The 57671-nt window shown below is 34.7% G+C and carries 43 protein-coding genes and 1 pseudogene (2 of these 44 only partly in view); 32 read left to right on the top strand and 12 right to left on the bottom strand.

Translation table 11 applies throughout. The features are described 5' to 3' along the window. Positions 1-1064: the 5' portion of an apolipoprotein N-acyltransferase gene (gene lnt / locus IPK88_03815; protein ID MBK8242528.1), read on the bottom strand. 652 nt of this gene lie to the left of the window's left edge; the window shows 1064 of its 1716 coding nt (coding positions 1-1064); its start codon is at positions 1062-1064; its stop codon lies beyond the left edge, outside the window. A gap of 113 nt (positions 1065-1177) precedes the next feature. After that, the gene (locus IPK88_03810; GenBank protein MBK8242527.1) at positions 1178-2086 is read right to left on the bottom strand and encodes a MerR family transcriptional regulator; all 909 of its coding nucleotides are present in this window, start codon (positions 2084-2086) and stop codon (positions 1178-1180) included. A gap of 77 nt (positions 2087-2163) precedes the next feature. On the opposite strand from IPK88_03810, the gene bshA reads away from it, so the two are divergent. Continuing rightward, a complete protein-coding gene (gene bshA, locus IPK88_03805; GenBank protein MBK8242526.1) occupies positions 2164-3309 on the top strand; it encodes an N-acetyl-alpha-D-glucosaminyl L-malate synthase BshA in 1146 nt (381 codons plus the stop codon). A gap of 74 nt (positions 3310-3383) precedes the next feature. Next, a complete protein-coding gene (locus IPK88_03800; protein ID MBK8242525.1) occupies positions 3384-4577 on the top strand; it encodes an acyl-CoA dehydrogenase family protein in 1194 nt (397 codons plus the stop codon). A gap of 168 nt (positions 4578-4745) precedes the next feature. On the opposite strand, the gene IPK88_03795 is transcribed toward IPK88_03800, so the two are convergent. Further along, the gene (locus IPK88_03795; GenBank protein MBK8242524.1) at positions 4746-5636 is read right to left on the bottom strand and encodes a DMT family transporter; all 891 of its coding nucleotides are present in this window, start codon (positions 5634-5636) and stop codon (positions 4746-4748) included. Positions 5637-5778: 142 nt separating this feature from the next. On the opposite strand from IPK88_03795, the gene IPK88_03790 reads away from it, so the two are divergent. From IPK88_03790 to IPK88_03780, 3 genes are read left to right on the top strand one after another with little or no spacing between them, the layout of a single operon-like run. After that, the gene (locus IPK88_03790; protein MBK8242523.1) at positions 5779-6252 is read left to right on the top strand and encodes a redoxin domain-containing protein; all 474 of its coding nucleotides are present in this window, start codon (positions 5779-5781) and stop codon (positions 6250-6252) included. Positions 6253-6257: 5 nt separating this feature from the next. After that, positions 6258-6560, top strand: a complete 303-nt coding sequence (locus IPK88_03785) for an ATP-dependent Clp protease adaptor ClpS (protein ID MBK8242522.1) — start codon at positions 6258-6260, stop codon at positions 6558-6560. Between the two features lie 5 nt (positions 6561-6565). Then, positions 6566-7255, top strand: a complete 690-nt coding sequence (locus IPK88_03780) for a leucyl/phenylalanyl-tRNA--protein transferase (protein MBK8242521.1) — start codon at positions 6566-6568, stop codon at positions 7253-7255. A 19-nt stretch (positions 7256-7274) separates the two neighbouring features. Here IPK88_03780 and IPK88_03775 read toward each other — a convergent pair whose 3' ends face one another. After that, positions 7275-7766, bottom strand: a complete 492-nt coding sequence (locus IPK88_03775) for a TlpA family protein disulfide reductase (protein ID MBK8242520.1) — start codon at positions 7764-7766, stop codon at positions 7275-7277. An 81-nt stretch (positions 7767-7847) separates the two neighbouring features. On the opposite strand from IPK88_03775, the gene IPK88_03770 reads away from it, so the two are divergent. The 4 genes from IPK88_03770 (at position 7848) to IPK88_03755 (ending at position 12935) form a co-directional block, all read left to right on the top strand. Then, positions 7848-9485, top strand: a complete 1638-nt coding sequence (locus IPK88_03770) for a hypothetical protein (protein MBK8242519.1) — start codon at positions 7848-7850, stop codon at positions 9483-9485. 30 nt (positions 9486-9515) lie between these two features. Next, positions 9516-10340: an Omp28-related outer membrane protein gene (locus IPK88_03765; GenBank protein MBK8242518.1), complete on the top strand. Its 825-nt coding sequence runs from the start codon at positions 9516-9518 to the stop codon at positions 10338-10340. A 141-nt stretch (positions 10341-10481) separates the two neighbouring features. Continuing rightward, positions 10482-11702, top strand: a complete 1221-nt coding sequence (locus tag IPK88_03760) for a DEAD/DEAH box helicase (GenBank protein ID MBK8242517.1) — start codon at positions 10482-10484, stop codon at positions 11700-11702. A 432-nt stretch (positions 11703-12134) separates the two neighbouring features. Continuing rightward, positions 12135-12935: a sterol desaturase family protein gene (locus IPK88_03755; protein MBK8242516.1), complete on the top strand. Its 801-nt coding sequence runs from the start codon at positions 12135-12137 to the stop codon at positions 12933-12935. Here the strand turns inward: IPK88_03755 and IPK88_03750 are convergent. Together IPK88_03750 and IPK88_03745 are read right to left on the bottom strand one after the other, a co-directional pair. Next, a complete protein-coding gene (locus tag IPK88_03750) occupies positions 12909-13535 on the bottom strand; it encodes a hypothetical protein (GenBank protein ID MBK8242515.1) in 627 nt (208 codons plus the stop codon). The two genes, IPK88_03755 and IPK88_03750, sit on opposite strands and share 27 nt — an antisense overlap. 162 nt (positions 13536-13697) lie before the next feature. Further along, positions 13698-14609: pseudogene (locus IPK88_03745) on the bottom strand (IS1595 family transposase). 171 nt (positions 14610-14780) lie between these two features. On the opposite strand from IPK88_03745, the gene IPK88_03740 reads away from it, so the two are divergent. The 12 genes from IPK88_03740 (at position 14781) to IPK88_03685 (ending at position 30912) form a co-directional block, all read left to right on the top strand. Then, positions 14781-15143: a hypothetical protein gene (locus IPK88_03740; protein MBK8242514.1), complete on the top strand. Its 363-nt coding sequence runs from the start codon at positions 14781-14783 to the stop codon at positions 15141-15143. Positions 15144-15266: 123 nt separating this feature from the next. Beyond that, positions 15267-16805, top strand: a complete 1539-nt coding sequence (locus IPK88_03735) for an efflux RND transporter periplasmic adaptor subunit (GenBank protein ID MBK8242513.1) — start codon at positions 15267-15269, stop codon at positions 16803-16805. Between the two features lie 12 nt (positions 16806-16817). Beyond that, positions 16818-19898 carry an efflux RND transporter permease subunit gene (locus IPK88_03730; GenBank protein MBK8242512.1) on the top strand — a complete coding sequence of 1027 codons (3081 nt, stop codon included), beginning with the start codon at positions 16818-16820 and terminating at the stop codon, positions 19896-19898. 1 nt (position 19899) lies between these two features. Continuing rightward, the gene (locus IPK88_03725; protein MBK8242511.1) at positions 19900-21084 is read left to right on the top strand and encodes a TolC family protein; all 1185 of its coding nucleotides are present in this window, start codon (positions 19900-19902) and stop codon (positions 21082-21084) included. 300 nt (positions 21085-21384) lie between these two features. Next, positions 21385-21585 carry a hypothetical protein gene (locus IPK88_03720; protein MBK8242510.1) on the top strand — a complete coding sequence of 67 codons (201 nt, stop codon included), beginning with the start codon at positions 21385-21387 and terminating at the stop codon, positions 21583-21585. A 17-nt stretch (positions 21586-21602) separates the two neighbouring features. Further along, positions 21603-21956, top strand: coding sequence for a DsrE family protein (locus IPK88_03715; GenBank protein ID MBK8242509.1), 354 nt, complete (start codon positions 21603-21605; stop codon positions 21954-21956). 231 nt (positions 21957-22187) lie between these two features. After that, complete coding sequence (locus IPK88_03710; GenBank protein ID MBK8242508.1) at positions 22188-22505, top strand: hypothetical protein; 318 nt, start codon at positions 22188-22190, stop codon at positions 22503-22505. Positions 22506-22604: 99 nt separating this feature from the next. Continuing rightward, the gene (locus IPK88_03705) at positions 22605-26978 is read left to right on the top strand and encodes a CusA/CzcA family heavy metal efflux RND transporter (GenBank protein ID MBK8242507.1); all 4374 of its coding nucleotides are present in this window, start codon (positions 22605-22607) and stop codon (positions 26976-26978) included. Positions 26979-26990: 12 nt separating this feature from the next. Beyond that, a complete protein-coding gene (locus IPK88_03700; protein ID MBK8242506.1) occupies positions 26991-28295 on the top strand; it encodes an efflux RND transporter periplasmic adaptor subunit in 1305 nt (434 codons plus the stop codon). Between the two features lie 40 nt (positions 28296-28335). Beyond that, positions 28336-28650: a hypothetical protein gene (locus IPK88_03695; GenBank protein ID MBK8242505.1), complete on the top strand. Its 315-nt coding sequence runs from the start codon at positions 28336-28338 to the stop codon at positions 28648-28650. An 11-nt stretch (positions 28651-28661) separates the two neighbouring features. Further along, positions 28662-29045 carry a DUF3703 domain-containing protein gene (locus IPK88_03690; protein ID MBK8242504.1) on the top strand — a complete coding sequence of 128 codons (384 nt, stop codon included), beginning with the start codon at positions 28662-28664 and terminating at the stop codon, positions 29043-29045. Next, on the top strand, positions 29029-30912 hold the full coding sequence (locus tag IPK88_03685) for a cation-translocating P-type ATPase (protein MBK8242503.1): 1884 nt from the start codon (positions 29029-29031) through the stop codon (positions 30910-30912). The genes IPK88_03690 and IPK88_03685 overlap by 17 nt, the downstream gene beginning before the upstream one ends. 99 nt (positions 30913-31011) lie before the next feature. Here the strand turns inward: IPK88_03685 and IPK88_03680 are convergent, their stop codons facing one another. Further along, complete coding sequence (locus IPK88_03680; GenBank protein MBK8242502.1) at positions 31012-31179, bottom strand: hypothetical protein; 168 nt, start codon at positions 31177-31179, stop codon at positions 31012-31014. Next, positions 31176-31406 (bottom strand): hypothetical protein, encoded by a 231-nt coding sequence (locus IPK88_03675; protein MBK8242501.1) that lies wholly within the window; start codon positions 31404-31406, stop codon positions 31176-31178. Before IPK88_03675 ends, IPK88_03680 begins: the two co-directional genes overlap by 4 nt. 263 nt (positions 31407-31669) lie before the next feature. Here IPK88_03675 and IPK88_03670 point away from each other — a divergent pair, with 263 nt between their 5' ends. Then, positions 31670-32587, top strand: coding sequence for a hypothetical protein (locus IPK88_03670; GenBank protein MBK8242500.1), 918 nt, complete (start codon positions 31670-31672; stop codon positions 32585-32587). A gap of 80 nt (positions 32588-32667) precedes the next feature. Here the strand turns inward: IPK88_03670 and IPK88_03665 are convergent, their stop codons facing one another. From IPK88_03665 to IPK88_03650, 4 genes are all read right to left on the bottom strand, one after another. Beyond that, positions 32668-33168, bottom strand: coding sequence for a gliding motility-associated C-terminal domain-containing protein (locus tag IPK88_03665; protein MBK8242499.1), 501 nt, complete (start codon positions 33166-33168; stop codon positions 32668-32670). A 192-nt stretch (positions 33169-33360) separates the two neighbouring features. Then, positions 33361-35124, bottom strand: a complete 1764-nt coding sequence (locus IPK88_03660; GenBank protein MBK8242498.1) for a PKD domain-containing protein — start codon at positions 35122-35124, stop codon at positions 33361-33363. A gap of 60 nt (positions 35125-35184) precedes the next feature. Next, on the bottom strand, positions 35185-38040 hold the full coding sequence (locus tag IPK88_03655) for a T9SS type A sorting domain-containing protein (GenBank protein ID MBK8242497.1): 2856 nt from the start codon (positions 38038-38040) through the stop codon (positions 35185-35187). Between the two features lie 661 nt (positions 38041-38701). Continuing rightward, complete coding sequence (locus IPK88_03650; protein MBK8242496.1) at positions 38702-42703, bottom strand: gliding motility-associated C-terminal domain-containing protein; 4002 nt, start codon at positions 42701-42703, stop codon at positions 38702-38704. A 930-nt stretch (positions 42704-43633) separates the two neighbouring features. Here IPK88_03650 and nadB point away from each other — a divergent pair. From nadB to IPK88_03600, 10 genes are all read left to right on the top strand, one after another. Then, positions 43634-45235, top strand: coding sequence for an L-aspartate oxidase (nadB, locus tag IPK88_03645; protein ID MBK8242495.1), 1602 nt, complete (start codon positions 43634-43636; stop codon positions 45233-45235). 125 nt (positions 45236-45360) lie between these two features. After that, a complete protein-coding gene (locus tag IPK88_03640) occupies positions 45361-45936 on the top strand; it encodes a sigma-70 family RNA polymerase sigma factor (protein MBK8242494.1) in 576 nt (191 codons plus the stop codon). Further along, entirely contained in the window at positions 45933-47285 is a 1353-nt protein-coding gene (locus IPK88_03635) for a hypothetical protein (protein MBK8242493.1), read from the top strand. The genes IPK88_03640 and IPK88_03635 overlap by 4 nt, the downstream gene beginning before the upstream one ends. Before the next feature lie 38 nt (positions 47286-47323). Further along, entirely contained in the window at positions 47324-48322 is a 999-nt protein-coding gene (locus tag IPK88_03630) for a T9SS type A sorting domain-containing protein (GenBank protein ID MBK8242492.1), read from the top strand. A 53-nt stretch (positions 48323-48375) separates the two neighbouring features. After that, positions 48376-49392 (top strand): c-type cytochrome, encoded by a 1017-nt coding sequence (locus IPK88_03625; protein ID MBK8242491.1) that lies wholly within the window; start codon positions 48376-48378, stop codon positions 49390-49392. 4 nt (positions 49393-49396) lie between these two features. After that, positions 49397-50479, top strand: coding sequence for a c-type cytochrome (locus IPK88_03620; protein ID MBK8242490.1), 1083 nt, complete (start codon positions 49397-49399; stop codon positions 50477-50479). 10 nt (positions 50480-50489) lie between these two features. After that, positions 50490-52193, top strand: coding sequence for a multicopper oxidase domain-containing protein (locus tag IPK88_03615; protein MBK8242489.1), 1704 nt, complete (start codon positions 50490-50492; stop codon positions 52191-52193). Between the two features lie 190 nt (positions 52194-52383). Next, on the top strand, positions 52384-54921 hold the full coding sequence (locus IPK88_03610) for a heavy metal translocating P-type ATPase (GenBank protein MBK8242488.1): 2538 nt from the start codon (positions 52384-52386) through the stop codon (positions 54919-54921). A 75-nt stretch (positions 54922-54996) separates the two neighbouring features. After that, positions 54997-55443 carry a hypothetical protein gene (locus IPK88_03605; GenBank protein ID MBK8242487.1) on the top strand — a complete coding sequence of 149 codons (447 nt, stop codon included), beginning with the start codon at positions 54997-54999 and terminating at the stop codon, positions 55441-55443. Positions 55444-55749: 306 nt separating this feature from the next. Then, positions 55750-57671, top strand: partial view of a multicopper oxidase domain-containing protein gene (locus tag IPK88_03600; protein MBK8242486.1) — the 5' portion only. The gene runs 565 nt beyond the window's last position; 1922 of the gene's 2487 nt are visible here — the first part of the coding sequence; its start codon is at positions 55750-55752; the stop codon falls past the right edge of the window.

The raw sequence follows: 57671 nt of genomic DNA, 5'->3' as shown, positions 1-57671 counted from the left end.
GTCGGTAATTGATCTGCCGGAATATCATTGAGGCTTGTAATTCCTGTTACAATGGGCACATTATAATGTGCTATCATAAAATCAAATAATCTGATAATGCGAGGATCTTGATTGATGTTGTTTTTTCTAATAACACCTCCAACTTCTCCAAAACTGGTCTCTGGAAAAATAACAAATTTTGTATTAGGCGTAACAGCAGCAGCAGCTAATTTTTCGATTTGAAATAATTGTTGGTCTTCCGGTATTTTAAATTTTTCATAATGAGGCTCGTAATTAGGTTGGACAACGCCCACTTCAACAGTAGTCCCTGTTTCCTTGAAATTAAACCATAAAAACATGGAAACTATAAATGGTAGAATTATAACTATAAGTGAGGCAACACCCAACTTAGAAAATAATTTTTGGCGAATCCAGATGATATTGAATGTAAAATGATTAGAATCAAAAAAAAGATAATAAAGTAACACATTAACTCCCAAGACCCAAACACCACCTCCAAAAACACCTGTATATTCATACCATTGAATACATTGTGGAAGAGCGGCCCATGCATTTCCCAATGTCAACCAGGGCCAAGACATTTCCCAATTTAAATGGATCCATTCAAAGCACAACCAAAATATAATAAAAGAAATCCACCTCCATTTAGGCAATCTCTTACCTATTCTGATGGCGCCTAACCATGGAATGGTCATGAAAAATGAATTTAACCAAATAGCAACGATACCAGGGACAAACGATGCATTGGCAACCCAATAAGTTGTTAAAATATTCCATATCACAAATGCATTGAACACAAAAAACCACGAGTGATAATTTAATTCTTCGGTTTTAATTTTTTTAAAAAGGATGAACAAGGGTATAAAACCAACAAATAAAACAGGCGTTAATGGTAATGGAGGAAATCCTAATGCTAAGACAACACCTGATAAAATAGAGAGCAAGATTAATTGGTGTGATGCTTTATCCTTATATTTTAGTTGGACCAAAAGCAATAAAAAAACACCCCATGATAATACAAATACAGCAAGAGGTAAATGTCCCCAGAGTGGAAGGAGTGACATTTTTTTCCAGAGCCAGAAAAGTATAATTGAAAAGAGTGCTATTAAAAACCAAATTATATTCCGGATCACTTTGTTAGTTTATCTTTGAAGAGGACAAAATAAATCTAAATCTATTAATTGACCTGACTTTTTTCAGAGAAATGAATAATGGTTTCAATAAATTGATTCAAATCATCAAAATCCTTAATCACCCTCACGTGCTTTTCATACGAACTAAGTTGATTGGCTAAATATCCAATAACCAGTAATACCGGACTCTCTGGTAGATGCTGAATGGCCTGAACTAAATCTGTGGCATAAGTTAAACTGGTATCTTCATTTATAAAAGTGATGATAAAATGTGCTTTAAATATAAGGGATGCATCCATTACGTCTTTAATGTCAGATTCATTACTAAGATATAATAATTGAATTCCTTTTTTTCTTAATATATATTCTACAAAAAGACGACTCAACTCTTGATTTTCATCTTCAGGCATAGTCAGTAGAAACTTCAAATGATTGGGCCTGGTAGGATTTTCAAACAAGATGATCTCTTGGGTAATTTTTCTTTTAATCAATTGCAAAGCGAATTCTTCATGGACTTTTTTGATAGATCCACTCAACCACATCTCATGAAGTTTATCTAGTAGGGGCATTAATAACTGTTCGAAAGTTGAATCAAATCCCAGTTGATGTATATTCCGATTTACGATATGTAAAAATTTGATTTCGTCCAGATGAATAACACTTAGGGTTAAAGCGTCAAGGGAATCTGAATTAAAGGATTCAACTTCAGTCAAATTCGCTATTAAATCTTCAATTGCATTTTCAGGCATACTGCTGATGGCTGAAATTTTATAACCTTCTTTGTTTAATAAAGAGATGTTGGTAATTTTTTTTAAATCATAGTCATCATAGTATCTGATATTGGTCGCAGTACGTTTGGGGTTTATAATCCCAAATCGCTTTTCCCAAATACGAATGGTATGGGCTTTGATGCCCGTAAGTTTTTCAAGATCCGCGATAGAGTAAATAGCCAAATCAAATTGTTTGAAGTATTATCCATAACATTTTATAGGGTTTTATTGTTTAAATGGGAATTATGGCCTTGAGACTTATAAATATTGGGATCGTATGTTATCCTACCTATGGGGGTAGTGGTGTTGTAGCCACAGAGCTGGGCATGGCTTTGGCCTCAAAGGGGCACAATGTGCATTTTATTAGCTATAAAAGGCCTGCACGTCTAGGGATCTATCAGACTAATGTATATTATCATGAGGTCTCTACCAGTGAATACCCATTGTTTGATTTTAAACCATATGATACCGCATTGGCCAGTAAAATTGTGGACGTGGCATTACATAATAATTTAGATGTATTGCACGTGCATTACGCCATTCCTCATGCCATCATTGGATTCTTAGCCAGAGAAATTCTATTCACTAAAGGAAAACGCATTCCATTAATCACCACTTTACATGGGACGGATATTACCCTCGTAGGCGTGGATCCTTCGTTTTACCCGGTTGTAGAATTTAGTATCAATCAATCCAATACAGTTACTGCTGTATCCAATTCCTTGAAAAGTGATACCCTCAAGGCTTTTAATATCCAAAAGGATATTCATGTAATACCTAATTTCATTGATTTAGAACGATTTAAACCTCAAGATCCGAGATCATTGAGGTGCAAATTTGCAACATCAGATCAAAAAATAATTTCACACATTTCTAATTTTAGAAAGGTCAAACGGATTGACGATATTATTAGAATGTTTGAAATAGTCCAAAAGACGGTTCCAAGTAAATTGTTATTAATTGGAGACGGTCCTGAGTTCGGGTCCCTAGTCAATTTAGTGGATCAATTGAAATTGACCGAATCTGTCATTTTTTTAGGAAAACAAGATTCAGTTGAAGAGCTATTAGCCATTTCGGACTTATTTATGTTGACTTCAGATAAAGAAAGTTTCGGCTTATCTGCGTTAGAAGCCATGGCATGTGGTGTGCCGGTTATATCTTCAGATGCAGGTGGACTTAAGGAAGTAAATATTCATGGTATAACTGGATTTTCATGCCCTGTTGGGGATTTTGAAATGATGTCAGACTATGCAATCCAATTATTAACTGATGACAAACTTCATCAACTTTTTAAACAAAATGCTTTAACTCAGGCACGAGTTTTTGAACTATCTAATATACTGCCCATGTATGAGCAGATCTATGAGTCCAGTTTAATCGCCATGGAAGACTCCCCGATAATATAAAGTATTGAAACATTCAATTTGGGTATAGTAGTCCAAATAAAATTAACTTTGCAGCAAAAATTAAAACATAAATTATGGGATCAATAAATAAGCGCCTTGATTTGTATGAAGGACATGATCATTATTTAATTGATGAATTACTCACTGAGGAACATTTATTAGCTAGACAAGCAGTCAGAGATTGGGTCAAACAAGAGGTAAGTCCGATCATAGAAGACTATTCAGAAAGGGCAGAATGTCCTGCACATTTGTTCAAAGGACTGGCTGAAATTGGTGCTTTTGGTCCAAGTCTACCAACAGAATATGGTGGTGGAGGTATGGATGAAATCTCATACGGTATTATTATGCAGGAATTGGAACGTGGAGATTCCGGAATTCGATCTATGGCTTCAGTTCAAGGGTCATTAGTGATGTACCCGATCTATAAATATGCTTCTGAAGAGCAAAAAAGAAAATATTTACCCAAATTGGGTAATGGTGATTTTATTGGTTGTTTCGGCTTGACTGAACCTGACTTTGGGTCTAATCCCGGAGGTATGATTACGAATGTTAAGGACGATGGAGATGCTTATATTCTCAATGGTGCCAAGATGTGGATCACGAATTCTCCAGTTGCCGATTTAGCCGTAGTATGGGCAAAAAACGAACAGGGAGAAATTATTGGAATGGTTGTTGAAAAAGGGACCAAAGGATTTACGGCTCCCGAAATTCACGGTAAATGGTCATTAAGAGCATCAGTAACCGGAGAACTGGTATTTGAGGATGTCAGAGTGCCAAAAGCACAGGTATTTCCAAATATTAAAGGATTAAAAGGACCATTATCTTGTCTTTCAAAGGCTAGATATGGCATTGCCTGGGGAGCGTTAGGTGCAGGCTTGGATTGTTATGATACCGCTTTGAGATATTCAAAAGAGCGGATACAATTCGGCAAACCACTCGCTGGATTCCAATTAACGCAAAAAAAATTGGCTGAGATGATTACTGAAATCACAAAAGGTCAATTGTTAGCATGGCGTCTGGGAATGCTAGCCAATAAAGGCAAAGCTACTCCGGCACAAATATCCATGGCTAAACGGAATAATGTACATATAGCTCTTAATATAGCCAGAGAAGCCCGTCAGATTCTAGGTGGAATGGGTATCACAAATGAATACCCAATCATGCGTCATATGATGAACCTGGAGACGGTATTGACTTATGAAGGGACTCATGATATACATTTGTTGATTACAGGTATGGAAGTTACCGGGATCAATGCTTTCGAATAGTAAGTAAAGGTGAAATAATTATTGGGTTCATTTCAAACCCATAAATTGTTTGCTGATCATATTGTAAATCGAACAAATCTTAGATTTTTCTTAGATAGATTTAGAAGTGGATTTCAGTTCGTTTTTAGATGAGAAAAATTGTACGAAACAACACTCGCTTTTGAATCGCTATTTTGATTTTTTTTGTCTTGCTTTATTTAGATAAGGATGCAAGAATACAGAAAGCAAAATGAGTAAGACACCAAAATAAAACCATGCATTCATTTGTCGATGTTCGTGTAGTATTACAATGGAAAGAATAATGCCATAAATAGTTTCCAGATTAAATGTCAGCATAGCAGAGAAAGCGGAAATATGGTGTAGTGATTTCAAGACAAGAACATAAGAAATTACAGTACAAAATAAAGACAAAATGATTAAATAAAATAAATCCGAGTTATTGGGAAGGAATTTGGCTTCCGGATTTATGTTGTAATAAAAAGGCAACATTAGTGTTATGAAAGCCCACACTGCAAATAATTCAATCCAGGTAATACTAATGGAATGCAATGATTGTACAAATTTTTTGTTGAGCGTGGCAAATATCGCAGAAAAAGCAGCAGCGATTAGTCCCACAATAAATCCGAGTTTGTATTGGGTAGAAATATTTTGAATGATTAATAGAATTCCAGGAATAATGGCAATTCCGATTAATGCATCTTTCCAAAGTATAGATTTTTTATTGAACCAAGCATCACAAAAAACAGTCATAACGGAAATAGTTGCTAAACAAATCATTGCAACGGATGAGTTCGCTAATTTTATGGAGCCATAAAAACTAATCCAATGCAATGCAACAATGCATCCGATTCCCGCAAAAATGGCAAACGATCGTTTGGTTATATGTTTAAAACCATTGGTATAAAACATATACGGAAGTAGCATTAACCATGTCAAAAGTGAGCGCCACCAAACTAAGGTTATAGCAGGTAAGTCTATAACATAACCAAGGATTCCAGTGAAACCAAAAAGGAAGACTGCAATGTGTAAATAAATATATGATCTTAAAACAATATTCATAAATCAATTACACCATTTCATGCATAAAAGTAAATCATTAAATTGGATTCACCTATGAATTCATGATTCAATTCCAATAGTGAAAAAAAAAAGAATTTTGTTGATTATATGTTATATTTTTGCGGTCCTAAATAAAAAAGACATGAGTATTTTACAAATAGGAGATCGCGCACCAAGTTTTAATTTATTTTCATCTGAAAAGCAGGAAATTAATCTTCAGAGTTATGCAGGAAAAAACGTAGTATTATTATTTTTTCCATTAGCATTTTCAGGAACGTGTACTAAGGAAGTATGTTTGATGCGGGATGATATAAGCAGATACAATAATATAAATGCAGAAGTCATTGGCATATCAGTAGATAGTGTATTTACACTAGCTAAGTTCAAGGAAGAAAATGCCTTGCCATTTACCCTTTTATCAGATTTTAACAAGGTGGTTATTAAAGCTTATGGATGCTTGAGAGAAGAGTTTGCATTTGGATATAAGGGCGTTGCCAATAGATCTGTATTTGTAATTGATCATGCAGGAATAATAAAGCACATAGAAATTTTGGAAAATCCGGGAGATTTACCTAATTTCGACGCAGTAAATGAAGTATTGAATTCTTTAAATTAATACATATGACTAATTCTAGTACTCAACCATGGACAGACCTTGAAGATGAGGTTATGTTGGAAGAAGAGATTGGAGAAATTTCAGAATTAATTGTTTATAACGATGATGTTAATACATTTGATTGGGTCATAGAATGTTTAATGGATGTTTGTAAACATACCTTAGAACAAGCTGAGCAATTATCTATGCTTGTACATTTTAAAGGTAAGGCTATTGTTAAAACCGGTGTTTTGGACATACTACGTCCCATGAAAGACGCTTTATGTGAACGCGGTTTGTCAGCAGTTATTGAGACCATCAAGGTCTAATTCAGATGCCAGTCTTCCACATCCCTGAAGACGAGATTATTTTTCCACATCCAAGTCAGGCAGAACCCGATGGTTTATTGGGCATTGGTGGTGATTTAAAGATTTCAAGATTATTATTAGCCTATCAGAATGGGATTTTTCCATGGTATTCAGAAGGTGAGCCGATAATGTGGTGGTGTCTTACACCCCGATTAATATTACGTCCACAACAGGTTGTTATTTCAAAAAGTATGAGATCCCTCTTCAGAAGAAATTACTTTCGAATAAGTTTTGATACTCATTTTAAAGACGTGATGATAGCTTGTCAAAATATTTCAAGAGAAGGGCAAGAGGGTACCTGGATTCATGCAAACTTAATTTCTGCATTTTGTGAATTGCATGAAAAAGGTTTAGCACATTCTGTAGAAGTGTGGCATAATGAAGAACTGGTAGGAGGCTTATATGGTTTGGCGATAGGTAAAATGTTCTGTGGAGAATCTATGTTTGCTAAAATCAGCAATGCTTCCAAATTCGGGCTTATTTGCCTATCCCAATTATTGGTCCAGAAAGGATTTGAATTAATAGATTGCCAACAAGAAACGCCTCATTTAAAATCAATGGGAGCTGAATTAATGAATGCAGAAGATTTTTTTAATTTCTTAGAAACGAATAAGACGTATAAAATTCAACCGGTTAAATGGAAATCAACGAGCTAATAGTTGAACTTAACTAAACTTATTTTAGAAACGATTTTAATTTTTTCTCTAATTCGAATTCATCCCCAGCTACATAACCACTGTGAGTGTATAGGATATTCCCATTCTTATCGACGACAAATGTTTGAGGTATAGATTGGAAATTAAGCGTTCTCATGCTTTCTTTATTGGAATCAGATAAAAGTGTGTATTTCCATTTTTTTTGTTGCGCCAATGGTTTTACTTTATTCAATTGCTGGATATCATCTATGGTAATAGCGATTACTTCAATGCCATCTTTTTGCCAAGAAGAATACAATTCATTCATGGCATCTAATTCTTTTTTACAAGGTGAACACCAAGTGGCCCAATAACTAACCACAGTCAATTTGTTTTTACTAAAACTGGCATTTAAATCAACTTCTTTGCCGTCTAAATTTTTTAATTTCAGTGCAGGAAATTTTTTGTCTAAAACAGTGAACGACATGGCTATTAAGCCGACAGCAAAGGTTAAAAAAAGTAATTTTTTCATTTAATTGTTTGATTTGACGATAGAAACGTAAAATTGATTGAAATAATCCATTACTTTAGCCTTTGAAAAACAATTTAACGAATGATTAACCATATTCACAAGATACTGCTATTCCTTTCCATATGGTCTGTTAGCCTTGCAATTAGCGCTCAGGAGAGCTTGATTTTAGGCGGTGGATTTCAAACCAATGCAAACCTTTTTATTAGAGACAGTTCCATAGGAGCCGCTAACATTCCTCAATATGATCATCAACTTTTTGGTGCAGAAAGCTGGCTGGATATTAATGCGTCATATCAGGGTTTTAATGCCGGTATACGCTTTGATTTATTTAATAATTCTAATCTTTTGGATCCTAAACAATCCTATACTGATCAAGGTATAGGCAGATGGTTTATTAATAAGCAAGTAGATCGCTTTGACATTACTGCAGGATATATTTACGATCAGATTGGTTCAGGTATTATTTACAGAGCTTACGAAGAAAGAGCTCAACTCATTGATAATGCTTTGGTGGGTATATCCTGTAAATTCAATTTTAATAATAACTGGAGCCTCAAGGGGTTTACCGGAAAACAGAAGAATTTATTTGAGCAGTATAACTCCATTATCAAGGGTGTATCATTAAATGGGTTCTATAAGCCAACTGACACTTCATCCTGGTCCATAGCACCTGGTTTTGGATTTGTCAATCGAACGATCGGAGATCAGGTAGTTCAGGATTTAGTGACGATATTAAGTGGTTATTTACCTGTAGATCAGGTTACACCGAATTATAATACCAATGCGATCAGTGTATTCAATACATTAACTTATAGAGATTTTAGTTGGTATGTAGAAGCAGCTTATAAGCCAGATGATTTATATTACGACCCCACTGCAGTGAGATCTTTGGGAAAGGGCAATACCGATTTGGGTAAATATGTGAAGCAAGATGGGAGTGTATTTTACACCAGTATAGGATATGCGGCTCATAATTTAGGTATAACCATAGAAGGTAAACGAACAGAAGCCTTTGACTTTAGAGCTGAACCTACCTTGACCTTAAACAAGGGTCTTATCACCTTTATTCCTCCAAGCTCAAAAATCAATACGTATCGATTAAATTCCTATTACTATCCAGCTACACAGTACCTGAGTGAAATGGCATATCAGATCGATTTGAAATATGGTTTTGGGGATCATTGGAATTTTTCTGTAAACTTTTCTGATATCAGGGATAAAGATTTTTCAAAGGAATTTTATAAAGAAATTTATGCAGAAGTCTTGTATAAAAAACCTGGATCCTGGCAACTTTCCGGAGGATTACAACACCAACGATTTAATCAGGAAGTGTATTATGGTAAAGGTGGTCAGCCTACTATAAAAACGATTACACCGTTTGCTGAGTTTTTGTACAAATTCAGTCGCAAAAATTCAATTCGGGTTGAAGCCCAATATATGGATAATAAAGAAGATATTGGCTCATGGGTTAATGGATTGGTTGAACTTGGATTCTCACCGCATTGGTTGATTGAAGTTTCAGATATGTATAATGTAAAGCCGACGCATGACAAGAAAGCTATTCATTATCCAGCATTCGGTATTGTTTATAATTATGGCAGCAATCGATTTGGTATTAAGTACGTTAAGCAATTAGAAGGTATCGTTTGTTCAGGTGGTATTTGCAGATTGGAACCTGCATTTAGTGGAATCAGAGCATCTATTACGTCTAGTTTTTAATTTTGTAGAAAGCAATAAAAGTAATTGATCATGAAATATTTATTTGTAAGTATTATTTTAATATTGACTTTAAGCCAATGTGCTGATTGGGAACAGGTCACCCAACTGAAAGTAAATCCGGGAATTATTTCTAATCGGGTTGTTTTAGTTGAAGATTTTACGGGAGCATCATGTACCAATTGTCCGGGAGCGGCATCAACACTAGAAAGTTTATTAGAAAAATATCCAAATAATCTCATTGTGGTAGGTGTTCATTCCAGATTTTTAGGGTTGCCAGCAAAATCCGGTGATCCTAATTTTGTGACACCAGAAGCTGAGGACATTGAAAAATTTTTAGGTGCTTGGGACGGAAAACCAGAAGCAGCATTTAATCGCAGATTATTTCCTAATGAAAAAAAGATTAGAATTGGAAAACCGGATACATGGATTTCTTATTTAGAACAAGAATTGGTAGTTGCACCAAAAGTAGATTTAAACATCAATGTAAGCTTTGATGAAACGACACGCAATGTGCACATCGTACTTAAAACAAAAGCACTAAATGCAATTGCTAGTAAATTGCATTTGCACGTAGCACTTACCGAATCAAATATCATTGCTGATCAAAAAAGTTTAACGGGAATACTTTCTCCTTATACTCATAATCATGTATTGAGAAAATTAATTACTCCAACATCTGGAGAAAAAATTGCTGATCAATTAGATTTAAATGCAACAGTAGAAAAATCATATGATTTTGTACTTCCAACCGATGCAGTTTTGTGGCAAGCAGATCGATGTAGTGTGATCGCATATGTGTCTGAAGATGAAAATTCAAAGTATATACTTCAAGCAGCAGAAAGTAAAATCAAGTAGAAAGTACTAATACCAAATAATCTAGTATAAAATTCTAAAATCAGGCATTTTTGACTGTGCTTTGATGGTATTGGAAAATGTTGTATCTTTGGGCTTTCCTGTTAGCACCCAATGCCAAAGAAAAAATAATTTTTATAGATTTTGACTTTTAAAGAATTTAATTTACATCCAGATTTATATCAAGGTATCGAAGCCTCAGGATATACTTCACCAACTCCTGTTCAAGAATTAGTTATCCCATCTATTTTATCCGGGAGGGATATTATTGCATCAGCCCAAACGGGGACTGGCAAAACAGCAGCGTTTTTGTTGCCTATGATCCATCACTTGATTCAGCATAAACATGATCATAAAGTAAGTGCCTTAATTATAGTACCAACACGTGAACTTGCCAAACAAATTTCACAACACATAGAAGGCTTTACTTATTTTACAGAAATTAGTTTTATTGCAATCTATGGTGGGAATGATGGCCAGAATTTTGTAGCTGAGAAGAAAGCTTTACAAATGGGTGCTGACATTGTCATTTGTACACCTGGAAGATTGATAGCACATCTTAATATGGATTATTTTGATCTCAAGGGATTGCAGTGGTTGGTATTGGATGAAGCCGATCGAATGCTGGATATGGGATTTCAAGAAGATTTGGCAAAGATTACGAGTCTCCTTCCAGTGAGTAAGCAGACCCTTTTATTTTCTGCAACTATGCCAGATCGGATTCGGCAGTTAGCCAGAAAAATTCTTAAAAATCCAATTGAAGTAAATATTGCGATTTCAAAACCACCCGAAAAGATTATCCAAAAGGCATATGTTGTTCATGAAAATCAGAAATTGAATTTAGTAAAACACATATTAAAAAATTCGGCTTATAAATGTGCATTGGTTTTTTGTAGTAGAAAAGTAAGTGTTAAGGAATTAGCTAAAGAATTATATCACGCCCGATTCAATGTTGCAGAAATTCATAGTGACTTAGAACAACGTCAGCGTGAAGATGTATTATTAGGTTTTAGTAGTGGTAAGATTCCTATATTAATTGCTACAGATATTTTGAGCAGAGGTATTGATATAGATACGATTGATTTGGTGATTAATTATGATGTACCACATGATGGAGAAGATTATGTGCATCGGATAGGGAGAACTGCAAGAGCTGAAGCGGATGGTGTTGCCATTACGATTATCACAAAAAAGGAGCAAGCATCTTTTGCAGCCATTGAAAAATTATTGGACAAAGTCATCCCGAAGGAAATGGTACCAGCAGAATTAGGTCCTGCCCCTGAATACAATCCCTTAGAAGTGATTAAAACCAAACCCAATAATCGATTTAAATTCAAAAAGAAAACTAAGGCAGTACAACGATAATTTGTTTTTCAATTAATTCCTGAAATTTTATTGTTTGAAATTGTATTCTTTTTAAAATTGATTTTTTATATTTTAAATTAAAACAATTCTTATTATAGATTTTAATATTTTATTTAAACCAATGTTGGTTTAGAACAAAGAGATGAATTAGTTGATTTCTAATATCAAAATGGAATAAAAGTCTTTTATTCATATTCATATAGTTGGAAAAATAATTTTAGTATCTAGCCATTTATATTTGAAAATAATATTGTTAAAACACTTAATTTATCAAGATTAATACTTGATCGTGTTAAAACAATGTTAAAAGTAATCTTTATGATTAAAATTGCATGATGCATCCAAAAAATTATTAAAAATTAATGATTTAATAATATTACTTTTGGTTTTTAAATTTGAAATACAAAAAGATGTTTAATAAACATTAACATCATGCAAATATTACCACACTTCACTAATGGACAAGACATTCAGCAATTATTGATATGCATTTCTGTTTTTACTATTTGTTGGAATTTGGAAAATATTTATGGTGTAACAAAAGATTATAAGAAATGGGGGCATGATTTCAATAATGCTTTATTTGTAATACCTGGTTTTATATTGCAATTGGTATTAGGCTATCTTTTTATTAAAATCTTATTGATTGAAAATAGTCATCAAGTTGGAGTGTTGCATTATTTTTCATTAGATAGTACGTTAGAACAATTAATAGGGACCTTTATTTTTTTGGATTTTACTTATTATATTTATCATTTTCTGATGCATAAGGTTAAATTAGTTTGGCCTTTTCACGCAGTACATCATAGTGATACCGTTTTGAATGTAAGCACTTCTCTTAGAGAACATCCTGTAGAGACTTGTATTCGATTAGGACATTATATGTTAGCTGCATGCTTTTTAGGTCCAGCATTTTGGATAGTGACCTTGCACCAATTTGTGCAAATAATTAGTAAAATTGTAATACATTCAAATTTTAGGTTACCTGAAAAAATAGATAAATATTTGTCATACGTCATACTCACACCTAATATGCATCATGTTCATCATCATTATGTTGAACCTTATACTGACAGTAATTATGGAGACTTGTTAAGCATTTGGGATCGAATGTTTGGTACATTTACCTATTTAGATAGGCATGAAGTTATCTTTGGATTAGATAAAACCATTGAGAGATCTTTGAAATTTAAAGATTTGATTAAACTACCCTTCAATGATAAAACGCTCTAAAATTTTTTTAGAACAAAAGACGGCTAAGTAAGAAAATACTACTGCACCAATAATGTCAAAAGAGTAATGAATATGCTGTATCATTACTAGGAATCCAATGACGATACTGCTTATTAAAAATATCCAACGAATATTTGGTTTTTCTATGACAAGCCAAGGAATAAAAACGGAAGCAAAATGTCCTGAGAAAAACAAATCTTTTTTGATGAAATGCTGGTAGATACCTAGCGTTTCAATAAGTGGATCTTTTAGTGGTATTAATAGTGTAGGTTCATTCAAAGGAACAATGGTGATGCAAATTGCCCTAAACCAATACATAAAACCAAAACTAAAAAGCATCATTAAAAACAGTTTAGGATGTTGTAAAAAATAATACGATCCAAAAAGTATAGCGCCATAAAGTATAAAGAATATCCAAAAAGAAACATCTAATGCTGGTAAAAAATCCATAAAAGGATCATAGGGGATAAAGCCATTCCGAGTTTCAAATTTAGGTACATAATGAACGGTCAAATAGATCGAACTGCAAAAAAAAACTAATCCAACAAGTAAAAGTATTGGGTAATTATCTTTTTTGTGTACGCCTTTCCAAGCCTTCATTTGTTATTTTTTTTGAATGCAAATCATTTGAATTAATTTCTAAAATAATTTATTTTGTAAAATTGAAATCAAAATACATCAGAAATGAACGCAATCTGTGATATATTGTTTCAAGATAAAAAGTATTATTTTTGATTTATATAATTTTACAGAATTAGGAATTTAACTTACTTTAAGCATTTTGTAAAATGCTGGTTTATGTTCCATGATGCGTACCATCAAGTTTTCAAAAATATCTCCGTTCATAAAATACCGATTATATCGATAATTATATTCATTGATATATGCTTGAAGATGAACAACTGAATGATGTATTCCTCGTAACCATCCTTTGAATCCCATAATGTATTGATGTAATGTATCAAAATTTTTACCTTTCTTAGATTTTTTTTGTTTAAATTTTTTGAATTCTTTTTTAATAGTAAATAGCCTGTCCATTTATCAGTAGTTATTTAACTATCAAGATGTAATGCAGCTATAATAAATGGTTCTAACTCTTTTGTTCCAGCATTTTCAATGAATTTGCCATAAGCTCGTTTTACTCCATTGCCAGCTCTTTCTATTGCAAATACAACTAATTTTTTCTTTCCATGTTCTCTGCCAATTACTTTTTTCCCTTGCCTCCTACAAACGTTTCATCAATTTCTACTTCTCCTCTAGGTGGATATTTTCCACTACTGGCCATAACCTCCATTATTTTTCGTTTAAACTACCAACACGTTTTTTGCTTAAGTTGTAGCTTTCTATTCAACTCTGTTGATCTTATGCTCTTCTTAGAAGGCTGATTCAATAAATTATATAAAATCCCATTAAAATTGGAAATTTTACCAGATGAAATAATGTATTACTTGTAACTGACTCTTGATGATCGCATAAACTACATTTTCTTCCAAGTTTACCTTGCACTGCATGATATTTTGTGTTCTTGCATTTGATACAAGAATGTCCAAGACCCCTCTTTAGATTTTCTAAATGCTAATAACATGAATCAACATCGGGAATTAATTAATGAAATTCATAAATGCTCAAACTTTTTATCCATTTTATATAATTAAGCTGCTCTAAGGTAAGCATTTATTTCGTACCTTAGCCTTATAATTCAAAGTTTTTATATAGTTTGAGTTTATTAAATGTTTACTTTAGAATGAAATTAAACCTAAAGATGCTTAAACTGTTTGCTTGGTAATTTTTCCATTAGAAATGAAAAAATATATACCCATTTTACTTGCTTTTCAAATTTTGCTAATGAGTTCATTAAGCAATCAAGGTCTGAAATCACTTATCAAAATGGGATCCTTTTTTCAACATTTTGCTCACCACATTATTTGTCATCAAGAAAATATCAATATTGTAGAATTTGTGCAATTGCACTATTCCGATCATGAACACCAGAAGACAGACCATCACAGTCATGAAAACCTCCCATTTCAAAACAAGGATCATGATCAACAAAATATCTCTTCACAAATGCCTTTTTTGCTTCCGCGTCTAAATAACATAGTTGCATCTAAAAAAATGAAGATTGTATCAAATTCGCTGATTTTACGATCCCAGCAATTGCATTCATCAGTTTATTCTGGAGATATTTGGCAACCTCCAAAGGTATAATACCCTCCTTCTGATTCGTGCAAAAGCGCGATTTACAATTCCAATTTTTATTTTCAAAATCAATACCCTGCGTTGCACTTTGACACGAAGGGTTAAAGATTTAAACAATTTAATTCAATAGCAATGAAAAATATGATGCTGCCATTGGCGGCTCTCTTTTGCATCCTGTTTGGATGCACTCACTCACACGAAGCTAAAAGCGGTCATACCTACGATTCAGAAGGAAATCACATCGAATCTAGCGAGCCAACGCTCGAACCACTCGCTTTCACGATATACAGTGACAAAACTGAACTTTTTGTGGAGTTCAAACCGCTCGTTGTAGGAATTGAAAGCCGCTTTGCCGCGCATTTCACGGCACTCGGCGAACTGTTCAAAGCTATCGACGAAGGACAAATTAGGCTAACTCTTGTCGAGACAGGTGATTCGCAAACCATCATTTCCGAAAAACCTGAAGTGCCGGGCATTTTTCGTTTGCGGATGACACCTAAAAAAGCGGGTGTTTTCAAATTAGTTTTCGATATTAAAACACCTAAGTTTACTGACAAAATCATCATTGAAAATGTAGAGGTTTTTCCTGACGAAAAAACGGCAATTGAAAAACAAGAACATGAAGTTACTGGTGGTAGTGATATCTCTTACTTAAAAGAACAGGCTTGGAAAGTAGAATTTGCAAATGCACCGGCAAAAGTTGAACCGTTTTCTGAAGTTGTGAAAACGAGCGGGCAAATTCTTGCAGCACCGGGGGATGAAGCCGTTTTGACAGCACAAATTAGCGGTATTGTTTCTTTTAAAGGGAAAAACATGGTGGCAGGAACTACCTATGGAAAAGGTGCAACGCTTTTCACGGTAAAAAGCAATGAGGTCGTAAAAAGCAATTTGGGCTCAGCAGTCCTACAGGCAGAGAGTAATTTGACCATAGCAATAAAGAATTTCGATCGGGCGAGTGAATTAGTGAAAGACAAAATCATTTCCGAAAGGGAATTTTTAGAGGCTAAACGTCAACTTGAAAATGCCCAAAACCAACTCTCCAATTTTTCCGTTTCTAAAAAATTCAACCAAAACAAGCAAAGTGTTACTTCTCCTATTGGAGGTTATTTGAAAAACGTAATGGTCGAAAACGGGCAATTTGTGAACGCAGGTCAGCCTCTTGCCACCATTTCAAAAAGCAAAAGACTCTTGTTACAAGCGAATGTCTCTCAAAAATATTTCCCAAAACTAACTTCGTTCACTGCAGCCAATTTCAAAACTGCAGACGGAGGGCAGGTATTCAATACCCGAAATTTGAATGGACTTGTCGTTTCGACCGGAAAATCAGCAGAGGTAGGTTCTCCTTTTTTGCCAATTCATTTCGAGATAGACAACAAGGGAAATTTCGTTCCCGGGTCGGTAGTCGAGGTGTTTTTACTGTCAGACACAAAGCCCACTTTGGTCATCCCTACTTCAGCACTTTTGGAGGAACAAGGCATTTTTTATGCTTATGTCCAAATGGATGGTGAGCGTTTTCAGAAACGGGAACTTAAAATAGGCCCATCCGACGGGAAGAATGTGCAAGTTCTTGCTGGTATCACCGAAGGTGAACGGGTGGTAACGAAAGGCGGTTATCAAATCAAATTGTCAACTGCTTCAGGAACACTTCCGGCGCATGGACATGAACACTAAATCTTCAATATCATGCTTAACAAAATAATACTTTTCTCACTTAGAAACCGATTGTTGGTAATCGTAGCAACAGTTCTACTCATTGTTTTTGGTTCACTTGTCGCCTCACGAATGGAGGTGGATGTATTCCCAGATTTAACCGCCCCGACCGTTGTTGTATTGACTGAAGCGCACGGTATGGCACCAGAAGAGGTTGAAAAATTAGTCACATTCCCTCTTGAAACCGCCGTAAATGGGGCAACAAACGTTCGTCGGGTGCGCTCATCATCATCGGCTGGCATCTCGATTGTTTGGATTGAATTTGAGTGGAACACTGATATCTTCAAAGCCAGACAAATCGTCAACGAAAAAATTATAGCTATTGCTGAACGTCTTCCAGTAGGCGTGGGCAATCCAACCATGGCACCACAAGCAAGCATCATGGGTGAAATTATGCTCATTAGTTTGACAGGTGACAGTACTTCACAAATGGATTTACGGACGCTTGCCGATTGGTCAATTCGACCTCGATTGCTCGCTACAGGAGGTGTAGCGCAGGTCGTTGTCATCGGCGGTGAGTTCAAACAATATCAGATATTGGCTTCACCACAAAAAATGAGTGCATTTGATGTAACACTTTCCGAATTGCTCAAAGCTTGTCAAGAAGCCAACGGAAATTCGTCAGGCGGTTTTTTAAATGATTTCGGTAATGAATATATAGTCCGAGGTATTGGTAGAACTAGTGATTTAGAAGAACTTGGAAAATCCGTCATCAAGACTACCCCGGAAGGAACTGTCAAAATCGAGGACGTGGCGACACTCAAAATAGCGGCAGCCCAAAAAATCGGTGACGGCTCACTTCAGGGCAAACCGGCTGTGATTATGACTGTGATGAAACAGCCTGCCACCAATTCGCTTTTGCTGACGCAAAAAATTGATGATGCAATCTTGGATTTGCAAAAAACGATGCCTATCGACGTAAAAATCAATACTCGCATTTTCAGGCAGGTGGATTTTATAAACGCTTCAATTTCAAACATCCAAAAAACACTTTTGGAAGGAAGTATTTTCGTGGTTGTTGTATTGTTTCTTTTTTTGATGAATTGGCGCGCAACTGTGATTTCGTTACTTGCCATTCCTGTTTCGCTGATTGTCGCTATTTTGACCTTGAAATGGCTTGGTTTCACCATTAACACAATGTCATTAGGCGGTATGGCAATTGCTATTGGTGCACTCGTGGACGATGCTATTATAGATGTGGAAAATGTTTTCAAACGTCTAAAACAGAATGCTACAATGCCCATTTCGGAGCGAAAAGCTGTGCTACAAGTAGTATTCGATGCATCAGTGGAAATCCGAACAAGCATCATCAATGCTACCTTCATTATTATCGTGGCGTTTTTACCACTGTTTTTCTTGTCAGGTATGGAAGGTAAATTACTTGCTCCATTAGGTATTGCATTCATCGTATCGTTGTTTGCTTCTCTTATTGTTAGCATCACCTTGACTCCTGTTTTGGGCAGCTATCTTTTATCGAACGAAAAAATGTTAAAAAGACAGCACGGCGAAAGTTGGCTTGTCAGTAAGCTTCAAATTGGTTATTCTGGCCTTTTAAAAGGCGTTATGAAAGCCAAAAGCACAGTGCTCGCCGTCTCGTTTTTGATGCTGTTGGTAGCTCTATTTGGGCTTTCAAAATTGGGAAGGAGTTTCTTACCTGAATTCAATGAAGGATCACTGGTGATTTCGGCGGTCAGTTTGCCAGGCATTTCGTTGGAAGAAAGCAACAAAATAGGCTCATACGTAGAGCAGGAATTATTGAAAGTCCCAGAAATTCAAATCACTACCCGCCGCACAGGTCGAGCAGAACTTGACGAACATGCCCAAGGCGTGAATGCTGCCGAAATTGATGCGCCCTTTATTTTGAAAGATCGCAGTCGGTCGGAATTTATGGCTGATGTACGGAAGCATCTCGCCAACGTTTCTGGCGTGAATATCACCATTGGGCAGCCCATCGGTCATCGTATCGACCACATGCTTTCAGGCACAAGAGCGAATATAGCCATCAAGATTTTTGGAACTGACTTGGCAAAACTATTCTCACTTTCCAACGAAATCAAGACGGCGATTACCCCGATTTCTGGTCTTGTGGATATAAGTGTGGAGCAACAAATTGAAATTCCTCAGGTACAAATCAAAGCAAAAAGAGATTTGCTCAACCATTATGGAATACCTATTGGACATTTCAACGAGTTCGTTGACGTGGCTTTTGCAGGTGAAAAAGTGTCTGAAATTTATGAAGGAAACAAAAGTTTTGACTTGATTTTACGATTCGACGATGCCAATCGGGGCAATATCGAGAACATTAGAAATACAATGATTGATGCAGTTAATGGGCAAAAAATACCTTTGAGTTATGTGGCAGATGTTGTTTCAACTTCAGGGCCGAACACGATAAATCGAGAAAATGTGCAACGCAAAACCGTTGTATCTGTGAATGTAGCTGGTCGTGACCAAAAGAGTACCGTAGATGAAATCCAGAAAATGATTGCAGAAAAAATCACACTACCAGAAGGCTACCGCATTGAATACGGTGGTCAGTTTGAAGCTGAAGCGGAAGCTTCAAAAACGCTATTGGCAACTTCGTTACTATCGCTATTGGTGATTTTTCTTTTACTTTTTCAAGAATTTAAAAGTCTCAAAACAGCTTCAATTATCTTGTTGAACTTGCCATTGGCTTTGATTGGCGGCGTTTTCAGCATTTGGATCACTTCTGGCATTTTGAGTATCCCAGCAATTATCGGTTTTATCACCTTGTTTGGTGTAGCTACTCGGAACGGTATTTTGCTCGTTTCCCGCTATAAAAATTTGCAAGAAGAAGGCAAACCGCTCCTTGAAACGGTCTTGGATGGCTCGGTAGATCGACTTTCACCGATTTTGATGACAGCTTTGACGGCTGGACTTGCTCTCATCCCGCTTGCCATTGCTGGGGATTTACCAGGAAACGAAATACAAAGCCCCATGGCAAAAGTGATTTTAGGTGGTTTACTCACATCTACTTTGCTCAATATTTTCATTGTGCCGGTAGTCTATTTTCTCACTAATAGAAAAAATTGAAATGAAATACAAAATAATGATTTTGAAAGTGTTGGTATTGGCATTTTGTTTCAATGCCAATGGTCAATCTAACCTAGAAGCTGTTTTGGTTTCAGTTGAAAAAAACAACAAATTGCTCATGTCGAACCGACAATTTTGGGAAGCTAAAAAACTGGAATACAAAACAGGTTTGACGCTGCCGAACCCGACCATTCAAGGACAATTTCTTTTCGGTTCGCCGGAAGCAGCTGGAAATCAAACCGATTTTTTTGTTGTACAGCCTTTCGATTTCCCGACGACATACAAAAAACGAAAGGAATTGGCGGCAGTTCAGGGTGCAATCTCTATTTCGGAATTTGCTGGACGTCGACAAGATATTTTGCAAGAAGCCAAATTAGCCTGCATTGAAATGGTATATCGAAACAAGTTGAAAATCCACTATGAACGACGAAAATTGGATTTAGAAAAACTCCAAAGCGATTTTCAGACTAAACTCAACAAAGGAGACGGAAATATTTTAGATGTGAACAAAACGAAGTTGCAACTTTTAGAAATTAACCAATTAAACATAGAAAACAACGTTGAAATTCAAAAACTGCAAATGCATTTGATTCAAATTAATGGTGGTGAAGTAGTAGTTTTTCAGGACACGATTTATCCAACACTACCAGAATTAACAACTTTTGAACAAGTTGAAATGGAATATAAGACTGCTGACCCAATGCGCCAAACATTGGAGCATGAACAGCGTATTGCTGAAAAACAACTTGAATTGAGCAAGACATGGCGACTTCCGAAATTCGAAGTCGGATACCATTATCAAGGCATTTTGGGGCAACGATTCAATGGCATCCATGCGGGTTTGACACTTCCAATTTGGGAACAGAAATATCGCAAAAGGGAGCAACAAGCAAATGTTCTATTCACCAATTTAAAATTGCAAAGTCACTTGAACGAGCATTTTTTTGAAATAAAAGAACTGTTTGATCGACAAGATGCGCTCAAAAAATCATTTAATGAATACAGTTCTGTAATAGCATCAATCAGCAATATCACTTTATTAGATAAGGCTTTACGCTTGGGCGAAATCACGGTGATTGAATATTTTTTAGAAACGAGTTTTTACCAAAACGCCTTACTACATTTATTGAAATTGGAGAAAGAATATCATGTGACTTTGGCAGAAATAATGAAATACAGATTGTAAATTCGAGAAGAAAATTTGTGAAGTGAATATATAGTTTTTGTATATTTATCAGAAATTAAATTTATAAAGGGTTAAATGGATTATGATACAATCATGGCTTAAATTTTTTGTAGGCAATAGAATGGATAATTGTGAGATATTTTAGGACACTGTTTTGATTTTGCATTAATGGTACCGCCGATTTGTTTTCTTTCAGACACACCAAAAGCATTTTCAGAAGTTCACCGCATTTTAATACCATAAGGAGTAATATTGCTAGGCATCATTGATAAAAACACCGTCCTCAGAAAGAAATATGAAATGGAAAAATCCGAAAATAAATTTTATAGGGATGCTCATTTTTATTCTCCCCAAGAGATAGCTGAACTCATAAAACAAGCGGGCTTTCACCATTTTTCTTATTGGCAGACGCTGACAAAGTCCAAAGTAATTGAAATAGAACAACCGCAACAAGGATTTGGAAAAGGAAGTTTTGTAGTGATGAAAGCAATTAATAATTAACCATAAAATAAATAGAAATGAAAATTTTAATCTTAATCAACGATGCTCCATATGGAACTGAAAAAGCTTACAATGCTTTACGACTTGCCAACCAATTAGGTAAGGATAATGAAACTGTAGAAGTAAGAATTTTTCTAATGGCAGATGCAGCAAGTTGTGCGGTTGCAAATCAGACTACACCAAATGGCTATTATAATATTGAAAAAATGATGAAACTTTCACTAATTAAAGGAGCGAAAGTAAAAATATGCGGCAGTTGCGCTGAGGCCAGGGGACTGAAAAACGTACAATTAATAGATGGAGCCGAGATGAGCACAATGGCAGAACTGACTAATTGGGTTGTAGACAGTGATAAAGTGCTTGTTTTTTAATTTTCTGGATGTCTTTACATGTTCAATATTTGGCATAAAGTCAATTGAAGGAGGCATACTTTAATTAAATCTTAACAATTCATTTTTTATTTATTGTTAAATATTTTTATAATATCTATATAATTGATAATCAATATTATAGATCATATTTTGTAATAATATTATTTATTCGTTATTTTTATAACTTTAGGAACAATGAAATAAATTCAGGAAATTGATTAATTTTGCATTGTGAAACTATTTTCATTATTCTTTGCTTTGTATTTTTTTGGACTTACTTTGATGCCCTGTGGTGATGAGTATGATTGTAATCAAGTTACATTGAATTCGGATATAAATAATAGTGATCACGAAAAGCACAACCATGAATCTGAAAATTGTTCGCCCTTTTGCTTTTGTTCATGCTGTGGATCTGTATACACCCATATTTATATTCCTATTTATATTCCAATAAGGAAAGTAGAACTTTCAGAGACAATTTGTGAATATAAAAATGGTTATATTCAGAATATCTATTTCAATATCTGGCAACCGCCAAAAATCAGCTAATGAATTTATAAATTTCTGCTTATGCAGAAAGTAAATAAAATACTTGCAGTGTAAGATCACAGCGAGTATTTGCATATTCATTCATTAAACTGATTAAACATGTTAAATAAAATAATTGCGTTTAGTATAAACAATAAGTTCATCATTGGATTGATGACTTTTGCACTCGTCGTGTGGGGCGTATGGAGTGCTAGTAAATTACCTATTGATGCTCTACCTGACATCACCAATAATCAAGTACAAATCATCACACTTTGTCCAACGCTGGCTGGGCAGGAGGTGGAACAATTGGTTACTTATCCCATTGAACAAAGTATCGCCAATCTTCCTGACTTAGTTGAGTTGCGCAGTCTTTCTCGTTTCGGATTATCTGTCATAACGGTTGTTTTTGATGACAAAGTAGATATCTATTTTGCAAGACAACTGATTAATGAAAAACTAAAAGAAGCTGAAGAAAAAATTCCTAATGGAATTGGGAAACCTGAATTGGCACCGTTGAGCACAGGTTTAGGAGAAGTATATCAATATATCATTCACCCTAAAAAGGGGAGCGAGAATAAATACACGGCCATGGATTTGCGAACCATGCAGGATTGGATAGTTGCCCGACAACTGTATGGTACTGCAGGGATTGCAGAAGTCAATAGTTTTGGTGGACAGCTCAAACAGTATGAAGTGGCTATCAATCCTGATAGACTTATAGCTATGGGAATTACCATTCCTGAAATTTTTTCTGCACTTGAAAAGAACAACGAAAATACAGGCGGGGCTTATATAGATAAAAAACCCAATGCCTATTTCATTCGTGGGGTGGGATTAATTGGTTCATTTGACGATATCAAAAACATAGCTGTAAAAAACAATCCCAATGGAATTCCGATCTTGATAAAAGATGTAGCTGAAGTTCGATTGGGAAGTGCTGTTCGATATGGTGCGCTTACCTACAATGGTGAAGTGGATGCTGTAGGTGGGGTCGTGATGATGCTGAAAGGAGCGAATAGCGCCGATGTGGTAAATCGTGTAAAAGATAAAATGCAAACCATTCAAAAATCCTTACCCGATGATGTGGTTATTGAACCCTACCTGGATAGAACTGATTTAGTAAACCGTGCTATCTCAACAGTAGAAAAGAATCTTTTAGAAGGCGCATTAATAGTCATTTTTGTTTTGGTATTATTTCTTGGAAATTTTAGAGCTGGTTTGATCGTGGCTTCAGCAATACCCTTATCCATGTTGTTTGCATTAGGGATGATGAATGTGTTTGGAGTAAGTGCCAACCTTATGAGTTTAGGTGCTATAGATTTTGGTTTAATAGTAGATGGTGCAGTCATTATAGTCGAAAGTATTTTCCACCGTATAAGCACCACACAATTGCAAAGTGGAAAAACAGAACTTACATCAAAGCAAATGGATGAAACTGTTTTTCAAAGTGCAAAGCGAATGATGAATTCTGCAGCATTCGGACAAATCATCATCTTGATTGTATACTTACCCATTCTAACTTTAGTAGGTATTGAAGGAAAAATGTTTGGACCAATGGCACAGACTGTTTCATTTGCCATACTTGGGGCATTTATACTATCACTTACTTACATTCCAATGATATCTTCACTTTTTTTAAGTAAAAAGGTGAGTCATAGAAAAAATATTTCTGATAGAATGATGATTTTTTTCCAACAAAAATATGAACCACTTTTAAACGCTGCAATTAAAGGAAAGAAATTAGTTGTTGGAATCACTGTTGGAATTTTCTTTTTCACAGTTTTTCTTTTTTCAAAGATGGGCGGAGAATTTATTCCAACATTAGCAGAAGGTGATTTTGCTTTTCACTGCATATTATCGCAGGGAACATCTTTGTCTCAAAGTATTGAAACTTCTATGCAAGCTTCACGATTAATAAAAGAATTTGATGAGGTCAAAATGGTAGTTGGAAAAACAGGAAGTGCTGAAGTGCCAACAGATCCTATGCCACCTGAAGCAAGCGACATGATGATCATTTTAAAACCACAAAGTGAGTGGAAGCGAAACATTACTTATGATGAACTTGCTGATGAAATCTATGAAAAATTGGAAATCATCCCAGGGGTATTTTTTGAAAAAAGCCAACCCATACAAATGCGTTTTAATGAATTGATGACCGGTATTAGACAGGATGTAGCCGTTAAAATATTTGGTGAAAACATGGATACCCTTTTATTCTATGCTAATAAAGTAAACACCATTATACAAGGTGTAGCCGGAGCTACTGAACCAAGTGTGGAGCGAGTGGCAGGATTGCCACAAATTGTTATTAAGTATAATCGTTCTCAAATTGCAAATTACGGTCTGAATATTGATGACATCAATCATATAGTTAGTACATCATTCGCAGGAGGTAGCGCTGGAGTTGTTTTTGAAAACGAACGTAAATTCGATTTGGTTGTTCGCCTTGATTCTACTCACCGGAATAATATAGATGATGTAAGTCATTTGCATATTCCAACATCTAACGGAACACAGATTCCGTTATCCCAAGTAGCCGATATCCAATTGGAATTAGGACCTGCCCAAATTAGTCGTGAGGATGGTAAACGTAGAATTGTAGTAGGTTTCAATGTAAAAGGACGAGATGTATCAAGTGTTGTTACTGATATTCAAAAACAATTGGGCAACGACGTAAAATTGCCTGAAGGATATTATTATACTTATGGAGGAACTTTTGAAAATTTACAAGCAGCATCGAACCGATTGATGATAGCAGTACCCGTTGCATTGGCACTTATATTCATGCTATTATATTTCACCTTCACTTCCATTAAACAAGCAACACTTATTTTTACAGCTATTCCTATGGCAGCAATAGGAGGTGTATTTGCATTATTGATTCGTGATATGCCTTTTAGCATTTCTGCAGGTGTTGGATTTATTGCATTGTTTGGTGTAGCGGTCTTGAATGGAATTGTTTTAGTCAGTACGTTTAATCAATTGGAGAAAGAAGGTATGAGCGATATGTTGCAAAGAATTATAGAAGGTACTAAAATCCGTTTGCGACCTGTTCTCATGACAGCAGCTGTTGCTTCGCTTGGGTTTTTACCAATGGCGCTTTCACATGGTGCTGGCGCTGAAGTTCAAAAGCCATTGGCAACAGTAGTTATTGGGGGATTGATCACAGCAACATTTCTTACACTCTTTGTATTGCCATTGCTTTATTTGTTATTTTCTTCACCGCGTAAAAGAAACAAAAAGTCACAAATTACAAGCATAAGTGTTTTTATTATTGTATTATTCTTTTTTCAAAATGCCAATGCACAAAGCACATCAAGACAACTCAGTGTGGAAGAAATAATAAATATAGCACTGAATAATAATTTGGAACTTCAATCACAACAACTCAATGTGCAATCTGCTTCAATGCTTAAAAAGTCTGTTTTTGAATTACCCAAAACCAATGTAAATGTTCAATTTGGACAAAATAATAGTATCAATCAGGATAATTCATTTCAGATCTCACAAAGCATTCCTTTTCCAAGCTATTATAAAGCAAAATCTGGCTTGTATTCTGCAGAATTATTAGCAAGTCAATTGAAATTACAAATGTCTCAGAATGAATTAAAGGCTCAGGTAAAGTATTGGATTTTTCAATTAATGTATTTGCAAAATGCAAGAAAACAATTGCAGTCAATGGATAGTTTGTATGTTGATTTTGTGAGTACTGCTGACTTGCGATACCAATCAGGAGAGACCAATTTGTTAGAGAAAACTACCGCGAATACAAAGCGTGGACTGTTAGCGCTTATCATCAATCAAAATGAAACAGAAGCAGCAACAGCTTATGCTTCATTGAAACAATTAATGAATTCAGGCGATGAATTCACTATTCGTGATTCAATCTCTTTCCAACCATTAAGTATAAATAATTCACTTGATATTAACCAAGTAACCCTTAATCCATCATTAATGGCGTTGTATCAAGAGGCAATGATTGCTAAACAAGCTATAAAGTTAGAATCAGCAGCTATTTTACCAGATTTGAATGTAGGCTATTTTAATCAATCACTGACTGGTATTCAAACTATAAATGGAAAGGAAGAATACTTTGATAGAAGTAAACGCTTCAATGGCTTTAATGTTGGCATTAGTATTCCGTTTACCTATTTTAGTAATACTGCAAAAATAAAATCATTGAATTACAAACAACAAGCTTTGACTATTGAAGCTGACCATGGTAAACTTTTGCTTCAAACACAATTGCAAAATGCGTTTCAACAATACAACCAGAACATGGCACAATACAACTATTACAAGTCAAATGCCTTACCTAATGCTGAATTAATGATCAGTATAGCAAAAACAACATACCGAAGTGGTGAAATTGGTTATATTGAATATTTACAGGCAATGCAAACTGCAAGTGAAGTTAAATTAAATTATCTTCAATCAATAAATCAACTCAATCAATCTATTATTAATATCAATTTCTTAATCAACAGATAAAAATTAATTACAATGAATAAATTAATCATCATCATATTTTTTGCTTCAGTAAGCTTCCTTTTTAACAATTGTAAGGAACACACAAAAGGAGATGGACATAACCATGGATCAGAGGCAGCGCATGCTGAAGAAGCCCATGACGAACATGAGAATGTTAACACAACCATGTTAACCATGGAACAAATGAAATCCATCAAAATTGAATTGGGAAATATTGAGAAAAAGCAACTTACAGCTTCTCTAAAAGCGAATGGATTACTCAAAGTGCCTAATCAAAATAGAGCCAATGCAACAGCTTTCATAGGAGGAGTTATAAAATCCATTTTAGTACAATCAGGAAACACGGTTACAAAAGGACAGACCATCGCAACGATCTCAAATAATTCTTTTATCACTATGCAAGAAGAATATATTACTGTTTTATCGAAAGTAGATTTAGCTCAGTTAGAATTCAACAGACAAAATGAATTACAACAAGGAAATGCAGGAGCTTTAAAAAATTTGCAAATAACTGAGACGGAGTTGAAGATTTTAAAATCCAGAAAAGCAAGTTTGAAAAAACAATTAGAATTAATCGGTATAAATCCATTAACACTTACGAATGAAAACATTCAGTCCATAGTAAAAATCACAAGTCCAATCAGTGGTGTAATAAGTAATGTAATGGTCAATATTGGTAGCTATGTGGATGGGAACAACACGATTGCTGAAATTGTGGATAATAGTCAATTGCATTTGGATCTATATGTATATGAAAAAGATTTGGCCAAGCTCAAGGAAGGGCAAACCATTCACTTTACACTAACGAATAATCCAGGCAAAGAATACGATGCCGATGTATACGCCATTAGCAATACCTTTGAACAAAATACCAAAGCAATTGCCATACATGCTAAGGTAAAAGGAAATAAGCAAGGTTTGATTGATGGAATGAGTATTACTGCTTTGGTCAGCTTAGAAAACGCAACGCTAGATGCTGTACCCACAGATGCCATTGTAAGCCATGAAGGACAGGACTATATTTTTATTGTGACTGATGCTCACACCGAAGAAGAACACCATGATCACGGCGCAGAAGAAACTGCGGAACATAATCACGATGAACACGGACATAGCCATACCGAAAAGGAAGCAGAGCCTAAGAATGAGAAAGGAACAAGCTTTGAAAAAATTCCAGTTCGAAAAGGAACTACAGATATAGGTTACAGCGAAATTACATTGCTTAAAGAAATTCCTAAAAATAGTAAAATAGTAACTAAAGGAGCCTTTTTTATACTTGCCAAAATGAGCAACAAAGGTGAAGGCCATCAACATTAAATATTTTTTATTAACATAACAATAATTTAAATCAGTAAAAATGAAAAAATTAATTTTATCAGCAATGCTTTTAGTAGCATTAACATTTGGAATGACTAGTTGCAACAATACAGAAAAAAAGACAATGACAGAACAAGGTAAACACAATCACATAGATGGTGATAATCATGAAACTGTTTACAAATGTCCAATGGATTGCGAAAAAGGTAAAACCTACGAGAAAAAAGGAACTTGCCCTGTTTGTAAAATGGAATTGGTCGAAAAAGAACATTCCGACCACAAAGAAGGTGATGGACATGATCACAAAAATGGTGATGGACATGATCACAAAGAAGGTGATGGACACAAGCATTAAAATATTAAGTAATGAAATTCAACTCATCTATGCCTACATCTTTAAAATCATACTTTCAACAAGAACTTACTGAAGCTGAAAATACCTTTTTCAAAGGGTATTTTCAGCAAAGTTGGCGACACCTAGAACGGGCACATATACTTGGACAACTTTACCCAATCGCACACACTTTCGTTCATTGGAAAATGTTGCTGTTCGGAATCAAAACCAAAAACAATAAAGAAATTATCGGGCAAATTCCACGGCTATTAGTCGGGGGTTTAAAGTCTTTTGTTGGAAATATTCCTATCGGAAACACAGGAGGTGCAAATGTTCCACCACTGCAAGTTATGGAAATTCCTGAGGATTTACTATTCATAATTAAAACACATTCAATCAATGAAAATACCAATTAACGATAATAAATTTCTCATTCTACTGTCGGCTATTGTTATAGTAGTTGCATTAGAGATCTTATCCATCATCGGCATACACCTACCCATGCCTTATGCGCCTTTCATTTTCGTCATTTTCATTTTAGGAATTGGCTACAGTGTTTTATGGAATGGCGTAAAAGCAATGTTCAAACTCCAATTCAGTAGTATCAATTTGCTCATGACCATTGCAGTTATCGGAGCATTTTATTTAGGCGAATATCCTGAAGCGGCGGTAGTCATCGTGCTGTATGTATTAGGTGAGCGATTAGAAGATATTGGAATAGAACATTCTAAATCTGCATTAGATGAATTAATAAGTAAAGCACCAAAAACTGCTTTTGTAAAAACAGAAAACGCTAGCATTGCCATTGATAAAATTAAGATCGGCACAATCATTCAAGTCAAACCTGGTGAAATGATACCGTTGGACGGAAAAATAATTTCAGGCGAAACTACAGTTGACGAGGCTGCAATAACAGGAGAACCCATTCCAAAAGATAAACATAATGGGGATAATCTTTTTGCAGGTACTCTTAATAAAAATGGATTTATAGAAATGGAAACAACTAAACTTTCTGTAGATACTACATTTTCAAAAATAGTTCGTCTCACCTTTGAAGCATCAGCGAATAAAAGCGATACCCAAAAATTCATACAACGATTTTCAAGATATTATACGCCTACGATTATTTCCATTGCCATCTTGGTTTTCGCAATTCCTGTTTTCATTTTTCATTTGGATTTCAACCATTGGTTACAACAAGCTATAACTTTATTAGTCATTGCTTGTCCTTGTGCATTAGTCATATCAACACCAGTTGCTATCTATGCTGCTATTGGAAATGCAACCTCAAAAGGAGCCTTGGTTAAGGGTGGAAAATACATTGAAGCTTTGGCTTCTATTAAAGCAATTGCCTTAGACAAAACACGAACGATCACTTTTGGGAATCCAATAGTGTCCGATGTAATTACATTGAATGGAACGAGCAGAGAAGAGCTTTTAGCATGCACCGCAGGAGCAGAAATATTTAGCGAACACCCGTTGGCTCAGGCCATAGTAGATGCAAGCAAAAGAGAAGGATTTGAACCACATAAAGCTGAATTATTTAAAAGCATCATGGGTAAAGGGGCGACGGCAAAGTGTTTAGTTTGTGAAGATGAAACAGTGTACGTTGGCAAGTTAGAATTTATAAAAGAACATCAAGCTATTGACCAAGAAGCAGAGCGTATTGTAGAACAATTGACTTCACAAGGTAAAACCAGTGTAGTCGTTAGTTTTGGAAATGGGGTTGGTGGAATCATAGGTTTAATGGATGAAATAAAACCAGATAGTGTAACAGCATTACTCGAATTAAAAGAGCTAAATATAGAAACCATAATGCTGACTGGAGACCACGAAAACGCAGCACATTATGTAGCCAAGCAAGTTGGTATCAAAAAAATATTTGGTGGTCTACTTCCTGAGGATAAAGAAGATAGAATCAAAGAACTTTTAATTGAATATAAAACTGTAGCCATGGTAGGTGATGGGATCAATGATGCACCAGCATTAGCAAGATCTACAGTGGGAATCGCCATGGGTGCAGCTGGAAGTGACACTGCGATAGAGACCGCCAATATTGCATTAATGAATGACAAATTATCCCTCATCCCTTTTTTAATTCGTTTAAGTAAAGCTACTTTATCGCGAATTAAAATGAATACCATTGGAGCCATTGCAGTGAAACTTATTTTTATCACACTTGCGATCTTTGGAATTAGCCATTTAGTGTTGGCTATTGCTGCTGATGTAGGAGTGACATTAATTGTTATATTGTTGAGTTTGAGATTGAGGGGGTTTGAGTAGAAGGCGTCAGTGTGAAAGGTAATCGGTTGGGTTGGTAATCGGTTTGAATGGTGATCGGTTTGAATGGTGATCGGGTAATCGGTTTGGGAGGATATCGGGTCATCGGTTGGGAAGGTAATCGGTTTGGATGGTAATTGTTTTGGGAGGAAATCCTGAAAGGTAATCAGTTTGAATGGTGATCAGGTAATCAGGTGAGAAGGTGATCGGGTAATCGGTATTGATGGTAATTATTCTGAAAAAATCTGACCAAACAACTTCATAATTCACCTGGAGTATTTGGTGATAAGTTCTTTAGCGGCTATATATTTTTCATCTGTGAAATCTTGCTCTGATTTTACAATTCTTTCATCCAATTCTTCGATGCTCATAGGAACAAATTTTTCATGATTACTAGAAATCGACAATAATAAATTTTCGATACCAAGCAATAAGTGCTCATCTTGTATTTCAAGTATATCATGAACTAATTTTACTTTTACTTCATCTATATTCATTACGCTAATTTAATATTTAGATTTTTGACTTTTAAATATAGTTCTAGAATTTTCTCAACAATAGCATCAAATATTAACATTCAAACCTAAAGATATTAATTTCACAAGTAAATAAATCAAATTCTATCATTTTTTGAGCATTTCCATGTTGATTGGTAATCTGTTCGAATGGTAATCGGGTAATCGGGTTGGAAGGTAGTCTGGTTCTTGGGTTAAATGTTTAAATTCAGATGATATATTAATTAAAAGGATTGTAAGTTTGTATGATGTTAAAACATAAGGATATACTTTGGAAAGGAATCATTGAAGACTTGTGTGATGAATTTCTGCTATTTTTTTTTGAAAAAGGGGTGAAGGAATTTGATCTGAATAGGAAGCCTGAGTTTTTGGATAAAGAATTAGATCAATTATTTCCAGAATCTGCGAATAATAGGCGATATGTGGATAAACTTATTAAAGTATATACATTAGCAGGAATTGAAGAATGGATACTGGTTCATGTAGAAGTACAAGGTTATCGAGATATGGATTTTGCTCGAAGAATGTATATTTACTACTATCGAATCATGGAAAAGTATAATCGACCTATTGCAGCACTTGCAATCTATACAGACGAAGATCGAAAGTACCACCCCAAAAAATATCAAAAGGAATATTTAGGAACTAAGATTACATTTGAATTTAATACCTATAAAATTATAAGCCAAGATGAAAAAGAACTGAGCCAATCAACAAATATTTTTGCTCATGTTATATTATCAGTGTTGGTATGGATAAACAACCGAAAGTTGGGAGATGAGCATATATATGAAAGAAAAATAGACTTGGTTCGAAATTTAGTAAAAAAGGGATATCCTCAGAATAAAGTAAGGAGTATGATGAACTTTTTAAATGAGATCATCATTATAAAAGAACCAACATTACGAGTTAACTTTGAAGCTGAAATAAATGAATTAACAAAAAGTCAAAAGAGTATGGGACTTGAAGAATTGATCAAAGTCAGGTATAAGGAAGAAGGCCGAGAAGAAGGCCGAGAAGAAGGCCGAGAAGAAGGCCGAGAAGCTGAAATTCTATTGGTAATAAAAAACATGACAAAAAGAGGATTTTCAAATAGTGAAATATGCTCTATTTTGGAAATTCGCCCAGATCAATTCGCTGAATTACAAGCGAAGATAATATAGTAAACAGTCTGAAAGGTTTTCGGATGAATAGTAATCGGTTCGAATGGTCATCAGATAATCGGTTTGAGAGTGTACTTAAATTACCTCACCAAAGTCAGATCCCCTGAATACGTTTTAGTTTTTCCAGTTTTATCTTTTACTTGTATCATATAGATGTAGACACCTGATATGCAAGGTTTATTGCGATATAATCCATTCCAACCTGTATTTCTATCAGAAGAACTAAATACAGACTCACCCCAACGATCGTAGACTGCAATTTGAATGACTTCTAAAGAAGTGCCAATTATTGGTTTCCATGTGTCGTTGACATTATCTTGATTCGGTGAGAAAAGATTGGGGGTAAAGAATTCTTCATGATCAATGATTCGTATCTGGAGCTGATGTGTTACTTCACAGCCATTGGAATCTATGAAAGTAATGGTGTAATCCCGATCTTTGGTACCCATGATTCTCAATGCATTTCCTTCCTGGCTTATGTCTAGATTTGGATCAAATCTTATGTTTTGAATCTGGCCTTGGGTAGGGTTATAATTTACCAATATTTTTAATAATTTTGTTAGAATTATCTGTAATTTCAAGAATATAAGTTACAGAATTAAGCTTGTTAATACTTATGTAATTATTATATTTAGAAACTTTAAAGTTCAATACTTCTAACCCATCTAAGTTCAATATTCTTCCGGATTTAACAAGGTCTTTATCTACTCAAGTTAATCTGAATTTGATCATTTACTGAATTAGGATAAATTTCAATATATTAATACATTAAATCAATCCGCTTTTATAACCTTTCCACTTTTAACTTTAACTCCTTGGTCTTCCATTTGATAATAATAAATTCCTTGTGGGTAATGTTCAACAGAAAAAGTCTGCAATCCGTAATATAGTCGCTTTTCTTCAATGAGTTTACCTTGAACATTGAATAATTGAAGTCTTAAGTTCTTAGGATAATAATTATTTATTTGTATGATTAATTGATTGCCTTCATTCCAAATGTCGATTCCTATTTCCTTCTGTGTTTGTTTAAAAGAATTTACACCAAGATATATGTCTTTACACTTGAGATCCTCACCATTCTCATTCTTTACTTTGAGGCATACATGATATAATCCTTGCTTTGAATATTGATGTATCGGATTTTTATCTCTTGACTGAATACCATCTCCAAAATCCCAATACCATTCCTTCACTTCATAGGAACTTAGATCAGTAAACTGAAACTTTAAAATATCAATACTATCTTGTCTATGTCGGAACCTTGCTAAGGGTATATTATTAATTCCCAAACTATCACATTCAGATCCATCCATAGGTCCTAATCTAAAATTAGGGAGATTGGGGATTGAGCCTCTATTGTAAGTTGGTAGAATAATCCCATTTTGTGTCCAGCCAATGTCAAGACCACTGTCATTATTAGGTTCTTCTAGTACACTCATACAAAGATTGGTTCCATCTGATGCTACATATATTTTTCCATCTGCTCCTAATAGTAATTGATTAAAAGTACAGCCAAAAGGATCATTTATGTTACCTTGAAAAGTATCAATCTTAATTTTAGATAATTCTGGATTATCAAGGGTAGCGTCTACTCGCCATAAAACAACTTGGGTTGCAAAATATAAGAATTTGTTATTTGTAGAAAAAGCAAGTCCTCCAAAGCCTACACTATCAGAGACTGGTATAACTCGTTTGCGACTTAATATTCCCTTACAACGATCGAAGTCAAATAACTCTAGGTATCCTCCTAGTCTGTATTTACCATGTATATTACCAAGTGCATAAGAACTACCATCCGGACTAAAGCAAGCTTGCCCTAATCCGCCCGAAGCACTTGGTAAATCAAAACTTTGTTCATGAGAGAATTGAATACCCTTTGGATCCAATAAAAAAACAAATAAGTCCTTTGAATATCGTTTAGGAATAACAATCCACCAGTCACGACCATTGGCATGTCGTGTTGCAGTTATTTCTCCTACACCAAATTTGCCTAAATGAATATCCTTGTCTTTATATATAACTATGGGATTAATGGGTATTTCCAAATTCACTAAACTGGCTCTTAAAATGTTAGTTCTAATTATTGTATCATTATTATCAGGAGGCTTTGCATCATAACAGTAAATTAAATAATACTGATTTTTGTGCCCTGGATCCTGAAGTATGAGTATTGCTTGGTTGAAAGGATAGCCAGTAATTCTCCACCAATATGAATCGCGATTTATTTCTTCTAATCCAGGTAATGCTTTATGATTGTTACCAAATACAAGATATCCATTCGAATAAAGTTGTAATAAACCTTCAGCATTTGAAATGACTGAATTGGTGTTATACATCTTCGCTTCTGATACAATTCGTTTCATTAATAATGACTCGTTATCAAAAGACATAATAAAGTTTCCATAAGGTTCAGTGGGTCGATTATCTTTACCTGCTGTACCCAAAACCCAATTATAATCCTCTTTTTGAGATAAAAGATTATTGCCAATAGAGCTAACTATTACAACAAAGAAAATAATACAAATTAGCCGAATCATAAGTATTGAATATTTATAAATCCCCAGACTTTAGACTTAAAGCCTGGGGTAAGATTAATTTTATATTTTAACAAATCTTTCAATATTTTTTTTAGCATTATCTGTAATCTCAAGAATATAAGTTCCAGGAATTAATTTCGCAATATTTATTTTATTACCCTTAGAAACTTTAAAGTTCAACACCTCTAATCCATCTATGTTCAATATTCTTCCTGATTTAACAAGATCATTATCTATCCATTTAATTTGAACGTGATCATTTACTGGATTAGGATAAATTTCAATACTGTTACTGAAAGACGATCTTTTTGTTACATTAGGTTGAACGATACTTGAGCCACAAATAATGTCATCATCTTGCAATTGTTCTGAAACCAAAGTTAGAATTCCTCTAGCTTTCAATACCCCTCTACCTCCGATATAAGAACATTGGTCTGCAATGTTTTGCAATGTAGTTATTTCTCCTGAATTCGGCAATCCTCTACCTTGTGCAATCATATTGATGTGAATTCCATTGACTATTTTCTCATTCTGTGTTACCAATAGGTTTGCAGATAATAAATTATTCTGAGTTAGCAGCAAGGAAGCCTGTGAACTAGCTCTTAACTTTATAGTATTCCATATTGTTCCTACTTGTGACATAAGAGTATTTAATTGGTTGTTGAGTGTAGTTCTAGTCACAAAGTCAGAAGCCGAAGTACTTGATGTTATTTCTCCAAATGAATCATCGAAGTTCTGAATTGCTGAGAGAGTTGATTGAATACTAACATACAATGCTTGCAGAAGCAATACCTCCTGTTGAGTTGCATAATAAAGAGAGTCTATTAATCCTTCAATAGGTTCAAATCTTCCAATATCTGTATTAATATTCTGATTATAAAAATTAGATAAGGTTGTATTACTGTTTCTATAATCAACATCATTTTTCAATTTCCTATATAAATACCGCTGAGCATAATACCTAGCTTCAATTTCTCTACTATCATTAACTGTTGGCCAATTAGCTATAAAATCATCTATCTGATTGGTAACTCTTGTAGGAAATGGACTACAACCATTTGGATTTGCAAAACATATTGGCCTATTAGTTCCAGGAAAATCATACCATTTTGCATTTCCATTTGGTGTTGAAATAGGAGTATTGCCTTTGGGGTAATCCAGCGTATTGGAATTTTCCACTTTAAAGAGGCTCATTCCAATAAAGAAATTATCTCCATCATGTTTAGCTCCTATATTAAAGTTGTTATCATTATATACATTACCATAATTCTCTTGAGGTCCTATTATTGCATATCTACCAATAAATAATCCAGTATAACAATTCTGCATTGAATTCGTAAAAAAGTCAGTTCCCATATTTGATGTTGGAAACTGATATCCAACCCCATATCCATCAACAGCATTGCATTCCATTTTTATATCATCATTGGCTCTAATAAAAAATCCAAAATCCCCATTTCCAAGTCTAGGTGAATTAGCACCATTGCAAGATAATATTGAATTTGGTGAGTCTGTTATAAAATATCCAAAATTATTGGAAATTAATCCTCCATAATTTGAAACAACATTATTTAATAATACAGAACCAGGGCAAAAGGAAACCCAAATTCCAGAAATACCATATGATGCAATAATATTTGCAGTTACTCTTAGTTGGCAATTCATATTTCCATTTAGATTGATTCCCCGATTACCAGAAATAGTCGAAGCTGTAAGATCGTTATTGTCCACTTCAATCAAATTATTGGCGCAATTAAAAACTGAAATACCATTGACGTTGTATGCAAGAAAATTATTAGAAATCGAAGAGCCTGTAAAGTTTGCACCTAAAAAATTTGTTGTGAGATTTGATAAAATAACACCATTATCTACACTGCTCATTCGACAATTGGTAACATAACAAGATCCACCTTTCTCCACTACACCAGAGACACAATTTGAGAATGCATTTCTTCCAAATTTTCCAAATCCTTCAATTACAAGATTTGCAAAACCCACTCCATTTGTATTTATTCCATTAAATACAGCCGTCCCATCAGTAATTAAACCTATATTTTTATAATATTCTGGTATGGTTTGACCAAATATTTCTGCGGAAGGGTTTATGTTGATAAATTCACTTCCAAATATAGTTACTTGATTATTCCAAGATGAAATACCATTGATAAGGTTTCTGAAGGTATTTATTTCAGAATTTAATGGATTCTTTTTACCAATAGAAAAATGACTATTTTGAATAACTATTCCAGAATAGCTTATATCTCCCGTACTAGGCCAAGATGGATCATTTAATCCTCCTTTTAACAGTCTGGTTGATTCAAATGTATTTCCGTTAAAATCAGGACCAATTTCCATGCCTCCTGATTCAGGTGGGCTAAATATTCCAATTACATTATTTCGAAATAGTGTATTTTTTGCTAACACCAAATTCTTTCCTGACCCTGATTCATTATAAATTGCAAACCTTGCATCATTAATACTTGAATACATAGAATTGATGGATGAAATATCTTCTAATTCTATTCCTTCCCATAGTAAATCACATCCTTGGATATTGCTACTTAGCAATCCTAACTTAGAAGAATTCCTAACCTTTATACTTCCAGCGCCTTCCATATAGAACTTGCAATTTAGAAACTGAAAGTCTTTATCAATAATTAGATTTCCTGCTACATGAAAACATAGTTGATAAACTATATTTGTTAGAGGGAAAATAGTGCTTATAGCAACATCTCCTTGAGGTAAATTATAATTAAAATAACCTTGAGGGCATTCGCAGGATTCTTCTTGACTATATAATGATGTGTTTGTCGTAAAAAAAAGTAGTAAAAACAATAATCCTAAAAGTCTGGATTTTATCAAAAATAACTTAATACCAACAATTTGTAGTGATGATTGAAAATTTAAATTTTTCATGTTAATGAATTTAGATTGTTATAAAATAATAATATATACTTAAACAATCTTCAATAATTAATTTATGCCGTATCTTTGCAGCCTATTTTACCGAATAGTTGGCCTGCGCTCCATTTCGATGGGTGATCGTGGGCTTTTTTATTTATTTTAAATTGTTATAACTTTAATATAAGAGACAATATCAATATCTAATATTGATTTTTCTCCTAGTATGAAAATTCTTATATGATTATGGGGTCGTTCCAGTTCAAAGTTAAATAGATCATTTCAAACTGCCAAATAATTCTTAATTTATTTAAAATATTGTAAGAATTATATTCAAATTCACTAATTCAGACCATTTTCAAGGAGCCATTTTAACTTAAGACCTTAATTATCATTAAATTTCTGTTTCATTAAAGCAAAAATTTCCTTAATAAATTGATATGAATCCTGAATGAGTATTTCCAAATGTACAATTAATTTTTGATATTGAACCCAAAAGGTATCAAAATTCAGGGTAAACACCTATGAAATTCAGTGAAAACCCTTAGCAGAAAAATATTTAACCACCGTAATTTCTCAATCGCAAATCACAATTGAAATTTCGAAAATTTGTCTCTCGTAATTCGTAATTGAATTCCCATTCCCGTAATTCGTAATTCCCCTCCGTAATTCGTAATTAATGAACCACCGTCACATCCCCCTTCTCCACAATTACACTTCCATCCTTAAGCACAATCTCCGCATGCCACACATAAACGCCCGGCATTACATCTTGATTTTTGAATTTACCATCCCATCCTTGCTGGAGTTCATTGGGTGGGAAGTTCTGTTTTTGCCAAATGCGTTCACCCCATCGGTCGTAAATGGATAACGTTTTGATGTTTGCTGATGCACCGTATACATAAATTGTAAAAAAAGAATTCAAACCTCCGGGGTGAATGATATTTGGGTAATATATCGAAACATCTTTGTTAATAGAAAGAAGCAATAAGTGGATGGAGTCACAGCCTTCTTTTGTGGTGTAAATTTCTTTATACGTTCCTGAAGTGGGATAGGTTTTTTGGTTGACAGGCCAGGTATAAGCATCGGTAGTGATTACCGTATCTGTATGTTGGAATTCAGGATTGACGAGTAGATTTAATATGATGATGGAATCGCAACCAAGATTCGTTTTTAGAGGATAAATATAGTCTCCGGATTGGGTGTATAATACTTTATTGACGGGCCACAAATATTCCTTACAAACTTCTGCTTTTTCTTTTATTTCGTAATTCTTATGAATGGTTAAATTCAATTGATAGATGGAATCACAAGCTGAACTGTTGATGAATTTTGATTCATAAATTCCTGAACTATCATAAGTGGTTCCATTGACATTCCATTGATACGATCCACAATTTGATATATTGGATTTAAAGTGTTGCGAATTGATATTCAGGTTTAGATTAATCACTGAATCACAGCCTAGGATGTTTTTTAAAGTGAATGTATAATTTCCGTTTGTACTCAATGTTTTATTTAGGAAAGTGATGCTGTCACAAATGGTGATGGAAGTATCTTTTATGCTGGACGGAATAATGTTTAAATCCAAGGTGATTAAGCTATCACATCCTTTACTATTTATTGTCTTATAATTATATGTTCCAGACTGTGTATAAGTAGTGCCATTCCAAGTATATGAATTACATGCTGTTTGTTGGATGTGTATTTGATTCGATGGATTGATGATTAATTTCAATGTAGCGATACTATCACAACCGGATCCATTCAATGTTGTGTATTGATACGTTCCACTTTGTTTATAGATTATATTATTCCACATAAGACTGTCACATGTATTAATATTTGTTGTTGAATTCGTTGACGGATTGACGATCAGTTGAAGCGTAGCGATGCTATCACAACCGGTGGCATTCTGGGTCATGAATTCATAAGTTCCACTTTGGGAGTAAGTAGTCCCATTCCAAACATAACGGTCACAACTCGTCTGTGTTGTTAATGATCGATTGGATTTGGAGATTGTGAGTTGTAGTGTAGTTATGCTATCACAGCCTTTAGAACTTTGAGTCGTATCCTTATAAATTCCAGATTGCGTGTATGTTATTCCATTCCATGTCAACGAATCACAAGTGGATTGTGATGTAGTGATTTGGATTATGGAATGTATACTTAAATCCAGAGTCAGACTGCTGTCACAACCATTTTGGTTCATAGTATCCAAAGTATAGATTCCGGATTGGGTATAGGTTCTGCCATTCCAAACATAGGAATCACAGGTTTCAATTGTTAAGTTTGTGGTATCGGATTTATGAATAATAAGTTCTAAGTTTATGGTACTGTCGCAACCAGCTTGATTCATAGTTTGGAATGTATAGAATCCACTCTTATCATAAGTCTGACCATTCCATGTATAGGAATCACAAGCCGTGTGCTGTGTTTTATTAACGCTTGATTTATTAATGATCAGATCCAAGCTTATTATGCTGTCGCATCCGAATTGATTTAAGGTATCAAATACGTAGGTACCACTCTGTGTGATTAATTTATTATTCCACGAATATACATCGCAAGCTTTTACTGATTGTTTGATATAAATCGTATCGACTGTGCTTAGATTTAAAATATATATCAAACTATCACAACCATTAATAGTACTTAATTTACGATAATACATGCCAGAATCTTGAATGGTAGTATCTAAGAATTGAAATGATGCGCCTTTGCAGATCTTGGCTTGGATACTATCCAGTTTTGGCAATTCCAATGTACGTGAGATATTATCTGTGTAATCACATTCAGCCTGAGTAAAATCTTTATCATCGAATACCCCGGATCCATTTCTAATCGTATTCACTACCATAAAGAGATCTTTAGGATTCAAAGCCGAGAATCGGTATTCCAAATTCAGAAGACTATCTCCTGCAAGGATTGACTTCAATGTATAATAGATTCCTATAAGTGTTCCTGAACTTGTAGGATCACCATTGTAGAAACTAACCGCTAAGTTAGAATCAGCATGATTCGATGCGTCCTTGCGATTGTATAGGTCAAATACGACTATGTATTCATTTGTTATTGGATCGTAATTGACACATTTGATTTGGCCAGTGAGACTAGCTGCAGATTTACGCACCATACCGTTAGAGTCAACATAGGATTCTTGTTGCATAAAGTTGTTGTACTTGCCATTCTTATAAGTTGCTTGATTCTTTTGGAATTGTGGGACAGTGAGATCGTCGTTGATGAATAAGGGATTGTAGGCGTATTGATTCCAAATGCCGCGGGCTGGCGCCCAACCTGGGAGGCTGTCGGGGGGAGCGAAGACGGCGAGTTTTCCAAGATTACCAAAATTTGCTAAAGCACATGTAACACAAATTTTGGAATGCCCCGAATTGTCTATATCACCAACAATAGGACCTTCTTGCAATGAAGTAACCGGACAGAAAATCTTTGCAAGTTCTTTGGGGATGTTAGTATCAACATTTATTATTCTTAAAAAACCTTCGTCGCGATAAATGATTTCTTTATTCCCATCATTATTTAAATCAAATAGAGTTAATGCTGTGAATCCAGAAATATCTTGTGCATCCAACTTCCATTCTTGGCTAAGACTTAAGCTACCGTTATAACTAAAGCTCATCAATTTATTAGGCCTAACGGTAAGGATAGATAATTGTCCAGTGCCATTTATATCTCCAATTAGGGGAGGTCCAATTCTCGTCTCAATATCATTTAAAGCTATTTTAGCAAGCAAGCTAGTGATTCCATTATTAATCGTATAGCAATAAAGTTTTGCATCATTTAATCCAGACGATGCAACTATAATATCTAGTCTTCCATCATTATTAATATCGGCGATTGAAGCAAATCCATCTCTAAGTTCGTTGTCCACAAGTATATTGTGCGCTACCATGCTGTTGCCTACCATACCATTTGGATTTTTGATACTTACCTTATAAACAGTATATCCAGCAGCTAACTCCAAATCTGTCGAATCTTCATCTAATTGAGCTGCAACTGAAATTGTGCCATCAAGTGAGGTATAATCCAACTGTTTTCCTATACCATTATTGCCTCCATCAGCTAGCTTAACTCCAGTTTGCGCATTAAATATTAAATTATGAATATAGACTTCAGGAATCCCATCTTGATTAAAATCAGCAAAAGCAGGCGTGCCGTCTATCCGAGTTAATTGCCCAATATCATATCTTTGATCTGATATCCATTTTATAGTTTCATCCAAATTTAAGCAAACAAGCTTTCCTAAAAGGTTAAATGGGGTTGGTGAATACATATCAACAGCAATTACTATTTCAATAGTACCATCGTTATCAACATCTGCTACCGCAAATGGCATAGGTGAATGATAATTAAAAAAAGGCATATTAATTTTTTTGATTGTTTTTCCACTTATAGGGTTAATAATATAAATCCAAAATTGATTTCCATTAATACCTCCAACTAATAGTTCTGGAATGCAATCCCCGTCCAAATCTGCCAATAGTAATGTTTGCCTTTGTAGAACATCATCTTCGCTTTCCCATTTTTTTTCAATAGCAAATTCTGAAGTAGGATATTTTTCTTTAATATAACATAAATTGGAATCTATTTCTGAGCATTTCTTTCCCTGCCCAAATCCTATTTGGATGAATTGCAGTATTAGAAATAGAATGCTCATTCTAAACAAGTAGATATTAATAATGAGTTTAAAATGCAGGAATATTGACATTATAAGCTAAGAATTTTTAAATAAATTGACTTTATTTCCAAAAATTTTTACTTTAATTAGTTGAAATACTTCGGTTTATAGATATTAAGACCCATCATAGTTCATTTTAGTTGTATCAAAGTGAATATTTTGCTGTAATCTAAGAATTACTTTTTAAAATCTACCATATAAATCAATTAATTTTACAACCACCATATTCCTCATTCCCACATTTTTCCATCTTTCCTATTCTGGCATATAGGTAGGCCACAGAATATTTCACAATATTATATCTAAACCTCAGGTGTTAATTCATTGACATTCACGTCCCGTAATTCGAAATTAATTTTCACGTCCCGTAATTCGTAATTAAAATTTCGTAATTGATATTCCCATTCCCGTAATTCGTAATTGAAATTTACTAAAAATGTCATAATCAATAGTAGAACTCATCTCTTCCATTACGAGAAAAGACGAAATATGTTCCACATCTTTTCCGCGCCTATTCCACGTCTATTCCACGGCTTATCCTCGACTATGCTTCTCTTGCGAAAAGACCCTGTTCCTGTTAAGTATGATGTGGCAAATTCTGAAAGGTAATCAGTTTGAATGGCGATCGGGTAATCGATTGTCTAGGTCAGATCTCTGGAGCATTTCAATTTTTTAGATAGAAGAAAATATTACAAATAATAAAGTACAACTCACAAGCAAGTATCTACGGTCGCTCTACCCTCGAGGTACGGCCGAGGTGCCAAGCCACAAATAATGTAGTTCTAACTGACTTTGAATCAGATATGACTTAAATGGATTTGGAAACTTAAATCTTAGCAAATGAAAATTAGACTTCCATCCTGATACCTCATGAAACCGTAGTACCTTTGGATGAAATTTAATATCGTTTTGTTTAAATCAGATGTACTCATTATAGGAACCGGAATAGCAGGATTAACCACAGCTATTCAGATCGCTCAGCAGCGGAAAGATCTGTCCATATCCATAGTTACCAAGACCAGTAAAGAAGAAACCAATACCCGATACGCTCAAGGAGGTATTGCTGCCGTGTGGGATCTTCATGAGGATGATATCAAAAAGCATATTGATGATACACTAGATGCAGGAGATGATTTGTGTGATCCGGCTATTGTAAAAATTGTTGTGGAAGAAGGGCCGCTTCGAGTGCAGGAATTGATTGATTGGGGAACCCAGTTTGATAAGAAAGATAGCAGTCATTTTGATCTTGCAAAGGAAGGGGGACATTCTGAGAATAGAATATTGCATTATAGGGATCTGACCGGAGCAGAAATTGAACGAGCTTTGTTGGCTAAAGTGGCAAGCTATTCCAATATCCAAATTCTAGAGCACTATTATGCGATTGATGTATTGACGCAACACCATCTGGGCTATAATGTCACACGTATTATGCCGGACATTCATTGTTATGGCGCTTATTTATTAAATCTTAAAAACCTGGAAGTAGAAATGCATCTTGCTAAAATAACAGTTTTAGCTACTGGAGGTGCGGGTCAAATTTATCGGGCTACTACCAATCCGGTTATCGCTACTGGAGATGGCATAGCCATGATGTATCGGGCTAAAGGCCATATTGAGAATATGGAATTCGTGCAGTTTCATCCTACCTCATTATATAATCCTGCGTTGGTCAATCCTTCTTTTTTGATCTCAGAAGCAGTGCGAGGTTTTGGCGGTATTTTGAAATCTCAGAATGGAGAAGAATTTATGCATAAATATGATGCACGATTGTCTCTAGCTCCCCGTGATATTGTAGCCAGAGCCATTGACTCGGAGATGAAGGCACGTGGTGAGGATTATGTTTGTTTGGATTGCAGACATTTAGATCGGGAAGAATTTATTAAACATTTTCCAACGATTTATAATAAGTGCATGTCGCTTGGGATTGATCCTTTTGAGAAAATGATCCCTGTGGTTCCAGCCTGTCATTATATGTGTGGTGGTATTAAAGTAGATGAATTCGGTCGCAGCAGTATAGAGAGATTGTATGCTTGTGGTGAATGCACCTCTACAGGACTTCATGGTGCCAATCGCTTAGCCTCAAATTCATTGTTAGAAGGGGCTGTTTTCGGAAAACGAATCGCAGATCATTTGTTACATTCAGTAGATCAATTGAGTTTCAATGAAGATATTCCGGAATGGGACACACAAGGAACTAAACATCCTAAAGAAATGGTCTTAATCACCCAATCTATCAAAGAACTCAAAGACATTATGTCTTATTATGTGGGCATAGTAAGAAGTAATGTGCGTCTTAAACGCGCATCGGAAAGACTCCATTTGTTGTATTTGGAGACGGAAGACCTTTATAACACGACATTATTATCACCCCAATTGTGTGAATTGAGAAATCTGATAACCATCGCCTATCTAGTGAGTCGTTCAGCTAGTATGCGGCATGAGAGTCGAGGATTGCATTATACGACGGATTACCCTGAAAAAAATGCTTTCAAGCAAACGACTTTGTTGTAAGTAAACGTGAAAACAATATTTGGGCTTCATTTAGGATAACTAATTACGCTGATTTTTAATTTATCTGGTTAAATTGCAATTTATTAGGAATCCATGCAGCGTTTTCGGAATAAAATCCGACTTATATGTTTAAACCGGTTGGCGATTTGCGAAATCTTTCACCTGATGCTGAAATAGCTTTGGCTAAAGCTTGTTGTGCAGGTGAGCGTGAAGCGCAATTTCGCCTATTCGAACAATACAAGCGAACCATGTTTGGAATATGTCTAAGATTCATGGATAATCGACTTGATGCAGAAGATTTGCTTCAAGAGGGATTTGTAAATGTTTTTAAGGACATTTGTAAATTTAGTGGCAAAGGAAGTTTGGAGGGCTGGATAAGGACTATTTTTACAAGAGCAGCCATAGATCAACTTAAAGCCAAAAATAAAATATTGAAAACAATTGAATTACAACAGGATATTGAACCAATGATTTTAGACTCTGATTTAAACAATCCAAATGATGCAGAAGAATTGATCATTATGCTACAAAAATTGCCTAGCGGGTTTAGAACTGTATTGAATTTATATGTTCTTGAAGATATGTCACATGATCAAATTGCTAAAGAACTTGGAATTGCAGTAAGCACTTCGAGATCTCAACTAACAAGGGCTAAGGAATTTTTGAAAAAAATGATGTTAAAATCTATGTTATTGATATGAATTTCCAGCAAAATCAATCAAGAGATCATATTGACGAACTTTTAAACAAGTCGATGAATGGATTTCAACCAGATGTGCCCGATCATATGTGGAGTGAAATTGCCGGCCGTTTACCTAAACATCGAAGAAGAATCGTGTTTTTTTGGTATGCATTGGCCGCTTCGTTGTTCGTTGGAATGATATTGGTTTTCTTGACAACCAATCATGCCAAGACATATTACAGTGATTCATCTGATAAACAGGAAAATGTTCAAAAGGCAAAATCCAAGGTAGAATCAAATCTTAATGAATCAGCTGAAGATCCATTTATTTTGAAACAATCTTCAACGTTTACATCTAATTCTCACATTGGACCATTAAATAATAATCGAATGATCAAGCATTTGAATAATAAAATGGAATCGAGTCAATTATTAAAGGACAATGCATTGAATTTAAAAGTTCATGATCCTTTAGCTTCTCAAAACGACCCTATTATTGCTGACTATTTTGAAAACAACAATGATAAATTACTGCAAATAAAATGGAATGAATTGGCTATTGAATTGCCAAAATTAGATCTCCAAATCCTGACACAAGATAAACTAAGTATCATCCCAAAACATGAAAAAGTAATTTCTAAAACATGGATAGGTGGTCAATTTGCATGTTTTAATATAAATCATTCAAGTTCAAAAAATACGCAATCCATATCTCATATTGGAAAAATGGGCGTTGAATCCGGGATACAGATTCAAATGGATCATGGTCGCCATTGGCGATTTGGAATGGGATTAGCATATCAACAATACTATACAACACTTAATCATAATATGACACTTAGACTTAAGGATGCAATTCCAATAAATCCAAGTGATCCAGGTTTAAAAAATTATGCTTTTAACTATGAATATAATACTCCAATAGGAAGAAGTTCGATTCACATTCAAATGTCAGAACAAGATCATCCATCTTCAATGCCATTGGATGAACCTTTTGTTATAGCTATGCGTACTGATCAAAAAGTACAATCATGGGTATTGCCATTAAACGTTCAACGATTATTCGGAAAAAGAAAATTGCAATATTCATTCAGTGCTGGTACTTTGATTTCTTATCACAGTCGAGTTACCAATACTGTTGTGCATTATTCAGAATTATGCCAGGACTTGTGTTTTTCTTCGGATAAAACTCCAGTATTTAATACTATTCCTATTCATCGATTCATATTGGAAGGAACATTGGGTGTAGGCATAGCCTATTATGTGAAGCCAAGAATTCGAATCACAATCTCACCTGAAGTGGCTTATGGAATTCATGGTTTACAAAAAATGGGAATTCAATCAGGAATATTTTTTAACATCAAATAAACCAACAATTAATTAATCTAATTTTAAATTTAAATTTTATGAAGAATTTTTTACTCTTAATGTTATCTGTAATGATTGTTTCGAATGCGCATTCGCAAACAATGAACAAGGTCGCTTTTTCTTTTGACCATAAGGTGGGTGTTGATCCATTAGTTTTAGGAAAAACTGTTTTTACTATTTGGAATAATAAAAAAGTAATACTAACTCGTGCTGAATTTTATATTTCAGAAGTTGAAATTCAAAATCCAAATGGAAATATGATGCCTTTAACAGATCAATATCTCTTGATTGACGCTAGTAAACCAACTGACGTTCATGAAATGGGCCCTTGGGATATAGAAGGTGTTCGTGGTGTTAAATTACATCTTGGTGTTGATCCAGCACATAATCACGCGGATCCATCAACATATGCAAGTGATCATCCATTATCACTTCAAAATCCAACCATGCATTGGGGATGGTCAGCGGGATATAGATTCATGGCCATAGAAGGTAAGGTTGACAATAATGGTGATGGAAAGCCGGAAACTGCTTTTGAATTTCATAATGTAGGTGATGAGTTTTATAGAGCATTAGATCTACAAACTACTGTAAATGCAAAAGATGGAACATTAGATGTACATCTCATTTTAGATTATGCACAATTATTTAAAAATATTGCTATGACTGGTAATCTTATTCAGCATGGAAATTCATTTCTTAACAGTAAAATGACATCAAATGCAGAAACAGAAAAATTTATTACTGCTGCAGTTCAAGTGGCTAGCAAGGATTTGAATGCTAATTCAAAACATGTTGTCATTTCACCCAATCCATGTAGTACTGAATCCACAATAGACTATTCATTACCGGGTTCAAATCCATTAACTATGATAGTGATGAATGCTTTTGGACAAACCTTAAGTATGGTTAAAGACTTATCCAATTCAGGTACTATACATTTTCAAAGAAATCAGTTAGTCGATGGCATTTACCAAATTGTATTTTTTGACAATGGTCAATTATTATCCAGAAATCAATTTATTGTAATTCAATAATACCTATCACTGAGTCGGTAAATAATTTTACCGACTCCATTTTTTTAATTTTTATGAAAAAATTTTCAATTCTTTTTGGGCTTTTTATTTTGATGTGGGCTTGTCAAAAGGATGAAAATAAGCTTAACAATACGGATGAATATTTTTTAAAAGTACCTATTGGATTTCCTGATCCAAATATTCCTGATGATAATAAACTTACACGATCTCGGATTGCATTAGGAAAACAAATATTCTATGATCCAATTTTGTCAAAAGACAGTACCCGAAGTTGCGGTTCTTGTCACAATCAATATTTAGCTTTTGCTGATAGTTCTGCAGTAAGTTTTGGAATTGAACAAAGAGCAGGAACTAGAAATTCTCTATCCTTAGCTAATGTGGCCTATCAAAAAGCATTATTGCGTGAGGGAGGAGTGCCTACTTTAGAAATGCAAGTCTTAGTGCCCATTCAAGAGCATAATGAATTTAATTACAATATGTTGTTGATTGTAGATCGAATGAAGCGTATACCGGCATACGTTGAGGCTGCTCAAAAAGCTTATAATAGAGAAATTGATCCATTTGTTATAACTAGGTCTATTGCAGCTTTCGAACGTACTTTATTAAGTGGTAATTCACCATTCGACCAATGGTTTTATCAGAAAAAGAATAATGCTGTTGGAGAAACTGTAATACGAGGTTATTCACTTTTTACAAGTGAGCGATTGAACTGTACTAAATGTCATAATGGTTTTTTGTTTACTGATCAAAGTTTTACGAATAATGGATTGTATATAGATTATGCAGATTCAGGAAGAATTCGATTAACGGGATTAGATGTAGATAGGGCTGTATTCAAAGTGCCAAGTTTAAGGAATGTAGGATTAACTGTCCCCTATATGCATGATGGAAGTTTTAAAACCTTAGATGCCGTCATAGACCATTATCAAACGGGTGGAAAAGCCCATCCAAATAAAAGTATTTTTCTAAAACCTTTTATGCTGAGTGCTCAAGAAAGATTAGATTTATTAGCTTTTTTAAATAGCCTGACCGATTTAGAATTTATCAAAAATCCAGAATTCAAATTATAATTCTATGAAAAAAATAATTTTATTTTATATCATAATAAATTTTGTTTTCATAAGTGCTTGTGAACAAAATGAACCAGAAATGGTGCCAGTATTAGATCCTACGCCGTATGTTTTGAAAATTGGAGATTTTCCAACTCCAGATTTACCTGCGGATAATCCTTTAACCATTGCAGGAGTTCAGTTGGGTCGCATGTTGTTTTATGAAAAGAAATTGTCAAAAGATCTAAGTCAATCCTGTGCTGATTGTCATCAACAGAAAGATGCATTTTCTGATATTCGAAGATTTAGTGTTGGTGTTGATAAACTAGAAGGCGACCGACAGGCCATGGCCGTTATGAATCTCGCTTGGCATAACAACGGTTTGTTCTGGGATGGTCGTGCCGCGACTGTGCGAGATCAATCCTTAGGACCAATTCAAAACCCAATTGAAATGCATGAGACTTTACCAAGTGTCGTTGTTAAATTGTCTGCTGATAAAAAATATAAAGACCAATTTATTCGTGCTTTTGGTACGGATAGTATTACTGCTTTGAAAATGAGTCTTGCGATGGAGCAATTTATGTTTACTATGGTTTCTACGGAATCTAAATATGATAAATCATTGAGAGGTACGGATTCATTATCTGCATCTGAAGAAAGAGGCCGAAAATTATTTTTTACAGAATTTGATCCTACCAATAAGTTTCGTGGTGCAGAATGTTTTCATTGTCATGCAAGTGCTAATTTTACCAATGATGACTATATGAATAATGGATTGGATAACGATTCGCAATTTAAAGATTTGGGAAGATATAAAGTGACTAATCTGGATAAAGAAAAAGCAAGATTCAAAGTACCATCGCTAAGAAACATAGAGCACACAGCTCCTTATATGCATGATGGAAGATTTGCTACACTTGAAGAAGTGATCGATCATTACAATAGCGGTGTAAAAAATTCAAAAACTGTTGACCAATTGTTGCAATATAATTTACAACCTGGCGGATTAAAATTAACATTAGAAGAGAAGGCAGATTTGATTGCTTTTTTGAAAACATTGAGCGATACTAATTTTTTAACAAATGCCGCCTTTAAAACGCCTTTTTAAGGTTTAAAAAATGAAAAAAAATTCTATTTTCAGTTTAATTTTATTTTTTTTGGGAAGGTCAATCATTGCCCAAACCCAGATTCCTATTCCGCCTATTATCGACGGCACAACGTTTAATTTAGTGATTCAGAACGGAACAAGTGAACTATTCCCAGGTATAAAAACAAAAACGATCGGCTACAATGGGAACCAACTCGGTCCGACACTCATGGTAAATAAAGGATCAATCATCACTATTAATGTCCATAACAAATTAGGTGATACGACCACTACCCATTGGCATGGACTTCACTTAGCTCCAAAAAATGATGGAAGTCCTCATACGCCAATTCTAGCTGGAGAAACATGGTCTCCTACTTTTGAAGTCAAGGATAACGCCTCAACTTATTGGTATCACCCACACTTGCACGGAAAAACCTTAAATCAAGTTGTAAAAGGTGCTTCGGGATTCATTATTGTACATGATGCAGAAGAAGTTCTATTAAATTTACCAAGAACTTATGGTGTTGATGACGTACCACTTGTTTTTCAATGGAAAACGTTTGACGCCAACAAACAAATAGTCGAATTGGACGAAGTAGATAATGAGGTATTGGTTAATGGTGTTGTTAAAGGAAGTACATTAAGTTTGCCAGCGCAGGTCGTGCGACTCCGGCTTTTGAATGGATCGAGTCACCGATTTTTTAATTTTGGTTTTGAAAACGCTCTTGCTTTCAAACAGATAGGGGGTGATGGAGGATTGCTTGATGCGCCAGTATCAATGTCAAAACTCATACTAGCTCCAGGTGAACGCGCAGAAATACTGGTGGACCTTACAGGAAAAGAGGGACAAAACCTGAATTTACGTCAATATGGTTCTCTTCTTCCTCAGGGCTATCCTGGTGGAAGAATGATGCAAATGGGTGGTGGTCAGACTATGATGGGACCTTTAGATAATACGGATTTTGATTTGATGAAAGTCATTGTTGTTGCCCCCACTATTGGAGCCATTAAAAATATTCCTGCTACCTTGACAAAAAATGTTGTGTTGTCACAAGTTGGTGCTACAGTAAGAACTTTTGGTTTTACAGCACAACCCATGATGAGCATGACCAATTTTTATATTAATGGATTGAAGTTCGATATGGAACAAATTAATTTCAGTACAACACTAGGTAAAACTGAAATTTGGACCATAACAAACCAAACGATGATGGCTCACCCATTCCATGTGCACGGTAATTCATTTTATGTTCTTTCTATTAACGGAGCAACTCCTCCTGCAAATATGCGTGGACGCAAAGATGTAATTACTATTCCACCCATGACGGGTTCTGTGAAAATCGTTATGAAATTTGAAGACTTTAGTGATCCAAAAATGCCTTATATGTACCACTGTCATATTTTGAGTCATGAAGATGATGGTATGATGGGACAATTTATTGTGAATGGAAGTCCGACGAGTGATCAAGACAATTTAAATGATCAATTCAAAGTGAATGTGTTCCCCAATCCATCTTCTACTTCAATAAGAATCATGGCTACTCTTCCTGAAAAAAAACCGGTTAACATTTTTGTTTATAATTCTTTGGGTCAACTTGTGAAATCACAATATATTCATTCTACGTCTGATCTCAATATTCCAATGGATTGCCAAAATTGGAATAGTGGAATTTATTTAATTAAAATAGTTCAGCAAGATAAAAGGATGATATTTAAATTTATTAAAGAATAATTTGCAACATTAAATTTTATTAATGAGTAAATATTAAATAATTAGAACATTTTTGTTCTGGTTATTTCAAAGGATTAATATTAAGCTACTTGAACATTAATAAATGTTGAAAATCTTATGTTCTATAGTGTAACAAATTTAGTCTAATTAGAGATGAGATTTGTGTGAATTTGTATTAGAAATATTAACAATGGTACATACTTATAAAATTATTGGAATGACTTGTGATGGTTGTCGTACCAAAGTCGAAAAAAGATTGAATTCGATTGATGGTGTCGAAGCTAAAGTTTCATTACACCCGCCAATGGCAACTATAACGATGGAAAAGCACATTCCAACAACGGTACTCCAAGCAGCCTTAAGGTCAATTGGAGCGTACACCATAGAAATGAATGATGTAAATAGTCCACATGATGCTACTTCAAAAGATTCAGGTTCAGAATCTTGTTGTTCTAATGAGCCTCCAAGTGACAAAAAAGGAATTGCTATAGCAAGTATTGGAAATGGAAAATATTATTGTCCGATGCATTGCGAAGGAGATAAAGTTTATGACAAAGTCGGGGACTGCCCAGTGTGTGGTATGGATTTAATCAAAGGACAAGAAATAACCGTTACTAAAACATTGTACACCTGTCCTATGCATCCCGAAGTTATTAAGGAGGAATTTGGTTCATGTCCTATTTGTGGAATGGATTTAGTCCCATTGAAACCAAGCGACAGTGAGGATAAAAAAACCTATAATGATTTGGTAAAGAAAATGAAGATTGCAGTAGTTTTCACTGTTCCTGTTTTTGTTATTGCAATGATAGAAATGGTGCCAAACAATCCTTTACTCAAATTAATGGATGCCACAACATGGAATTGGGTACAATTATTATTAACACTTCCAGTAGTTTTTTATGCTTGCTGGATGTTTTTTGTACGAGCCTATAAATCCATAATTACGTGGAATTTAAATATGTTTACACTAATCGGGATTGGTACTGGAGTTGCGTTCTTGTTTAGTTTATTCGGAATGTTTTTTCCAACTATTTTTCCAAATGAATTCAAAACTGAGACAGGAGCAGTGTTATTATATTTTGAAGCTACAACAGTTATTCTAACTTTAGTTTTATTAGGGCAACTATTAGAAGCAAGAGCACATAGCCAAACGAGCGGAGCTATTAAAGAATTATTAAAATTAGCACCGACTGAGGCCATATTAATTGTTGACGGCAATGATAAAGTCATTTCTATACACGACATTAAAAAGGGTGATTTATTAAGAGTAAAACCTGGAGACAAAATTCCGGTTGATGGTAAAATCACAACTGGAGAAAGCAGTATTGATGAGTCCATGATCACAGGTGAACCGATTCCAGTTGATAAATCTCAAGGCGATGCTGTTGTAGCAGGAACTATAAACGGCAATAAGTCTTTTGTAATGATTGCTGAAAAAGTAGGATCTGAAACCTTGCTCTCGCAAATTGTTAAAATGGTTAATGACGCTAGTCGATCTAGAGCACCTATTCAAAAATGGGCAGATCGTATTGCTAAATATTTTGTCCCAATTGTAGTCATCATTTCGGGATTAACTTTTTTCGTTTGGGCTCAATTTGGTCCTGATCCCGCATTGGTTTATGGCTTTATAAATGCGATTGCTGTTTTAATTATTGCTTGTCCTTGTGCATTGGGTTTGGCAACACCCATGTCGGTAATGGTTGGAGTTGGTAAAGGTGCTCAAGCGGGAGTATTGATAAAAAATGCCGAAGCTTTGGAAAACATGAACAAAGTAAATGTTTTAATAACCGACAAAACAGGAACAATAACAGAAGGAAAACCATCAGTAGATAGAATTTATTCATCTAACAACGATGAAGATGCATTGTTAAAAAACATTGCTTCTTTGAATCAATACAGCGAACATCCATTAGCCCAAGCAGTAGTTAATTATGCTAAAACTAAATCTATTTCTCTCATAGAAGTCAAGGATTTTGAAGCTGTTGCAGGAAAAGGAGTTACAGGAACAGTGATCGATAAAAAAGTAGCTCTAGGTAATAGTAAGCTAATGGAACAAGTTCAAGCGACTATTTCTGATGATTTAGAAAACAATGTTATTGAAGAGCAAAAACTAGGAAAAACGGTATCTTATATTTCAGTTGATGCCATTGTAGTAGGCTTTGTATCGATAGCTGATGCAATAAAAATATCCAGCAAAGAAGCTATAAAGGAACTCATGCGTCAAGGTGTTGAAATAGTGATGCTTACTGGCGACAATGCGAATACAGCCAAAGCAGTTGCCGATGAATTAAGCTTATCATCTTATAAAGCAAGTTGTTTACCAGAAGACAAATTAAACGAAATAAAACGATTACAATCCGAAGGAAAAATTGTAGCCATGGCAGGCGATGGTATCAATGATGCTCCAGCATTAGCCCAAGCCGACATTGGAATTGCTATGGGAACAGGAACCGATGTGGCTATTGAAAGTGCTAAAATCACATTAGTAAAAGGCGATTTACAAGGCATAATCAAAGCTAAAAATTTAAGTCATGCAGTGATGAGAAACATAAAGCAAAATTTATTCTTTGCATTTTTTTATAATGTTTTAGGTATTCCAATTGCTGCTGGCGTATTGTATCCATTTTTTGGAATTTTATTGTCGCCAATGATTGCCGCATTAGCTATGAGTTTTAGTTCGGTCTCAGTAATTGGGAATGCACTTAGATTGAGAAATTTGCAACTATAAAAAAAACAAATTGGGCAACAGCGAAACTGAAGACCGGTCAACAGCGGTACTGAAGAAAAATAAATATAATATACTATGAAAAATTTTAGATTTGGTTTAACAAGAACAGTTTCATTGCTTATACTGTTTTTAACGGTAAGTTCATTAAGTGTTAATGCGCAAGAAAAGAAAAACACTTCAATGATGAAGGATTGTTGTATGATGAAAGATGGAAAGATGATGGTCATGAAAGACGGTAAAACGATGCCTATGGAAAAAGATATGGTGATGAAAAACGGAACTAAATGTATGACAAATGGGGAATGCATGATGAAAGATGGATCAAAGATGGTGATGAAGAACGGAGATTGTATGGATATGAGTGGAAAAATGTGCACTGACAAAATGAAGCAAATGAAAAAAACTAAAACCACCAAAAAAATGGCAGCAATGGATTACAGTTGTCCAATGCACCCAGAAATCACCAGTGATAAGCCTAGTAAGTGTACTAAATGCGGCATGGATTTAACTAAGAAGAAGTAAGAACAAATTTGTAATCCTAAAAAGATTAGAATATTAATTTATAATCAATATCAAAGATTTATTGAAAGATGTTTTAATAAATTTTTGATATTGTATTATAGGAATTTATTTTTATAATTGGAAATATTAAAAAAATTTTAATTTACAAAAAGTGAAATGTATAAGATGGCTTTTCAAAAAATTATTCATCAAAAAGTGCTGTCAATAACAATACTTTTTCTCCATATGTTTTTATTCAGCGAATGCACACTTTCAGCCCAAAATAATGGTAAATCCTTAGCTGATGGATCCTATTATAGTTGTACTATGGATCCGAAAATTCATAATGATGCTCCTGGTACATGCCCAATATGTGGCATGGCTTTAGTGAAAATTAAGGCAAAAAAAATTAAAACAAAAGCAACACCAAAAGTTAATTCGCCTAAATCTTTACCAATGGTAAAGGACACAATAAAAATACCACTGACCGATAAAGTCAAATTGGAAAAGGAACCTCTGGAAGAGGATTTAATATTATCAAAACTTAGCCTTAAAAAGGTTCAGGACAGTATTCAAATGGTTAACATTCATTCACCAATTAATTCTGCCGTAGTTATTGCGCCGAGAACCGTCCGATATGATTTATTTATTCGTGATACCATAGTCAATTTTACAGGAAAAAACAAAAGAGCTATAGCAGTCAACGGTCAAATACCAATGCCAACATTAATATTCACGGAAGGAGATACAGCTGAAATTTATGTTCATAATGAACTGAATGAAGAAACTTCAATGCATTGGCATGGAATATTTTTGCCGAATAAATATGATGGGGTGCCAAACTTAACGCAAATGCCGATCAAAGCACACTCAACTCATTTGTACAAATTTCCAATTATTCAAAACGGTACCCATTGGTATCATAGTCATACAGGACTCCAAGAGCAAATCGGGATGTATGGATCGATGATTTTGAATAAAAAAGCGACTGATCCAAGGTTTAGAAAGGGAATTGATGATCTGCCTAAAATACCAATAATTTTAAGCGAATGGACAAACACAAATCCAAAACAAGTGCATAGAATGTTGCATAATGCTACGGATTGGTTCGCAATAAAAAAAGGAACAACCCAAAGTTATTCAGAAGCTATTCATCAAGGTTATTTTAAAACAAAAGTTACCAATGAATGGAAACGTATGAATGCCATGGATGTGAGCGATGTTTATTATGAAAAATTCTTAATTAATGGAAAATATAGTAATCAACTTTCTGAATATAAAGTTGGCGATAAAGTTAGATTAAGGATTTCAAATGGTGGCGCATCCACTTATTTTTGGTTGACTTTTGGCGGAGGTAAGATTACCATTGTGGCTAGTGATGGTAATGATGTTGAACCTGTAGAAGTTGACAGACTTATTATTGCTGTATCTGAGACTTATGATGTAATTGTCACGATTCCAAAAGATAAAGTATCTTATGAATTTTTATTTACTGCAGAAGACCGAACGAATTCAGCATCTCTATTTTTAGGATCTGGAGAAAAGCAGTTATCATCTCCTTTACCGAAATTGAAATATTTTGAAGGTATGAAGATGATGAATGATATGATGCGGATGAATGGTGAATTAGATGATATGGGGATGGAAATGTCATTAAATGAAATGGATATGAATGTGGTGATGTATCCAGAAATAACTGGTAAAACTGAGAACAATGGGACACATGAAATGTCCGACATGAAAAATGATACGAAACAAAAAGATACAGGCACAACTTCAGACATTGTCACATTAAATTATACAATGTTAAAATCAACTATAAAAACCCAGTTACCAAAAAATGTTCCAGTCAAAGAATTTTATTTTCAGCTTTCAGGGAACATGAATCGATATGTATGGAGTTTAGATAATAAGGTTGTATCCGAAGCAGACAAAATCCTAATTAGAAAAGGAGAGAATATCAGACTTATATTGTACAATGGTTCAATGATGCGACATCCAATGCACTTACATGGGCATGATTTCAGATTACTCAATGGTCAAGGTGTCTTTGCACCGCTAAAAAATATTATTGACATTATGCCTATGGAAACAGATACCTTAGAATTTAATGCCAATGTAGATGGTGATTGGTTTTTTCATTGTCATATACTTTACCATATGATGAGTGGTATGGGTCGAGTATTCACTTACGAAAATCAGGAACCTAACCCTGAAATTCCAAATCCTAAATTAGCTCAACGGAAACT

This window comes from Candidatus Defluviibacterium haderslevense (assembly GCA_016712225.1).
Lineage (GTDB): Bacteria > Bacteroidota > Bacteroidia > Chitinophagales > Saprospiraceae > Vicinibacter > Vicinibacter haderslevensis.
This window is presented reverse-complemented; position numbering and strand designations above follow the sequence as displayed.

What these genes read in the sequence shown, in the direction of transcription:
- IPK88_03790 (MBK8242523.1), top strand. Translation starts at nt 5,779, where the DNA reads ATGAGTATTTTACAAATAGGAGATCGCGCACCAAGTTTTAATTTATTT.
- IPK88_03705 (MBK8242507.1), top strand. Translation starts at nt 22,605, where the DNA reads ATGTTAAATAAAATAATTGCGTTTAGTATAAACAATAAGTTCATCATT.
- IPK88_03695 (MBK8242505.1), top strand. Translation starts at nt 28,336, where the DNA reads ATGAAAAAATTAATTTTATCAGCAATGCTTTTAGTAGCATTAACATTT.
- IPK88_03775 (MBK8242520.1), bottom strand. Translation starts at nt 7,766, where the DNA reads ATGAAAAAATTACTTTTTTTAACCTTTGCTGTCGGCTTAATAGCCATG.
- IPK88_03755 (MBK8242516.1), top strand. Translation starts at nt 12,135, where the DNA reads ATGCAAATATTACCACACTTCACTAATGGACAAGACATTCAGCAATTA.
- IPK88_03770 (MBK8242519.1), top strand. Translation starts at nt 7,848, where the DNA reads ATGATTAACCATATTCACAAGATACTGCTATTCCTTTCCATATGGTCT.
- IPK88_03780 (MBK8242521.1), top strand. Translation starts at nt 6,566, where the DNA reads ATGCCAGTCTTCCACATCCCTGAAGACGAGATTATTTTTCCACATCCA.
- IPK88_03685 (MBK8242503.1), top strand. Translation starts at nt 29,029, where the DNA reads ATGAAAATACCAATTAACGATAATAAATTTCTCATTCTACTGTCGGCT.
- IPK88_03795 (MBK8242524.1), bottom strand. Translation starts at nt 5,636, where the DNA reads ATGAATATTGTTTTAAGATCATATATTTATTTACACATTGCAGTCTTC.
- IPK88_03730 (MBK8242512.1), top strand. Translation starts at nt 16,818, where the DNA reads ATGCTTAACAAAATAATACTTTTCTCACTTAGAAACCGATTGTTGGTA.
- IPK88_03650 (MBK8242496.1), bottom strand. Translation starts at nt 42,703, where the DNA reads ATGAGCATTCTATTTCTAATACTGCAATTCATCCAAATAGGATTTGGG.
- IPK88_03605 (MBK8242487.1), top strand. Translation starts at nt 54,997, where the DNA reads ATGAAAAATTTTAGATTTGGTTTAACAAGAACAGTTTCATTGCTTATA.
- IPK88_03690 (MBK8242504.1), top strand. Translation starts at nt 28,662, where the DNA reads ATGAAATTCAACTCATCTATGCCTACATCTTTAAAATCATACTTTCAA.
- IPK88_03785 (MBK8242522.1), top strand. Translation starts at nt 6,258, where the DNA reads ATGACTAATTCTAGTACTCAACCATGGACAGACCTTGAAGATGAGGTT.
- IPK88_03720 (MBK8242510.1), top strand. Translation starts at nt 21,385, where the DNA reads ATGGAAAAATCCGAAAATAAATTTTATAGGGATGCTCATTTTTATTCT.
- IPK88_03660 (MBK8242498.1), bottom strand. Translation starts at nt 35,124, where the DNA reads ATGATTCGGCTAATTTGTATTATTTTCTTTGTTGTAATAGTTAGCTCT.
- IPK88_03635 (MBK8242493.1), top strand. Translation starts at nt 45,933, where the DNA reads ATGAATTTCCAGCAAAATCAATCAAGAGATCATATTGACGAACTTTTA.
- IPK88_03765 (MBK8242518.1), top strand. Translation starts at nt 9,516, where the DNA reads ATGAAATATTTATTTGTAAGTATTATTTTAATATTGACTTTAAGCCAA.
- IPK88_03700 (MBK8242506.1), top strand. Translation starts at nt 26,991, where the DNA reads ATGAATAAATTAATCATCATCATATTTTTTGCTTCAGTAAGCTTCCTT.
- IPK88_03725 (MBK8242511.1), top strand. Translation starts at nt 19,900, where the DNA reads ATGAAATACAAAATAATGATTTTGAAAGTGTTGGTATTGGCATTTTGT.
- IPK88_03735 (MBK8242513.1), top strand. Translation starts at nt 15,267, where the DNA reads ATGAAAAATATGATGCTGCCATTGGCGGCTCTCTTTTGCATCCTGTTT.
- IPK88_03675 (MBK8242501.1), bottom strand. Translation starts at nt 31,406, where the DNA reads ATGAATATAGATGAAGTAAAAGTAAAATTAGTTCATGATATACTTGAA.
- IPK88_03715 (MBK8242509.1), top strand. Translation starts at nt 21,603, where the DNA reads ATGAAAATTTTAATCTTAATCAACGATGCTCCATATGGAACTGAAAAA.
- IPK88_03615 (MBK8242489.1), top strand. Translation starts at nt 50,490, where the DNA reads ATGAAAAAAAATTCTATTTTCAGTTTAATTTTATTTTTTTTGGGAAGG.
- IPK88_03740 (MBK8242514.1), top strand. Translation starts at nt 14,781, where the DNA reads ATGAGTTCATTAAGCAATCAAGGTCTGAAATCACTTATCAAAATGGGA.
- IPK88_03640 (MBK8242494.1), top strand. Translation starts at nt 45,361, where the DNA reads ATGTTTAAACCGGTTGGCGATTTGCGAAATCTTTCACCTGATGCTGAA.
- IPK88_03670 (MBK8242500.1), top strand. Translation starts at nt 31,670, where the DNA reads ATGATGTTAAAACATAAGGATATACTTTGGAAAGGAATCATTGAAGAC.
- IPK88_03800 (MBK8242525.1), top strand. Translation starts at nt 3,384, where the DNA reads ATGGGATCAATAAATAAGCGCCTTGATTTGTATGAAGGACATGATCAT.
- IPK88_03610 (MBK8242488.1), top strand. Translation starts at nt 52,384, where the DNA reads ATGGTACATACTTATAAAATTATTGGAATGACTTGTGATGGTTGTCGT.
- IPK88_03625 (MBK8242491.1), top strand. Translation starts at nt 48,376, where the DNA reads ATGAAAAAATTTTCAATTCTTTTTGGGCTTTTTATTTTGATGTGGGCT.
- IPK88_03750 (MBK8242515.1), bottom strand. Translation starts at nt 13,535, where the DNA reads ATGAAGGCTTGGAAAGGCGTACACAAAAAAGATAATTACCCAATACTT.
- IPK88_03620 (MBK8242490.1), top strand. Translation starts at nt 49,397, where the DNA reads ATGAAAAAAATAATTTTATTTTATATCATAATAAATTTTGTTTTCATA.
- IPK88_03630 (MBK8242492.1), top strand. Translation starts at nt 47,324, where the DNA reads ATGAAGAATTTTTTACTCTTAATGTTATCTGTAATGATTGTTTCGAAT.
- IPK88_03655 (MBK8242497.1), bottom strand. Translation starts at nt 38,040, where the DNA reads ATGAAAAATTTAAATTTTCAATCATCACTACAAATTGTTGGTATTAAG.